The organism is Pedobacter sp. NEAU-ZC8 (genome assembly GCF_059278965.1).
On the sequence record NZ_JCAJXC010000015.1, the window covers coordinates 57672 to 114725 of the forward strand.

60 protein-coding genes (2 of these 60 running past the window's edge) are annotated in these 57054 nt (G+C 44.7%); 26 read left to right on the top strand and 34 right to left on the bottom strand.

Annotated features, from left to right (window positions below; all coding sequences use genetic code 11):
* The 3 genes in view from AC5WJX_RS12910 to AC5WJX_RS12920 are tightly spaced (each overlapping or abutting the next) and all read right to left on the bottom strand, a layout consistent with a single transcriptional unit that may run on beyond the window.
* A protein-coding gene (locus AC5WJX_RS12910; RefSeq protein WP_494484839.1) for a xanthine dehydrogenase family protein molybdopterin-binding subunit crosses the window boundary here: on the bottom strand, positions 1-344 show its 5' end (the start). Its footprint begins 1882 nt before the window's first position; only the first 344 of its 2226 coding nucleotides appear in the window; the start codon lies at positions 342-344; the stop codon falls past the left edge of the window.
* The gene (locus AC5WJX_RS12915) at positions 341-1339 is read right to left on the bottom strand and encodes an FAD binding domain-containing protein (RefSeq protein WP_494484840.1); all 999 of its coding nucleotides are present in this window, start codon (positions 1337-1339) and stop codon (positions 341-343) included. The genes AC5WJX_RS12910 and AC5WJX_RS12915 overlap by 4 nt, the downstream gene beginning before the upstream one ends.
* Complete coding sequence (locus AC5WJX_RS12920) at positions 1336-1845, bottom strand: (2Fe-2S)-binding protein (RefSeq protein WP_494484841.1); 510 nt, start codon at positions 1843-1845, stop codon at positions 1336-1338. Before AC5WJX_RS12920 ends, AC5WJX_RS12915 begins: the two co-directional genes overlap by 4 nt.
* Before the next feature lie 174 nt (positions 1846-2019).
* Between AC5WJX_RS12920 and AC5WJX_RS12925 the strand changes: the two genes are divergently transcribed.
* Together AC5WJX_RS12925 and AC5WJX_RS12930 are read left to right on the top strand one after the other, a co-directional pair.
* Positions 2020-2730 (top strand): SDR family oxidoreductase, encoded by a 711-nt coding sequence (locus AC5WJX_RS12925; protein WP_494484842.1) that lies wholly within the window; start codon positions 2020-2022, stop codon positions 2728-2730.
* Between the two features lie 87 nt (positions 2731-2817).
* The gene (locus AC5WJX_RS12930) at positions 2818-4047 is read left to right on the top strand and encodes a BamA/TamA family outer membrane protein (RefSeq protein ID WP_494484843.1); all 1230 of its coding nucleotides are present in this window, start codon (positions 2818-2820) and stop codon (positions 4045-4047) included.
* Positions 4048-4161: 114 nt separating this feature from the next.
* On the opposite strand, the gene AC5WJX_RS12935 is transcribed toward AC5WJX_RS12930, so the two are convergent.
* The 13 genes from AC5WJX_RS12935 to AC5WJX_RS12995 form a co-directional block, all read right to left on the bottom strand.
* The gene (locus AC5WJX_RS12935; protein ID WP_494484844.1) at positions 4162-4530 is read right to left on the bottom strand and encodes an SDR family NAD(P)-dependent oxidoreductase; all 369 of its coding nucleotides are present in this window, start codon (positions 4528-4530) and stop codon (positions 4162-4164) included.
* A 762-nt stretch (positions 4531-5292) separates the two neighbouring features.
* Entirely contained in the window at positions 5293-6198 is a 906-nt protein-coding gene (moaCB, locus tag AC5WJX_RS12940) for a bifunctional molybdenum cofactor biosynthesis protein MoaC/MoaB (RefSeq protein ID WP_494484845.1), read from the bottom strand.
* 3 nt (positions 6199-6201) lie between these two features.
* Entirely contained in the window at positions 6202-6645 is a 444-nt protein-coding gene (locus AC5WJX_RS12945) for a molybdenum cofactor biosynthesis protein MoaE (RefSeq protein ID WP_494484846.1), read from the bottom strand.
* A 6-nt stretch (positions 6646-6651) separates the two neighbouring features.
* Complete coding sequence (locus tag AC5WJX_RS12950) at positions 6652-7752, bottom strand: ThiF family adenylyltransferase (RefSeq protein ID WP_494484847.1); 1101 nt, start codon at positions 7750-7752, stop codon at positions 6652-6654.
* 1 nt (position 7753) lies between these two features.
* Positions 7754-7987 carry a MoaD/ThiS family protein gene (locus tag AC5WJX_RS12955; protein ID WP_440430568.1) on the bottom strand — a complete coding sequence of 78 codons (234 nt, stop codon included), beginning with the start codon at positions 7985-7987 and terminating at the stop codon, positions 7754-7756.
* Positions 7988-8021: 34 nt separating this feature from the next.
* On the bottom strand, positions 8022-8744 hold the full coding sequence (locus AC5WJX_RS12960) for a sulfite exporter TauE/SafE family protein (protein WP_494484848.1): 723 nt from the start codon (positions 8742-8744) through the stop codon (positions 8022-8024).
* Between the two features lies 1 nt (position 8745).
* The gene (locus AC5WJX_RS12965; protein ID WP_494484849.1) at positions 8746-9927 is read right to left on the bottom strand and encodes a molybdopterin molybdotransferase MoeA; all 1182 of its coding nucleotides are present in this window, start codon (positions 9925-9927) and stop codon (positions 8746-8748) included.
* A gap of 6 nt (positions 9928-9933) precedes the next feature.
* Positions 9934-10914, bottom strand: a complete 981-nt coding sequence (gene moaA / locus AC5WJX_RS12970; RefSeq protein ID WP_494484850.1) for a GTP 3',8-cyclase MoaA — start codon at positions 10912-10914, stop codon at positions 9934-9936.
* Positions 10915-10916: 2 nt separating this feature from the next.
* A complete protein-coding gene (locus AC5WJX_RS12975; RefSeq protein WP_494484851.1) occupies positions 10917-11543 on the bottom strand; it encodes a nucleotidyltransferase family protein in 627 nt (208 codons plus the stop codon).
* Positions 11543-12667, bottom strand: coding sequence for an XdhC family protein (locus AC5WJX_RS12980; protein ID WP_494484852.1), 1125 nt, complete (start codon positions 12665-12667; stop codon positions 11543-11545). Before AC5WJX_RS12980 ends, AC5WJX_RS12975 begins: the two co-directional genes overlap by 1 nt.
* Before the next feature lie 1322 nt (positions 12668-13989).
* A complete protein-coding gene (locus tag AC5WJX_RS12985) occupies positions 13990-14883 on the bottom strand; it encodes a glucose 1-dehydrogenase (RefSeq protein ID WP_494484853.1) in 894 nt (297 codons plus the stop codon).
* A 182-nt stretch (positions 14884-15065) separates the two neighbouring features.
* A complete protein-coding gene (locus AC5WJX_RS12990) occupies positions 15066-15977 on the bottom strand; it encodes a carbohydrate kinase family protein (protein WP_494484854.1) in 912 nt (303 codons plus the stop codon).
* 9 nt (positions 15978-15986) lie between these two features.
* A complete protein-coding gene (locus AC5WJX_RS12995) occupies positions 15987-17318 on the bottom strand; it encodes a sugar porter family MFS transporter (protein WP_494484855.1) in 1332 nt (443 codons plus the stop codon).
* 109 nt (positions 17319-17427) lie between these two features.
* Here AC5WJX_RS12995 and AC5WJX_RS13000 point away from each other — a divergent pair, with 109 nt between their 5' ends.
* A complete protein-coding gene (locus AC5WJX_RS13000) occupies positions 17428-17859 on the top strand; it encodes an EamA family transporter (RefSeq protein WP_494484856.1) in 432 nt (143 codons plus the stop codon).
* On the opposite strand, the gene AC5WJX_RS13005 is transcribed toward AC5WJX_RS13000, so the two are convergent.
* From AC5WJX_RS13005 to AC5WJX_RS13015, 3 genes are all read right to left on the bottom strand, one after another.
* On the bottom strand, positions 17860-18894 hold the full coding sequence (locus AC5WJX_RS13005) for a GNAT family N-acetyltransferase (protein ID WP_494484857.1): 1035 nt from the start codon (positions 18892-18894) through the stop codon (positions 17860-17862). It abuts the gene before it with no gap.
* Between the two features lie 7 nt (positions 18895-18901).
* Positions 18902-19882 (bottom strand): hypothetical protein, encoded by a 981-nt coding sequence (locus tag AC5WJX_RS13010; RefSeq protein ID WP_494484858.1) that lies wholly within the window; start codon positions 19880-19882, stop codon positions 18902-18904.
* A gap of 64 nt (positions 19883-19946) precedes the next feature.
* Complete coding sequence (locus tag AC5WJX_RS13015; protein WP_494484859.1) at positions 19947-20918, bottom strand: NAD(P)H-quinone oxidoreductase; 972 nt, start codon at positions 20916-20918, stop codon at positions 19947-19949.
* A gap of 128 nt (positions 20919-21046) precedes the next feature.
* Here AC5WJX_RS13015 and AC5WJX_RS13020 point away from each other — a divergent pair, with 128 nt between their 5' ends.
* The 3 genes from AC5WJX_RS13020 to AC5WJX_RS13030 all read left to right on the top strand — a co-directional run bounded on the left by AC5WJX_RS13020 (position 21047) and on the right by AC5WJX_RS13030 (position 22529).
* Positions 21047-21271, top strand: coding sequence for a hypothetical protein (locus AC5WJX_RS13020; protein ID WP_494484860.1), 225 nt, complete (start codon positions 21047-21049; stop codon positions 21269-21271).
* A gap of 32 nt (positions 21272-21303) precedes the next feature.
* A complete protein-coding gene (locus AC5WJX_RS13025; protein ID WP_494484861.1) occupies positions 21304-21831 on the top strand; it encodes a hypothetical protein in 528 nt (175 codons plus the stop codon).
* A 104-nt stretch (positions 21832-21935) separates the two neighbouring features.
* Positions 21936-22529 (top strand): DUF4142 domain-containing protein, encoded by a 594-nt coding sequence (locus AC5WJX_RS13030; protein WP_494484862.1) that lies wholly within the window; start codon positions 21936-21938, stop codon positions 22527-22529.
* Between the two features lie 64 nt (positions 22530-22593).
* Here AC5WJX_RS13030 and AC5WJX_RS13035 read toward each other — a convergent pair whose 3' ends face one another.
* Positions 22594-24807, bottom strand: a complete 2214-nt coding sequence (locus AC5WJX_RS13035) for a GH92 family glycosyl hydrolase (protein WP_494484863.1) — start codon at positions 24805-24807, stop codon at positions 22594-22596.
* Positions 24808-24895: 88 nt separating this feature from the next.
* On the opposite strand from AC5WJX_RS13035, the gene AC5WJX_RS13040 reads away from it, so the two are divergent.
* From AC5WJX_RS13040 to AC5WJX_RS13100, 13 genes are all read left to right on the top strand, one after another.
* Positions 24896-25771 carry a lysophospholipid acyltransferase family protein gene (locus AC5WJX_RS13040; RefSeq protein WP_494484864.1) on the top strand — a complete coding sequence of 292 codons (876 nt, stop codon included), beginning with the start codon at positions 24896-24898 and terminating at the stop codon, positions 25769-25771.
* Between the two features lie 93 nt (positions 25772-25864).
* The gene (locus AC5WJX_RS13045; protein WP_494484865.1) at positions 25865-26623 is read left to right on the top strand and encodes an ROK family protein; all 759 of its coding nucleotides are present in this window, start codon (positions 25865-25867) and stop codon (positions 26621-26623) included.
* Positions 26624-26670: 47 nt separating this feature from the next.
* The gene (gnd, locus tag AC5WJX_RS13050; RefSeq protein ID WP_494484866.1) at positions 26671-28080 is read left to right on the top strand and encodes an NADP-dependent phosphogluconate dehydrogenase; all 1410 of its coding nucleotides are present in this window, start codon (positions 26671-26673) and stop codon (positions 28078-28080) included.
* 11 nt (positions 28081-28091) lie between these two features.
* Positions 28092-29603, top strand: coding sequence for a glucose-6-phosphate dehydrogenase (gene zwf / locus AC5WJX_RS13055; RefSeq protein WP_440430546.1), 1512 nt, complete (start codon positions 28092-28094; stop codon positions 29601-29603).
* Complete coding sequence (gene pgl, locus AC5WJX_RS13060) at positions 29603-30328, top strand: 6-phosphogluconolactonase (RefSeq protein WP_440430545.1); 726 nt, start codon at positions 29603-29605, stop codon at positions 30326-30328. Before zwf ends, pgl begins: the two co-directional genes overlap by 1 nt.
* Positions 30329-30337: 9 nt before the next feature.
* A complete protein-coding gene (locus AC5WJX_RS13065) occupies positions 30338-31465 on the top strand; it encodes an NAD(P)/FAD-dependent oxidoreductase (RefSeq protein WP_494484867.1) in 1128 nt (375 codons plus the stop codon).
* A gap of 1 nt (position 31466) precedes the next feature.
* Complete coding sequence (locus AC5WJX_RS13070; RefSeq protein WP_494484868.1) at positions 31467-32177, top strand: methyltransferase domain-containing protein; 711 nt, start codon at positions 31467-31469, stop codon at positions 32175-32177.
* Positions 32174-33229 carry a type III polyketide synthase gene (locus AC5WJX_RS13075; protein ID WP_494484869.1) on the top strand — a complete coding sequence of 352 codons (1056 nt, stop codon included), beginning with the start codon at positions 32174-32176 and terminating at the stop codon, positions 33227-33229. The genes AC5WJX_RS13070 and AC5WJX_RS13075 overlap by 4 nt, the downstream gene beginning before the upstream one ends.
* Complete coding sequence (locus AC5WJX_RS13080) at positions 33223-34017, top strand: SDR family oxidoreductase (protein WP_494484870.1); 795 nt, start codon at positions 33223-33225, stop codon at positions 34015-34017. Before AC5WJX_RS13075 ends, AC5WJX_RS13080 begins: the two co-directional genes overlap by 7 nt.
* 2 nt (positions 34018-34019) lie before the next feature.
* Positions 34020-34466 (top strand): 3-hydroxyacyl-ACP dehydratase FabZ family protein, encoded by a 447-nt coding sequence (locus AC5WJX_RS13085; RefSeq protein WP_494484871.1) that lies wholly within the window; start codon positions 34020-34022, stop codon positions 34464-34466.
* Positions 34459-35751: a beta-ketoacyl-[acyl-carrier-protein] synthase family protein gene (locus AC5WJX_RS13090; RefSeq protein WP_494484872.1), complete on the top strand. Its 1293-nt coding sequence runs from the start codon at positions 34459-34461 to the stop codon at positions 35749-35751. The genes AC5WJX_RS13085 and AC5WJX_RS13090 overlap by 8 nt, the downstream gene beginning before the upstream one ends.
* The gene (locus tag AC5WJX_RS13095; protein ID WP_440430538.1) at positions 35729-35983 is read left to right on the top strand and encodes a phosphopantetheine-binding protein; all 255 of its coding nucleotides are present in this window, start codon (positions 35729-35731) and stop codon (positions 35981-35983) included. Before AC5WJX_RS13090 ends, AC5WJX_RS13095 begins: the two co-directional genes overlap by 23 nt.
* On the top strand, positions 35980-36447 hold the full coding sequence (locus AC5WJX_RS13100; protein ID WP_494484873.1) for a 4'-phosphopantetheinyl transferase family protein: 468 nt from the start codon (positions 35980-35982) through the stop codon (positions 36445-36447). The genes AC5WJX_RS13095 and AC5WJX_RS13100 overlap by 4 nt, the downstream gene beginning before the upstream one ends.
* Here AC5WJX_RS13100 and AC5WJX_RS13105 read toward each other — a convergent pair.
* The 3 genes from AC5WJX_RS13105 to AC5WJX_RS13115 all read right to left on the bottom strand — a co-directional run bounded on the left by AC5WJX_RS13105 (position 36437) and on the right by AC5WJX_RS13115 (position 39903).
* Positions 36437-37324, bottom strand: coding sequence for a Ppx/GppA phosphatase family protein (locus AC5WJX_RS13105; RefSeq protein ID WP_494484874.1), 888 nt, complete (start codon positions 37322-37324; stop codon positions 36437-36439). The genes AC5WJX_RS13100 and AC5WJX_RS13105 overlap by 11 nt on opposite strands.
* Before the next feature lie 2 nt (positions 37325-37326).
* Positions 37327-39384 (bottom strand): polyphosphate kinase 1, encoded by a 2058-nt coding sequence (gene ppk1, locus AC5WJX_RS13110; RefSeq protein ID WP_494484875.1) that lies wholly within the window; start codon positions 39382-39384, stop codon positions 37327-37329.
* Positions 39385-39480: 96 nt separating this feature from the next.
* Positions 39481-39903 carry a hypothetical protein gene (locus tag AC5WJX_RS13115; RefSeq protein ID WP_494484876.1) on the bottom strand — a complete coding sequence of 141 codons (423 nt, stop codon included), beginning with the start codon at positions 39901-39903 and terminating at the stop codon, positions 39481-39483.
* Between the two features lie 150 nt (positions 39904-40053).
* Between AC5WJX_RS13115 and AC5WJX_RS13120 the strand changes: the two genes are divergently transcribed.
* A complete protein-coding gene (locus AC5WJX_RS13120; protein WP_440430533.1) occupies positions 40054-40545 on the top strand; it encodes a YajQ family cyclic di-GMP-binding protein in 492 nt (163 codons plus the stop codon).
* Positions 40546-40557: 12 nt separating this feature from the next.
* Entirely contained in the window at positions 40558-41001 is a 444-nt protein-coding gene (locus AC5WJX_RS13125; RefSeq protein WP_494484877.1) for a GNAT family N-acetyltransferase, read from the top strand.
* Between the two features lie 14 nt (positions 41002-41015).
* On the opposite strand, the gene AC5WJX_RS13130 is transcribed toward AC5WJX_RS13125, so the two are convergent.
* On the bottom strand, positions 41016-42326 hold the full coding sequence (locus tag AC5WJX_RS13130) for a nicotinamide mononucleotide adenylyltransferase (protein WP_494484878.1): 1311 nt from the start codon (positions 42324-42326) through the stop codon (positions 41016-41018).
* A gap of 62 nt (positions 42327-42388) precedes the next feature.
* Here AC5WJX_RS13130 and AC5WJX_RS13135 point away from each other — a divergent pair, with 62 nt between their 5' ends.
* The 3 genes from AC5WJX_RS13135 to AC5WJX_RS13145 are packed head-to-tail and all read left to right on the top strand — an operon-like array spanning position 42389 to position 47282.
* Positions 42389-44095 carry an ABC transporter ATP-binding protein gene (locus tag AC5WJX_RS13135; RefSeq protein ID WP_494484879.1) on the top strand — a complete coding sequence of 569 codons (1707 nt, stop codon included), beginning with the start codon at positions 42389-42391 and terminating at the stop codon, positions 44093-44095.
* A gap of 57 nt (positions 44096-44152) precedes the next feature.
* Positions 44153-46285, top strand: coding sequence for a ribonuclease R (gene rnr / locus AC5WJX_RS13140; protein ID WP_440430529.1), 2133 nt, complete (start codon positions 44153-44155; stop codon positions 46283-46285).
* 31 nt (positions 46286-46316) lie between these two features.
* Positions 46317-47282, top strand: a complete 966-nt coding sequence (locus AC5WJX_RS13145) for a polyprenyl synthetase family protein (RefSeq protein ID WP_494484893.1) — start codon at positions 46317-46319, stop codon at positions 47280-47282.
* Between the two features lie 64 nt (positions 47283-47346).
* Here AC5WJX_RS13145 and rpmA read toward each other — a convergent pair whose 3' ends face one another.
* The 4 genes from rpmA to AC5WJX_RS13165 form a co-directional block, all read right to left on the bottom strand.
* Entirely contained in the window at positions 47347-47646 is a 300-nt protein-coding gene (gene rpmA, locus AC5WJX_RS13150; RefSeq protein WP_440430528.1) for a 50S ribosomal protein L27, read from the bottom strand.
* Between the two features lie 54 nt (positions 47647-47700).
* The gene (rplU, locus tag AC5WJX_RS13155) at positions 47701-48012 is read right to left on the bottom strand and encodes a 50S ribosomal protein L21 (protein WP_440430527.1); all 312 of its coding nucleotides are present in this window, start codon (positions 48010-48012) and stop codon (positions 47701-47703) included.
* A 79-nt stretch (positions 48013-48091) separates the two neighbouring features.
* Positions 48092-48604, bottom strand: a complete 513-nt coding sequence (locus AC5WJX_RS13160) for a hypothetical protein (RefSeq protein WP_440430526.1) — start codon at positions 48602-48604, stop codon at positions 48092-48094.
* An 18-nt stretch (positions 48605-48622) separates the two neighbouring features.
* Positions 48623-50008: a dicarboxylate/amino acid:cation symporter gene (locus AC5WJX_RS13165; RefSeq protein ID WP_494484880.1), complete on the bottom strand. Its 1386-nt coding sequence runs from the start codon at positions 50006-50008 to the stop codon at positions 48623-48625.
* Between the two features lie 142 nt (positions 50009-50150).
* On the opposite strand from AC5WJX_RS13165, the gene AC5WJX_RS13170 reads away from it, so the two are divergent.
* Positions 50151-50648, top strand: coding sequence for an RNA polymerase sigma factor (locus AC5WJX_RS13170; RefSeq protein WP_494484881.1), 498 nt, complete (start codon positions 50151-50153; stop codon positions 50646-50648).
* On the top strand, positions 50635-51228 hold the full coding sequence (locus AC5WJX_RS13175; RefSeq protein ID WP_494484882.1) for a hypothetical protein: 594 nt from the start codon (positions 50635-50637) through the stop codon (positions 51226-51228). Before AC5WJX_RS13170 ends, AC5WJX_RS13175 begins: the two co-directional genes overlap by 14 nt.
* On the opposite strand, the gene AC5WJX_RS13180 is transcribed toward AC5WJX_RS13175, so the two are convergent.
* The 6 genes from AC5WJX_RS13180 to AC5WJX_RS13205 form a co-directional block, all read right to left on the bottom strand.
* Positions 51225-51854, bottom strand: coding sequence for a hypothetical protein (locus AC5WJX_RS13180; RefSeq protein WP_494484883.1), 630 nt, complete (start codon positions 51852-51854; stop codon positions 51225-51227). The genes AC5WJX_RS13175 and AC5WJX_RS13180 overlap by 4 nt on opposite strands.
* Positions 51855-51903: 49 nt before the next feature.
* Complete coding sequence (gene trxB / locus AC5WJX_RS13185) at positions 51904-52866, bottom strand: thioredoxin-disulfide reductase (RefSeq protein WP_440430521.1); 963 nt, start codon at positions 52864-52866, stop codon at positions 51904-51906.
* A 91-nt stretch (positions 52867-52957) separates the two neighbouring features.
* Entirely contained in the window at positions 52958-53587 is a 630-nt protein-coding gene (locus AC5WJX_RS13190) for a toxin-antitoxin system YwqK family antitoxin (RefSeq protein ID WP_494484884.1), read from the bottom strand.
* A 19-nt stretch (positions 53588-53606) separates the two neighbouring features.
* The gene (locus AC5WJX_RS13195; RefSeq protein ID WP_494484885.1) at positions 53607-55235 is read right to left on the bottom strand and encodes an acyl-CoA carboxylase subunit beta; all 1629 of its coding nucleotides are present in this window, start codon (positions 55233-55235) and stop codon (positions 53607-53609) included.
* A gap of 78 nt (positions 55236-55313) precedes the next feature.
* Positions 55314-56312 (bottom strand): L-glyceraldehyde 3-phosphate reductase, encoded by a 999-nt coding sequence (gene mgrA, locus AC5WJX_RS13200; RefSeq protein ID WP_494484886.1) that lies wholly within the window; start codon positions 56310-56312, stop codon positions 55314-55316.
* Position 56313: 1 nt separating this feature from the next.
* Positions 56314-57054 carry the end of a beta-N-acetylhexosaminidase gene (locus AC5WJX_RS13205; RefSeq protein ID WP_440430517.1) on the bottom strand. It continues 909 nt past the right edge of the window, so 741 of the gene's 1650 nt are visible here — the last part of the coding sequence; the start codon falls outside the window, past its right edge — the gene reads right to left on this strand; the stop codon is at positions 56314-56316.

Below are 57054 nucleotides of genomic sequence, written 5' to 3' on the forward strand. Positions count from 1 at the left end.
CTTTTCGCAACAACGAGTGCTACAGGCTGCATGTTAAATTGAATCTCTGCACTATAAAATGGCCTGAAGGGTGAGCCAGGTGGCTGATCCTCATCTTTGTAACTCCGGTCGAACCATGGCAGACTCGTTCTGTGCTCATGACTAAATACCTGAAGCACACCTTCCATCTGCAAGGCCTTCGAGGCATCAATGGACACGATCTTACCCTTCGCTATGGTAGATGATACCACTACGCCAAAACAAAGGTCTTCTGCATGGTATTCTGCCGCGTACTTGGCTTCACCCCTAACCTTAAGCTCACCATCCACCCGGTTTATTGCTGCTCCTATGTAGTTTGTCTTCATGGTTCTTTTTGCTTATTTACAGCTTGTTCCAGCGCACGAATAACGGCCCGCCTGGCAAGCGCAATCTTGAAATCATTATGTCCATAACCCACTGCACCTGCAAGCAACTGCTCTGCCGCAGCTAAGAAACTCTCGGAAACCGCAGGCTTGCCTTCCAGCATCGTCTCCACTTCCGGCATCCTCCAGGGTTTGTGCGCAACGCCGCCAAGTGCAATCCGCGCTTTGATGATGTTGTTTTGCGCATCAAGCTCAAGCGCTGCAGCTACCGAGACCAGCGCGAAAGCGTATGAGGGCCGGTCACGCAGCTTCAAATAAGTATAATGCTTTGAAAAACCAGAGGGCGGTAGTTTTATTGAAGTGATGATTTCATCTGCCCCTAGGTGATTATCAAAAGGGGGTTCATCCCCTGGAAGGCGGTAGAATGATGTTATCGGAATTTGGCGTTCAGTGTCGGGACCAGAAACACAGATTGTCGCATCTAAGGCAGTCAACGCCACAGCCATGTCTGAAGGATGGACAGCAATACAATGTTCCGAAGCACCAAGAATGGCATGCATCCGATTATAACCATTGATGGCCGAGCATCCGGAACCAGGCTCCCGTTTATTGCATGCAGTACTCGTGTCATAAAAATAGTAACACCTGGTGCGTTGCAGTAGATTTCCGCCGTTGGTTGCCATGTTCCTCAGCTGGGCGGATGCTGCAGACAACATGGCCTCTGAAAGTAAAGGATATTGTTTAATGACGGTTTCGTGATAAGCCGTATCTGCGTTGGTAACCAGCGCACCGAGCCTCAAGCCACCATCCGCTTCAGCTGTAATGGCCTTGAAGCCGATATGGTTTACATCCACCAGATGATCTGGTTTCAGCACATTAACCTTCATTAGATCCAGCAGGTTCGTCCCACCTGCAATGAACTTTGCATTGCTGTTGGTGCTGAGCTGATGCAAAGCATCTTTTACGTTCTGTGCACGTGTATAGCTGATCCGGTTCATATGCCCCCCTCCTTATTGATACCCATAACTTCAGCGATGGCTGCATTGATGTTGCTATAGGCTGCACAACGGCAAATGTTCCCACTCATCAAATCCTGTATATCTTCCATGTGCTTCGCGTGTCCCTCGTTCATCAAACCAATAGCTGAACAAAGTTGCCCCGGCGTGCAGTATCCACACTGAAAAGCATCATGGTCAATAAATGCCTGTTGCAATGGATGAAGGTCCTTCCCTTGGGCCAACCCTTCTATGGTTGTAATCTCCGCACCATCACGCATGATGGCCAGCGTTAAACATGAATTGATTCGTTTACCATCAACTAGAACTGTACATGCACCACACTGCCCATGATCACATCCTTTTTTGGTACCCGTTAAGCCAAGGTGATCACGAAGCGCATCCAGCAGACTCACCCAAGGCGCAATCTTCAATGAACACGGCTTTCCATTTATAGTTAACTGAATGTCTTGCTGTTGTGCATTATTTTCCGATCTCAAATTTTCCATGAAGCCTGGTTTATCTTAAATAAACTGTAGCTTTTCTCTTTTGTTTACAGAATTTTTTTTTCCGCTTTCAACCAGGATAACTGCAGCTCATAGTTCCCCAACAGTATATCGACCACAGGTCCGCCTGAACTGTACATCCTAAAACTTTAAAGCACCTGTGACCGTTATACAGTCATGGAAAAGCAGAACAACAAAGTGATCCTGATCACCGGGGGAAGTAAAGGTATCGGGTTTGGTGTCGCAGAAGCACTATTAAAACAAGGGCATCAAGTTGCCATTACCAGCCGTTCGCAAGAAGCTGCCGACAAAGCAGTTGAACAGCTAAAAGCATCAGGCGACATCATTGGCCTTGCGGCAGATGTAAAAAGCCTGCAGTCACAGCAACAAGCTGTGCAAAAAGTGATTGAGCGCTGGGGCAAACTGGATGTGCTCATCGCGAACGCCGGAGTGGGCCACTTCGCGCCAATCGATGAGTTGGATGAAACGTTATGGCAAGAGACCATCGATACCAACTTAACGGGTGTATTCTACAGCGTAAAAGCAGCTGTAGATCATATTAAATCGGCACAAGGTTACATTTTCACCATCTCCAGCTTAGCGGGCACCAACTTCTTCGCCGGTGGCGCAGCATATAATGCCAGCAAGTTCGGCCTTACCGGATTCAGCCAGGCAATGATGCTGGATCTGCGAAAATATAATGTAAAGGTAAGCACCATCATGCCGGGATCCGTTGCAACGCATTTCAATGAACATGAGCCGGATCAGGAGAAAGATGCCTGGAAAATTCAACCTGAAGATATCGGAAAGTTAATTGTCGACATGCTGAATATGCATGAAAGAACACTTCCAAGTAAAATCGAGATCAGGCCTACCATGCCGAAATAGAGAAAAGCCCTTAAAGTTGGCATTTGTTTAACTTTTTGGGCTTTTTGCTGTTTAATAGATACCGGCCAAGAAGGCCGCATAACGCACATGAAATTAGGCTACAGGTTAATCATCTACATTCTGCTGTTTTCCCCGGCAATAAGCGTTGCACAGAATGCAAATACCATTATTCCTCCAAAGGAACAAGAACTGAAAGATACCGCAAGGCAAACAGATCTGATCGACATTGGTAAGGCATTTTTCAAAATCAAGCCAAAGAGAATAGAAGCCAGAACCGATAAACGGGTCACCTTTTCCTTTCTGCCATTCGGAACTAACGTGCCAGGTGGTACCGGCCGTGCCTTGGTCACCAGCACCACTGCCGGTATCTATTTCGGTCCACGCAGCACGACCAACATCTCTACCGCCTCATTTGCACCATACTGGAACTTAGGTGCGCGGTTCGGCTTACCATTAAGAACAAGTATCTGGTTACCGGAGAACACCTGGACCATACAGGGTGATACGCGCTTTTTAGTGTACCCACAGTTTACCTGGGGTTTGGGTAATGGGCAGGACGATCGAAGATCCTTTGTAAATTACAAGTACATCAGGTTCTATCAAACAGCCTTAAAAAGGATTAAACCTTATCTATATGCTGGTTTGGGCTACAACCTGGATTACCATTTCAACATCAACAGTGATGAACCCAACATTGAACTCCCTGAGTTCACCAACTACGCTTATGGAACTGACGGGAACTCCTTCGCTTCGGGTCTAAGCTTAAATTTGCTGTATGATACCAGAAATAATGCGATTAACCCACTACCAGGTGCTTATTTCAATGCGGTATACCGGATCAACCCTACCTTTCTGGGCAGCAACCAGGACTGGCGATCACTATATCTTGACGCCAGAAAATACGTGTACATGAATCCGAACAAGAAGAATCAGCAGAACACCTTAGCCTTCTGGTCATATTTCTGGACAGTGTTTGAAGGCAATGCACCTTACCTGGATCTTCCAAGCATAGGCTGGGATCCAAACAACCGTTCAGGAAGAGGCATAGACCAAAACAGATACCGCGGCAAAAGCCTGATGTACCTGGAATCAGAATATCGACGGGATATCACCAACAATGGTCTGCTGGGCTTTGTCGTATTTGCAAACGCAACGACTGTTAGTGGAAGTGGCAACTTCTTGACCTCATGGCACCCGGCCGCTGGCACAGGTCTCCGAATTAAGTTTAACAAAGCATCAAACACCAATATCGGCATCGATTATGGCGTAAGTAAGGGATTCAGCTCGATATTTCTGAATCTTGGTGAAGCGTTCTAAAAAAAGCGGAACAGGGAAAAAAATTAGGCTACGAAAAATGCCTTCAGCATAAACATAAAGATCGTCTATACTGAAGGCAATGTCAGCCCGAAAGCCGGATTATTCCTCTCCTTTTTAAGCTACTTCCAGGTGATTTACAGCGGCTTCTTCGAAAGCCTTTAACGCAATTTCAAAAGCTGCAAGTTCTGCCGCGTCTTCAATCTGCATGCAGTTTTCTACAAGGTCAGCGCCCCCGAACTTATCTTTTACCAAACAAATAAACTTCGCCAGTTCTGCTTTCCTGGTGAGGTTCGCCTCAACGTATAATATTTTTTCCGAAGGACATTGTGTAGAAAGCTCCCGCACGGCAGATTTCAGCTCATGACGGTCATGTCCCACTAATAGTACTCGGTTATATTGATGTAAAAGGTTTTTAGCAGCATTCATGCCTTGTGTCGAACTCCCGTTCAAGACAACAGCTAGTGTGTTTTTTTCTAAAATCATGTTATTACGATTTATTTATTGTCAACCAATAGAACAAAGGTATGTGTTAACTACTTGCATATTAAAGTATTTACCGTAATCATTACAGCATAATTACAAATACATGACAATCAGAAACGTACTTTCCTCTTAATAGAAAGTAAATAACACAGACTTCATTCAGTTGTTTTTAAAGCCGGGTTAATGAATTAAAAGGAAGAAAAAAGAATTACCCCAATAGTAAATAATGGGAATCGGATAGGTTATTTTAAAGAAAATAATGATAATTTTTGAGCAGTCGGTTTGGTTAGTTGAAGATTTACCTGTAGTTTTAAAAAAGAAAGGGTTGCTCCATCCAGACACATCCCTTTTCTAACCAAATATAAACCTGTATGAACGGGTTAATTTTTAAATCTCTTGCATCAGCGGTCGCTGAAATGCTTCGTATTTATATTGCTTTAATTTTGTATTCGTATCTCCAACCTGAAAGTTGTTGGGCTTGTCTTTAAACTCCAGGCCTTTGCTTTTGTTTGACAATACAAATATATATAATAATTGTTAGTGTACCATATACACTTACAATTATTTACAAAAATTTAACACAATTTTAACGTAGATCGACCTCAAAACGAAACTTGGAGAAGAAATTACCTTTAAAAACAGTCATTTACATGCTTAAAGACCCATATAATGGGATTTTAAGCAGCAGAAAACACCTGATTTCCGGTGATATTGCTTAAACACCAACTAAACAATCACAAAAAATGTCAAAAACAACAAAATTTAGTGTGGATCTCCATTATTCAAGGCAAAAACATGCAGAATAGCCGGAAATAATGAATCTAAATATTCTCTTACCGCATTTTCCGAGCCTGGGAATGTCATCACTAGAGTTTGCTTAATGAACCCTGCTACGCCTCTTGAAAGCATCGCATAAGGTGTTCTTTGCTGGCCATAGCTCCGGGCGCTTTCCATCAATCCCTGGATTTCGCGATCTATCAATGGCTTTATGGCTTCTGGTGTAACGTCCCTGGCCGACAGGCCAGTACCGCCGGTCAAGATAACCATATCGAATTCCCGGTCAACAAACCTCAGCGCCATTGCCTGTATTTGTTCTACTTCGTCCGCAACAATTTCATAGGCCGCACATTCCAGCTGATACTTTGAAAGTGCCGAAACAATGAACTTTCCAGCAGTATCTTGTTTTTCTCCTCTGGAAACGCGATCAGAGCAGACAACTACAGCGACTTTCAAGGCTAAGCCTGCGGTTTTTAAATCCGACTTGCCGCCCGACTTCTGCTCCAGTCGTACTTGTTCAATTACAACACCTTTATCTATCGGCTTCAGCATATCATACATCACCAATGCTGCAACAGATGCACCGTGCATGGCCTCAACTTCAACGCCCGTTTTATAAATGGTATGCACCTCTACCCTAATCACGATATCCAGATCTGAAATGGTATAGGTAATTGAAGCAAATTCAATAGGTAAGGGATGGCAATCGGGAATGACATCACTTGTTTTCTTAATTCCAAGTAAGCCTGCTGCCCTTGCAAACTCAAATACATCGCCTTTCGGTACCCGCCGTTGTTCCACGGCCGCAATTGTTTCCAGACTTGATGTGCGCACCTTTGCTGTTGCCACCGCCTTTCGGAGGGTGGAATTCTTATGTGTAATGTCTACCATACCTTATTGATTCGTTTTCCAGACGTAGCTTTCATCTTCAAATATTTCCTTACCCCAAACCGGCAATTCCGCTTTTATCAGCTCGACGACTTCTGTACATGCATCAATGGCTAACTTCCGGTGTTTCGAGGAAGTGAATACAAACAGGCAGATCTCACCTGCTGCCACCCTGCCCAGGCTATGGTAAACGTGCATACAGGTCAGGTCGTACTTCGCGAAGATGCTCTCCCTGATCTCATACATCTTCTCCAAAGCCATTTCCTTATAACTGGTATAGTCAATGGCAGCCACGTTGCGGCCCAGCAGCTCATCTGCCCGCACCTGCCCCAGGAAAATGCTGTGTGCGCCAATAGTCGTTTTAGTGCTATGCTTTTGAATGCTCTCCCCCACAAATGCGGCGGAAATTGCGCCCTCGACAAAGATGTCCTTGATTTTTCTATCCTTCATATATTTCTATAGATTAAGAATACCGCCTTTAAGGCTGTAAACTTCCTGATGCGTTTTTAGCTTTTCCTTGATCAGTGCTGCTGCCTGCATACTTCTTTTTCCAGATTGACAGAAAACCAGGATCTTAGATTCCTTGAATTCCGGGGTATCTCGCAGCAGTGCGGAAAGTGGAATCTGTACATGCTCGAAGTCTGCCTCCGGATATTCGCCAAACTCTCTAACATCTATAACCCGGACGTCCGCCTGTTCCGCAATTTCTTCGAATCTGTCAGGCTCGAGTTCCTCAACTGCTTGAGGTGTTACATTACAAAACCACTCATAGTTGGTATTGACGAATGCTTCCCTTGTTTGCGGTGCAGCCTGAAGCGTGTTTTTTCCAGGCGTTAACTGGACCGTGTAGCTTTCAGCGTCCAGTGACTGGTAGATCAGCAATTTGTTGACGAGTGGTTTTCCAAGGCCAGTGATCAATTTGATCACTTCAGTAGCCTGCATCAGCCCCATTGTACCCGGTAATATGCCCAACACACCAGCTTCATTGCAATCTGGGGCATCTTCAGCAGCGGGAGGACTTTCGAACAGATCCCGATAATTGGTCTTTACACCTTTTTGATCAGCAACGTTAAACACGGCAAGCTGCCCTTCATACTGGAATACGGCAGCAAATACAAGTGGTTTATTCAATAGCACGCAGGCATCATTAATGAGGTACCTTGAAGCAAAGTTGTCCGTACCATCTACGATAATGTCATACGCACTGAAAAGCGACAGGGCGTTGCTCGTATCTACCCTGAACAGATAAGGAATGATCCGAATATGTGGATTTAGTTCCAACAGCCGGGCAGCAGCAATACTTGCTTTCTGCTGTCCCACATCCGCGGCTTTATAGATCACCTGTCTTTGCAGGTTGCTAAGCGAAACAACATCATCATCAACAATTCCGATCTGCCCAATGCCTGCCGCAGCAAGATACTGCAATGCCGGGCAGCCTAAGCCTCCCGCACCAATAACCAGCACCTTTGCGGCCGAGAGTTTTTGCTGTGCCGCAGCTCCAAAACCCTTTAACAGAAGATGACGGCTATATCGTTCTTTATAGGCTTGCTCTTCCATGCTAGCCTCCCGAAAATGGAGGGAGCAGCGCAACCACTGCACCCGAAGTTAACACTGTATTTTCTTTAACAATCACCTTGTCAACAGCGATAGCATATTGCTTATTTCCCAATTCAGGAAACCTGCTGGTTAGCAGCCGCTGGATTTCGTCTGTATCTGCAGCGGTTAACTGAAAAGGATCCAGCCCCGTGATTTCCGCAATCTGCCCAAAAGGCATAACATTAATTAAATTCATCTTTAAAAAATTAAACAGCACTTTAACCTGCTAGCTAAACAAACCAAAGCTTAAATGCCGCCATAAACAACACCAGGCCCAACACATTTTTAAGCACATTCTGGTTGAATTTTGATGCGCCGTAATAGGCACCCAATAAGCCACCACTAAAGGCTACAACAACATACATCAGCATATTGTTATTGAACGCAATCCCCTTGGTAAACTGCCCGGCAAGTCCGGCTACAGAATTCACAAAAATAAACAAAGCACTGATGGCAGCCGTTTGCTTCTGATCCGTCCACTTTAATAACAATAAAACCGGCGACAGGATAATTCCGCCACCGATGCCGATCATGCCCGATAGCAGGCCGATACATCCGCCAACCAGCAGCGAGAGATCGAACCGGGACGCCTTTAAAGCTGAAGACTCCGTATTTTTAAAGAAGAAAAGGCGGATAACAGGTAAAAGCAGCAAAGCGCCTAATATTCTTTTATAAATATGATCTTCAATGATGAGCATGCCACCTATAAAAGACATTGGGATGGATGCCGCGGCAAGTGGTATAAATACCTTCTTCAGGAAGTGTTTTCCACGATAGAACTGCAGGAATGCCGATCCCGAGACAAACAGATTCAACAACAAGGCAGTAGGCTTCATCACCTCGGGGGCAATACCGTAAATGGCCATCAAAGCCAGATATCCACTTGCACCTCCATGCCCTACAGAAGCGTATAAAAAAGCAACAACAAAAAGTATGATGTAAAAAAATTCCATGCTATAACCTTGGCAGCAAATGTACTTCCACCTGTTCACCTGCCTGGTAATTACCTTTAGCTTCATCAAGCACAATCAGGCAGTCGGCTTCTGCAAAAGAATGCAGTCTGAACGACTCTTGCGCATGTAAAGGTGTAACATTACCGTTGTTAAAGCTGGCTTTAAGAAAGTGGGTCAAGCCCGATACCTTAGCGTAATCATGCGTTAAAATCCCCTGTGTAACCTGTAGTCTAAGGTTTTTGCCCATCATACGACCAACTGCCGGCAGCACGTATTGATAGAAACAACTCAAGACAGATGATGGATTGCCGGGTAGCCCGAACACGATCTTCTGATATTTGGAGCCAAAAAATAAAGGCTTACCAGGTTTTTGCCTGATCTTGTGGAAGGCCTGCTTTACACCACAGTTTTTTGCTGCTGCAACAACAAAGTCGTAGTCGCCGACACTTACCCCACCCGTTAGCAGCACAAGATCAGCCTCCAGCAAAGCCTGGCTCAACACATCCTGCAGAACCTTCAGGTCGTCCACTGCCCGTAACACCGAAACATCTTCTACCCCAAGCTGTCGTAATGCAGCGCTAAGCATCACGGAGTTGGCCTCATAAACCTGACCAAAAGCAAGCGGTTTTCCAGGCTCCTGCAATTCGTTCCCGGTCAGAATGATCGATACTTTCGGTGCAGGAATCACCTGCAGCTCCGGAATACCAATCCCGGCAAGAAAGCCGATCGCTGCCGGGCTTAGCAAGGTACCTGCCTGCATCGCTAATGCACCGCGCTTAATTTCAGCGCCCTTTTCACGGACATGCTGAAAGGCATGCATTCCTCCATCCTCAACCATTACCCGGTCACCCTCAAGGCTCACCTTTTCCTGCATCACTACAGTATCGGCGCCAGCAGGCAAGGGGGCTCCTGTAAAAATCCTTACGGCCTCAGCAGGGCCAATATCCAAGGCCGCTGTGCTCCCTGCGGCCATCTCGCCCGCAAGTGTGAATACCGTTCTTCCAGGCTCAAACCGGATGGCATAGCCATCCATGGAGGATTGTCTGAAATTGGGGATATCCGTAAGCGCATAAACATCTTCTCCAAGCACCAAACCTAACGCCCGCCCTAAAGGCAGTCGTTGTGACGGTAAGCGCTTCACAGATTCAGTGATGATGTCTTTTGCTTCGTTTACGCTTATCATCTATATCTATCCTCCTATGGTGATCATACTGCGATTCTCAATATTTAAGGCCTCTATCTGCTGAATGGCCGTCGTAAATTGGCCGCCAAGTTCTTTGGCTTTCGACTTTATGTTTTGGTTGATCAGCGGTAATATCGGCTCACCAGCTCTCAGCGGACCGAGTAAATCCGTCTCTGCACTGGAGAAAAGACAATTTTTAAGCTTTCCATCTGCGGTCAAACGCATCCTGTTACAGCCTCCACAGAAGGGGGCAGTCATGGTACTGATGATAGCGAAATCACCCTGATGGCCAGGAATTGCATACTTTCTTGCGGTATCATGAACACTGCCAGGCAATGCAATGAAATCAAACTGCTGGGCGGCAATCTCCAGGATCTCTGCAGAGGAAACGACTTTATTACTGGTCCAGCGGTTTCCACTGAAAGGCATAAATTCGATAAATCGGATGTGTACCGGGGCATTTTTTGTCCAGGCGATGAACGCATTGATTTCCATATCATTCAGATCTTTCATCACCACTACATTGATTTTCACTTCAATGCCCCGGGATAAAAGAAGCTCAATATTTTGCTGCACCTGCAAAAACAGGTTGCGCCGCGTAATGAGGGTAAACTTGTCTGGATCAAGCGTATCCAGACTAACATTGATCGATTTAATACCCGCATCAACCAGTACATCAATGAAGTCATGCAACCTGGTGCCGTTAGTTGTAATACTTAACTCCACGGGCAGCTGAGATAAGCCGGTAATAATCTTTTCAGCATCTTTACGTACAAACGGTTCGCCACCGGTAAGTCTGATCTTTTTTACCCCCTCGGCTACAAAAAGCGAAGCCAGTGAAAAGATCTCTTCCGGTTGCATCAAGCGGGAAGGTGGACTGAAATTGTACTCCTCGTCCGGCATACAATAAAAACACCGCAGATTACAGTTGTCCGTCAGCGAAATGCGTAGGTAATCGTGAACACGGTTGTAGCTATCAATAATCATATCTAATTTCCTTTTCCTGCATCAATAATCTGCTCTTGCTGCCCGGACATAAATGTAACGTAATCTTCTGCAGTATCAATATCTACTGATCCTTTAGGAAATGGAAAAGACAAAACATTTGTTTGATACTTCTTTAAAATTTTCTTTGCACCCTCCTGCCCTTCGAGCTTCAGCAATTCATCGAAAAACGCCCTGCCGAAAATCGCAGGGCTCCCTAGGGTGTCGCCATAACTGCAAGCCAGGATACCAGCTGCAGCCGATTCATATTGCCTGATCATTTCCCTGAAAAGGCCAGTGGTAACATAAGGCTGATCACATACCAGCAGTATACAGGCCTCAAGAGTGGGTTGCGCAAACAACAAGGCTCGCACACCGCTCCTTATAGAAGTAGACATACCATGTTCCCAGTCCGGATTGAAATTTACCGGCACATCAAACCCGGACAAGGCCTTCCGGATCCCTGAATCTGCCGCACCACTAACCACTACCGTTGTGGATTCTGCCACATCCAAGGCTTGCTGCACGATATGCGCGATAAATGTACTGCCGTTTAGCTCAAGCAGCTGTTTGGGTCTGCCGAGCCTCGAAGAACTGCCGGCAGCCAGAATAACGATCCCGTATTTTGACATTAGCTATGAATGGGTTCTTCTTTGTGGCGAAGTGATCCGGCGAGCTTACCCGAAAGCACCGCCTTTATCTCCGCAGTGACCGACAAGGCAATTTCTTCGGCGGTTTCCGCACCAAGGTCCAGGCCTACCGGACTATATACATTTTCAAGTTCAGCGTCAGAAATTGCTTTACCTGCAGCAGCCAGTTCATCTAACATACGCTGCATCTTTTTCTTTGGCCCAAGCACCCCGATATAAGGGCAATTGGTCTTCGTGATCTGACTCAAAACCTCAAGATCATAGTTGTAATTGTGAGTCATCAGTACTGCCGCAGTACGCTCATCGAATCGGATGCCGGTTAATGCCGTCTCCGACTTTTGCAAGATCAGGGACGTTGCTTTTGGAAAACGCTCCGCGGTTACATGGCGGCGCCGGCCATCGGCGACATGAACCTCCCAACCGAGGATGTCGGCCATGGCCACCAGTGGCATTGCATCGTTTCCAGCACCAAACACATAGAGCGCAATAGCGGGTGGAATAACCTCTATAAAGGATTTTAATGATAACGATTCAACGGTAATATCCCTGAATCTTGTTTTTTGATCTGTCCATGCAAGTTGCACCTCAGCGATAAGCTCGATTGGTGCATGTTGTTGAAACCAGGTTGTGCTGGTAGACAACTTTTCATTACCCCCAAACAGGAATTGCGTACCGGGTTGCTCCGCACGTTGGTCCAGTGCGAACAGGGTACATAAAACCATATGCTGCCGCTGTGCCTGTAGCAACGTTAGCAGCGCGACTGGGTTCATTGGATCTGCCGGATCAATAGGTTCAAAAAGAATATGGACAATGCCATTACAGCCAAGTTGTACACCAAAACGTGCATCGTCTTCGTCGGTGGTATCATAAGTTACAATCTTATTCCTTTGCTCATTGATTGCCAGCAGCGCCTTTCGGAGCGCATCTCCTTCCAGGCAGCCACCGCTGATCGCCCCGGTGAGCAGGCCATCCTCGGTAACAAGCATCCGAGCGCCAGGCCGTCGGTAAGAGGAGCCTTCAACCTGTACCACAGTGGCCAGAGCGGTCCTTCTACCTGCTAACTGTGCCTGATGCTGCGCTGCAATAATATCTCTGATTTCCTTCATAGCCATTACATTGATCCGGGCGAAAACCCCGTACTAATTACAATATTACTAAAGATTAGTTTCAACAAAAAACAGCAAAGGGCAAAGCCCACAGACGTTTTTAGTTGCTCCGATTTTGCATCGTAATTGCCAGGTACTTGCTACGTACTTCCTACGTATGGAGACGAAGCAAAGCCCTGGCAAGCCCCTACCAGGCACCTTAAAACATTTTCGCATACCCCTGCTCGAAATCGTCGGTATGGCGAAATTAACGCCGGCCGGTAGCCAGTTGTAAAATCCTGAAAATCTTTATTAGAATAGCCGCATCCCGGATGAATAACAGCATAGAGAAATAATCGGAAAAGCCTGTAAAAAAAGAAAGGGCTGCTCCATCCAGACGCATCCCTTTTCTAACCAAATATAAACCTGTATGAACGGGTTTTCCTTTATTTCATCCGGTCAACGTATGTTAACCATAGAACATATAATCTTTTTTATCCGGCAATTACAACTACCTGCCTTTGATGATTCAAATATAGGCTAAATATTCTTAGTGTAAAACATACACTAACATTTTAACACTATTTTAACAATTCTGTGAGAATCTGCTCCTGTATTCAGGACTAACGCTACACCTTTGACTTGACAAAGCCCGTTCCACAAATCCGGTAATTTGTTACGAATTGCACCGGTGAAAACCTGCATAACATTCGAAGGCAGCCTAGGACTAAGCGAGTTATAAATACTTGTCCTACTGCAGTACTCCGCAAAAGCTTTCCAGAAAATTAAAGGTATTTACGTAGAACTCACTCGTATTAATACCCAATTTAATATAAATGTCAAATTTAAGGCAATATTGTGCTGCAGAAATTATGCAGCTTCAGAAAATAAAATTAGCTTTAAAAAAAGAAAGGGTTGCTCCATCCAGAGACAATCCCTTTTCTAACCAAATATAAACCTGTATGAACGGGTTTTTCTTTAAAAATACCTGATGGCGCTATGCCACTGCGGTATATTATGTCTTCGAAACTAATTAAGTTCGACGATCACCAGAATACTGGGTAATACTATCATCGTTTTCTTCAATTCACTTTTCTTAAAACGTCAAAAACACGACCAAATTGTTGTATTATTAACTTTTTCTACGTTTTTTCTGATCTTTTTATCAAACCTCCCCTAAAAATTTGATTCAACAGTGTTAAATCATACTATTTAAGCTTCGGAGATAATTTAGTATTACTTCAGGGCCTCCTTCCAGCTGTTTGTACCACAGCGTTCACAATCTTTTTCTGGTATTTGCGTATTCGATGTCCGGTTTTCAGCCGCATATTGGTTCATAAATGCTAGATTGTTGGGTAACCTCCCGTAACCTGAACGGTCGATCCTGTCATGTAGCTGGAATCCTGGGAAGCCAGCAGCACAAATGCAGGTGCAAGTTCTGCAGGTTGTCCTGCTCTCTTTAGAGGCACGTCTTGTCCGAAAGACTTCACCTTTTCCGGTGGCATCGTTGCCGGAATTAGCGGTGTCCATATCGGTCCAGGTGCTACACAATTTACACGAATGCCCTTTTCGGCCCAGAGCTGAGCCATACTGGCGGTAAAATTCTGAATAGCGGCCTTTGTTGCGGAGTATGCAATAAGTTGTGGTGGTGCCTTATAGGCATTTACCGACGTGGTGTTTACAACGGTGCTGCCCGGTTTGAGGTATTGCTCCCCTTCTTTGCAGAGGTAGAATAACGGGTAAATGTTTGTTTTGAATGTCTTGTCCCACTCTTCACTGGAAATTTCCTGAAGGGAATCTCTGGACATTTGAAAAGCCGCATTGTTGACCAAAATATCCAGCTGTCCGAATTCTGCTATTGCTTTCTGAATAATCTGCCTGCAATGCGATTCGTCACTGATATCCCCGGACACCAACACTGCTTTGCGGCCCGCGGCTTCCACAAAACTGGCGGTTTCCTGTGCATCCTCATGTTCATTCAGGTAAGAGATCAGCACATCGGCACCTTCACGCGCAAATGCAATCGCTATGGCACGGCCAATCCCAGAGTCTCCCCCAGTGATGATTGCCTTTTTACCTTCCAGTTTTCCCGAGCCTTTGTAACTTTCCTCGCCGTGATCCGCTTTTGGATCAAGGGGCGCTTCCTTGCCCGGTTCTTCCTGCTCTTGTTCTTTAAAGGGCGGTGTTGGATGCTTTTCTAATGGATTTTGTTCGTTGTTCATTTCGTTCTGCTCCATCGTATGAATTTCTATTGTTGTTAAACCATTGTTTTTTCCCTCCTTAATACGCCAACCGTCAAAATGGTTTCAGGATATTTCAATTAGGTCTCAGATCAAGTAGAATCACATGAGCTTCCGTATATACCACACAATCAACAGGTTTGAAGAAGCTGTTTTCAGCTTAGAGCCGGAACTTGGAATTACTTGGGGCGCTTTTCCTGCAAGAAAGCTTCGAACTCAACTTTCTGATAAACCGGGCATGCTCCGGATTGAGCGGTAATGAAAGCACCCATTGCCACAGCATATTCCAATGTGCTTGCAGGATCGGTATGTTGTAGCCGCTTACTTAAGAATGCTGCAAGAAAAGAGTCTCCACTACCGATGGTATCTTTCACTTCAACAGCAAACGCCTGCTGTTCAAACTGATGTTCACGTGTATAGTAGGTCGCTCCTGCTGCCCCTTTAGTAATTACGATTTCATCCACCTCAAAATTTTTGAAAAGGTATTCGACCTGAGCAGCTTCGCCATCGATTGTTGCATCATACCAGCTGGAGATAATGCCCAGTTCGGCTGCATTTACCTTAAGGAGATTTGCAGCTTTAAGCAATCGGTCGATCACTTCTCGACTGTAATGGGGCGCCCGCAGGTTTACATCAAACACCTTATACAAATGATTAAACTGCAGCATCCTCAGCAGCGTAGCTGCGCTCAGATCATTTCGGGAGGCCAGGCTGCCATAAACCAATGCACTACTACTTTCCAGTAAGTTTTCATATGCTGGTAACCAAGAAATGAAATCCCAGGCTACCGGGTACACGATCTCATACCGCACCTCATGTTCCGCATTTACGGTCGCGATTACTTCGCTCGTAGGTTGCTGCGCATGAACTTGAATGGTTTCAGCGGAAAGTCCGATATCGCCCACAAAATCCAGTAAAGCCTGGCCCAGAGGATCATCACCAACACTACTGATCAACTTACTATTTATACCAAGCTTTTGCAGGTGATATGCCACATTCATTGGTGCACCACCTGGCCTTTTTACATCGGGAAGGATGTCCCAGAGGATCTCCCCAAAGCAGACTACTGCATTGCTTGTATTATTTTCCATGTTTATGATTTAATGTAAAATGATATTGTCTTCGATCTGTTCCAGAGAACGCCCCTTAGTCTCCGGCATCCAGCGCCAAACGAATAACAATTGCAGTACCATCATGGCTGCAAAGAAAAAGAATGTAGTTGCGCCACCCAAGGTTTCCGCAAAGTATGGGAAGCCGAAGGCCACTAAAGCTGCCATTACCCAGTGGGTGGAACTGCCGAGTGTTTGTCCTTTTGCACGCACCTGGTTGGGAAAGATCTCTGAAATAAATACCCAGATAACCGCCCCTTGTGAAAAAGCAAAAAAAGCGATGAAGAACATCATGTAAATGGGAACGGCAAAACCGCTAAAGTCTTCTATGTAAAAGGTGTAGCCAACCAGGAACAGGGAGGCAATCAACCCAAAGGACCCGATGAGCATTAACTTCCGCCGGCCTACGCGATCAATAAAATTTATAGCCAACAGGGTAAATGCAAAATTGATAATACCAATACCGACGGTAGACAACAAGGAGGAATGTGCGCCCAGGCCGGCCATTTCAAAGATCCTGGGTGCGTAATAAATAATGGCGTTGATGCCGGATACCTGGTTGAAAAATGCAAAAAGCATCGCAAGCATTACCGGTTTACGGTATTGGCCGGAAAAGAGACGGTCATGTGCCTTGCTCTCCTGTCCGCTATGTACCGAATTTCTTATGGAGATCAGTTCCTGATCACAGTTCGCGGGATTAATGATCCGTAAAACCTTCAATGCAGCTTCTTCTGCACCCTTTTTCAGAATCAGCCAGCGTGGGCTTTCCGGAATAAAATAAATTAGTACGAGGAACAGTAAGGACGGAAAGGCCTGTACACCGAGCATCCATCGCCAGGAATTTTCGCCTTCGGCGCCGATCAGGTAATTGGACAAATAGGAAATCAGGATGCCCAATACGACATTGAACTGAAATAAACCAACCAGGCGTCCCCTTTTATCTGCAGGTGCGATCTCTGAAATATAGATTGGTGCGGTTACCGAAGATATCCCGACGCCCAGCCCACCGAGCAAACGAAACACCAGAAAAACGTACCAGTCCTGTGCCAGCGCAGTGCCGAGGGCGGAAAGCAGATATGCAGCAGCCACGAAATACAGCGTATTCTTTCGACCAAATTGGTCTGAGGGCTTGGAACCCACCAGTGACCCGATCACCGTACCGATCAGTGCAATAGAAATGGTGAGACCATGTTCAAATACAGTTAAGTTCCAAAACTTTTGAATGGACTTTTCGGCACCGGATATTACTGCGGTGTCAAATCCGAATAGAAATCCGCCTAAGGCTACCACAATAGACCAGGCGAGTACAGCATTTTTGCTCATATCAGTTAAAATATTTGGTTTGGAAGATTTTGCTGCATGAAAATAAGTTAATGTTCGGATCTTCCAATCTTTTTTCTGCGAATGCTGTTATCCCTTAAAAAAGCGTAACATGTGGATATTATGGGCCTTAGCCGCTGCGTTTTCCGCAGCATTAGTTGTAGTGTTGACCAAAGCCGGACTCAAGAATGTTGATTCCAACCTTGCATTTGCCATTCAGGCTGTTTTCATTTTTTGTATTACCTGGGGCATTGTGACCGTTCAAGGGAATTTCGCCGCATTAAAAGAAATTGATCAAAAAGGATGGATTCTGCTTGTTCTGGCGGGAATTGCTACGACCTTGTCTACAGTATTCTCCTACAAGGCACTTTCTATTGGACCAGCGGCATACGTCACAACTGTGGAGCGTCTCTCGCTGGTTATAGCAGTCATCTTGTCAATCATCTTTTTAAAAGAGAAATTCACCTGGCAGCTTGGGCTTGGAGTAACGGTGATGATTGCCGGCGCCGTCCTGATAGCGGGATCGCAGGCCGCATCAAAATAATCAGTCCGGCTTTTGATAGCGGTACAACGGAAAGAAATCAATGTCCATGTCTGCATGCAGCCCTTTATCTGCGAGCAACTCCTCGTAGACCCGCTGATTCGCAATATAGCGCCAGCTGTTGTAGTCCATAAACAATTTGGTAAATCCAGCTTTCCACTTGAACAGGCTATCTTCTTTAAAGTTCAAGCCTCCGCCAAGGTTTATGAATTCATAACCTAGTGATCTTCCCAGTATGCTGGTTTCATCAACCACCAGTTTAGGAGGCGATAGGTTCAGGTGTTCGGTTCTGGTACTCATCAAGTGGACCTGCATGATCTTGTTGGTACAGATCACCACACCTCCACTCACAATTTCATCGTTCAAATAAACCAGCATCAGCTTACTTTCATATTCCTCAGAAGCCAGCAGTTGTTCAAAGTAGCTTGGCGTGAAAAGATAGTAATCTGAAGCACCGACACGCTTCATGTTCTCTGTATAGATCTCCGCATAGGTTTGAATGGCTTCCGCAGATTTTGATTCCCGTACCTCGTAGCCTTTCTCCCGAAGGATACGGATTTGCTGCCGGTAGCTTTTGTGGTAGGTTGCACGCTGCAGCTCAATGGGTACGCGAAGGTCTATGGCGACACTTTTTCCATTAGGGAACAACCCGGAAAAGCTTTCAAGCAGCAGATCCTGGTTGAAAAAAGGATGCAGCCTTGAAAACACAGACACCACTCCTTCCGCTTCCAAGATTTCCAGAAAAGCGGCCTTGAAGCGGGAAAGGAAATCTTTATCCTGCGCATCAAACGGGCGATCAGAGATTGGACCGGTATAGCCATAAACGCAGGTAAGGTCGAAATAACTACTGCCTGGTATGGCACGTTTCACTAGCGGATAGGCAATAAAGTGTTCTCCTTCCTGAAAAACATACAGTCGGGCAGCTTCAGGACTGTCGAGCTTATGATAGTACCAGGTATGATAAAAATCATAGGCTGCCGCCCGGTTAATAAGGTCTGTCCATGCCGCTTTATCTTCAATCGTGTAAATCAACATCATAGCAGCATCAGGTATTAACGAGGAGACTTTCAACGGTCTCTACCAAATATTTCATGTCATCAAGATTGTAGCGCTGATCTATAGGCAATGATATCATGTGCTGCGCAAAGTGATACTCCAAGGCGTCTGGCGACGTCCATTCAAAAACGTTCGGCCAATAGGTAGCGACAAAGATCTTCCGTTCAATCAACTGTGATTTTAAATGATCCTTAGCTATCAACAATGGGTACACCATCGGTGTATCCTCCGGACTATAATGGAACTTGAATTCGTTGATGTCTTTGAAGCGTTCGTGAAGAAAAGCAAAGTGCTCACGTCGTTTTCTGGCACAATCATCGTATTCCACCGCAGCCATCAACTGCTGGGTTAAATTCGACATTTCTTTGATCTCATTATTGATAAGTACATCATTATTTCGAACGTAATCTGCATACCCTGCCTCAACATTTAGATCTGCAGCTTTCACCAGGTGGCTCATACGATCTACAGAGCTATCTTTGCTCAGTTCCAGTCGCCTGGAGCTGCGCGTATACAGATAAGCACCGTCAGGTACGCCGAAGAATTTTCTGCAGGAATAAAAAGTGTCGATACCGATGATTGGCGCAGCATAAAATGCCTGCGCATTGTCTATGATCAGATTTTTTTGCGTTTTACTTAGGGCCCGAACCGTATCGGTTTTAACACCAAAGTAATTCGTGTAAAGCATGCAGGAATGATCATCCACTTCAAAGTCAATAACGGGATCCATGTGCTCATCGATTTTATAGAAATGGTACTGCAGTTGCAGGCGCTTTATAGGCTCTAACAATACCTCACAAGTAAAATAAGGCAGATAGATGGTGGTGTAACCCTGTGTGAGGAGAATGTACTCCAAGCTGTTTCTTGCGGTATTCAGCTGAATAAGGTCAGGGTAGTATGGTTTACCTCCAGGAAGCTGAAGGCCCATATAACCTCCAATGGTTCTAACAGGATGTGTTGAGTTTGGCATATGTATATTATCGCAAGAGCAGGCTAAATTTAGGAAATTCTTTAAGAATTGAACAATGGCTGGCCTATTCGTTGATCAGGATGATCTTACCAATGTGTTCACTGCTTTCAATAACTTCATGCGCAACGGAGGCCATTGAAAACGGAAAGGTTCTGTAAATAACCGGCTTAAATGCTCCTGACCTAATTACAGGCCATACTTTTTCTTCAATCTCTGCGGCAAGTGCAATTTTAAAGCCAGAATCCCGCGCCCGCAGCGTACTTCCCGTGATGCTGATCCGCTTTTGCATCACTTTCCATAGTTCCAGTGACACCTGGCTGCCTTGCATGGCATTGATGTACACCAGGCGGCCCTCCGGTTTGAGCAGATTGATGTTCTTGCTGAAGTAATCTCCTCCAATCATGTCCAGCACCACATCCACACTATCCCGGGGGATCTCTGCTTCGAAATCATGGGTTTTATAATTGATGAACTGATCCGCGCCGAGTTTTAGACATGCCTCCCCTTTCTCGTTTGTGCCGACGGTGACGATGACCTTGGCTCCGAAAACTTTGGCAAGTTGGATCGCTGTGATGCCGATACCACTGCTTCCACCGTGCAGCAACAAAGTCTCACCTGGCTGAAGCTTACCGCGCTGAAACACGTTGTGCCAAACCGTGAATATGGTTTCTGGCAATCCCGCTGCGGCAGCAAAGTCCATGTTCTCAGGAATGGGCAGGCATTGACCCTCGTTTACGGCAACAAGGCTGGCATATCCACCACCAGCGATCAAGGCGCAAACCCGGTCACCGGTCTTCCATCGTTTTACACCCGGTCCACATGCTACCACAATCCCGGCGACTTCCAATCCGGGGATATCTGCAGATACACCTTCAGGTGCCGGATAGTTGCCCGATCTTTGCGCAATATCGGGACGGTTTACACCTGCAGCTTCAATGGCGATCAATACTTCGCCTGTACCTTCTATGGGATCCGGACGTTCTGTAGTTCTTAAAACAGAAGCTGCTCCAGGTTCAGAAATAATTACTGCTTTCATATCGTTCTATATATAATAAAATTAACCGCCCTGGGGCTACAATAGTTTGACGCTAAAATTCATGATACTTTTACATTTTCTTTTAAAACTACAATTTGAATGAACTGTTATAACTTAAATTTTTAGACATGAACGCAAATCAGGAAGAAAAAGAACAAGCGCGGGACGGACACGATAATACCGGTACGCAGGGTTATGATTCTTTGCAAGACGCCGGTTATACAGGAACTGGTGAGGGCCGCAAAGCTAATCCGGGTACTGGTACCGGTAGCTCTTCAGAAAGTTTTCACGAAGTACCTTCACCGGAAAAAGAAATCAGCGATGAAGACCGTGCGTTGGATTCAGGAATTTAACGACATCAGAAAAAGCTTCAGGCTTACCAATTATGAAAGTCGAACTCAAGAAAGATTATGTGAATTTGCACGTTTTGATCGAAGCCGAAACATCAAATGTTGTTAAGGGTATTTTGATCTTTTTCAATATCTGCACCCTGGCCATAGTCCTCTTGTCTTTGGTCGACTGGCTGCTTGCCTTATTTGTGATTGGAATACTGCTTATGGCACTGTTCGGATGGCTTACACTTTGGTATGGCTTTGGGAAAGAAAAGCTGATCATCAACACGAAATCGATCAGCTATCAGTACATGTATGGCCTATATACGACCAAACTGGAGGCCCAACCTATAAAACGGGCGCTCAACATTTCTCTCGCGCCCTCCCGTGAAAGAAATGGACTCGAATATTTCAATGTCATTTTTGAGACATACAACAAGCATAATGTCCCTGAAGAGATTTACAGAACCTCGCTGGCAATTACCCGCGCAGAATTTGCGGTGTTGAAACAATCGCTCCGCACCTTATATTTTGAGAAGGTTGACCCGGAATATCACCGGCAGCCCTTTATCCTAAACTAGGGGTACAAACTTCGCTAAATCCTTCAGCGAATGGTTTTTATAAACAAGAGGTGCATCCTGGTTGTTAGCTATGCAACTTCTAAACTTAATTTAAATCAATTATTATGAAAAAAGTGTTTTTAGCGGCAACTCTGGTTGCAGCCTTAATGGTTCAGGCATGTAATTCCGGCCAAAGCACGGATGGCACCACTGACTCGACTTCTATGGATTCCACTGAAATGAGCAGCACATCCGACATGGCAACGGATACCAGTGGGCGGAACCCTGCATCGTCTGATCCTAAAGCGTTTATGGAACAAGCAGCGATTGGAGGTATGATGGAGGTTGAAGCCGGAAAAATTGCGCAAACACAGGCATCCAGCCAACGTGTTAAAGATTTCGCGGCATTGATGGTAAAAGATCATAGTGCTGCAAACAAGGAGTTGATGGGCATAGCCAGCAAAAAGTCCGTAACCGTACCTGCTAGTTTACCGGCTAACGAGCAACAGCATCTTGATGCCATGAAAAAGATGTCTGGTGCGGAATTCGATAAGCACTACATGGGCATGATGGTACAGGATCACGACAAAACCGTCTCGCTGTTTCAGGCAGGCAGTAAGAATTCGGATGCAGATGTAAGTGCTTTTGCAACCAAGACGCTTCCTATCATTGAAGGTCATGCTAAGATGGCAACGGAAATTCAAGGTACACTGAAGTAGCGAAAACTGATGACATAAAAAAAGCGGCAATGCCGCTTTTTTTATGTCTGAATTTCTAGATTATTTACTTAACGCCCCAGGTTTTTGATGGCTGGCTTCCCATTTTAATAACCAGATTACCACCTGCGGTAATCTCCTGGTGTTTAAGGAAGCTGCTGGTCCGGGGTTTTCCGTTGAGGGTTACGCCCTGGATGTAAATATTTTCCTGGGAATTGTTTTCCACTTTGATGTTGAACTTTTTACCACTTTCCAGATTGATGGTAGCCTCATCGAATAAGGGGCTTCCGAATACATATTCTCCACTGATCGGATTGGCCGGGTAGAAGCCCAGGGCCGAGAAAATGTACCAGGAGGACATTTGTCCAACATCCTCATTACCGGAAAGACCATCTGGAGCATCGGTGTATAAGTCATTTAGGATATGACGAACATGTTTAGCGGTTTTCCAAGGCTGTTTAGCATAGGTATATAAATAGGTGATATGATGGCTTGGCTCATTTCCATGTGCATACTGTCCTATAAGGCCGCTGATATCAGGTGAGGCATCATCACCAAGGTGGCCTTCCACAAGAAACAGCGAATCTAATTTCGTGGTGAATTGCTTTCTTCCACCCATCAGGTTAATTAAACCTTCAGGATCCTGCGGCACCAACCAGGTGTACTGCCATGCATTTCCTTCTGTATAGTCGTCTGCGCGGTGAATAGATTTTACCGGATCAAATGGTGTTCTCCATTTGCCGGGACCAACTTTCGCGCGCATGAACTGGGTGCTTTTATCGAAGTAGTTCTGATAGTTGAGCCCACGTTTATGGAAATACTTGTAGTCTTCTGGTTTATTCATCTTCTGGGCAACTTTGGCAATGCTCCAGTCGGCAATCGCATACTCAAGGCCCATCGCCACAGACTCCACAGTACTGTCTGCAGGAATATACCCATACTTCTTCACGAAGTTGAGTCCTCTTTCGTCCAGCATTGCCGTCTTTTTCATGGCTTCGAAAGCAAGTTTATGGTCAAAGGAGTTGAAACCTTTCAGCACGGCATCTGCAACGACGATAACGCCCGGATTTCCCACCATGGTATTGGTTTCATTCCCCATCAGGTGCCAAACTGGTAGTTTCCCCTGCTGCTGATAGATGGCAAGCATGGTGTTGATCATATCATTGACACGCTTTGGCTGAATAATGGTATACAAGGGATGTGCAGCACGATAAGTATCCCATAAAGAGAAGGTCGTCAGGTTCGTGAAGTTTGCATTTTTGTAGACATTCTTGTCGGTTCCACGATAATCACCATTGTGGTCGTTGAAGGTAGAAGGCGCGATCATGGTATGATATAGCGCGGTGTAGAAATTCCGCTTATCCTTCAGATTTGCGGTCTTAATTTCAAGCTTTCCAAGTTCTTTATTCCAGGAGGCATCTGCTTTAGCTACAATCTCGTCGAAATTCCATCCCGGGATTTCCGCTTTGATATTCATTGCAGCATTCTCCATACTTACCGGGGAAATGCCCACACGGATTTGAATTTGTTCATCCGCTTTGGTGTTGAAATATGCGGTAGCTACCAGCTTTTTACCACGGTATTCGGAACCCGTTAGTACCGCGGAAGAGTCTGAAGCAACAAACTTGTCAAAGGGTTTGGAGAAGATCGCAGTAAAAAAGATTCGTTGATCATTAGCCCAGCCCTTAGAATATCTATAACCCGCAATGGTGGTATCATTGATCTTTTTGATATAGGTGTCTGTCGCGATGTCCCAGCCAATGCCCTGACGGAGGTCTATCCGGATTTTTGCAGCGGTGGAAGCTGGGAAGGTGTAGCGGTGAAAGCCTACCCTTTCAGATGCGGTTAGTTCTGCGTGGATATTGCTCGGCGACATGCGTACTCCATAATATCCTGGTTTCACCACTTCTTTATCATGGGTGTAGAGCGCCAGTTTATCATCAATGCCGGGTAAAATCGAAATATCGCCAAGGTCACCTATTCCCGTACCACTTAGATGCGTATGGGAAAAGCCAACAATCGTAGAATCTGAATAATGGTACCCTGAACACCAGTCCCAGCCTTGAGATCTGTTGGTTGGTCCGAGCTGTACAGCACCAAATGGAACACTTGCGCCCAGGAATACGTGGCCATGACCACCTGTACCAATATATGGATCTACAAACTGGCTCAGGTTTGGAGCACTAGATTTGGTGGCCTTGGTTTGAACTTGTGCAATGGCGTTGCTTCCAAGGCACATGGTAATGCCGAGAAAGCAAGGAATAATCTTACTAAATTTCATTGGTTAAATGGTTGAGCGGGCTAAATAAAGAATTTTATAGGAGAAAATCGGTATCAAAGCCTATTTTAGCGAGATAATCGGGTAAGTAATGGTAAAAAAACTGTTGTCAAATACGGGTATATTTTTCTTAAACAGCTTGTCACTGTTGCCCTTAAGTATACTCTATCTTTTGGCAGATGGCGCTTACCTGCTCCTGTACCACGTGATCCGTTACCGGCGGAAGGTTGTTTACGAAAATTTGCATAATGCATTTCCTGAAAAGGACGATGCCGAGGTTGAACAAATTGCAAAGAAATACTACAAACACCTTTCCAACCTCATGGTGGAGATTATCAAGATGGCAAGTATTTCACCATCGGAGCTAAAAAGACGGTTTACTTTCAAGAATTTACACCTCATGAATGACTATCATGAGCGTGGCCAAAGCACACTAATATGCTCAGCGCATTATGGTAACTGGGAATGGGGTACACTAGCCTTAGGATTGAACACCACTGCTGTTGTTTACCCAATCTATAAACCGGTTTCGAACGAGGCTTTTGGCGGCTGGTTCAAACGTATAAGAAGCCGCTTTGGAAATCGGCTGATCCCTATGCGGCAAACTTTACGTGCGCTTCATGCAAGCAAAGACGTTCCGACGATATTTTGCTTCGGCAATGACCAAACTCCCCTGCGGGAAGAATCCACTTATTGGCTGAACTTTCTGAACCAACCAACAGCCATACTGCTGGGGCTGGAAAAAATTGCGGTAAGAACGAACCGCCCGGTGTTCTATATGCGTGTGCGGGTATTAGAAAGAGGCTATTATGAAGTGGAATGTGTTCCGCTCTGCCTGAATCCGGCAGAAACTGCAGCACATGAGATCACCAACTTACATGTTAATTACCTGGAACAGATCATAAAAGAAGAACCAGCCTACTGGTTATGGAGTCACCGCAGGTGGAAGCACAAGCCTCAAGATTAGATTAGTTTTACAAACATTACTATACACGAATTGTTCTTTAACTATTATATATATACTACCAGAAGTTAATTTTAAGTGTTTAAAACACCCATTATGCCAAGCATTCAGGAAAACCATGTTATAACGAAAATATTATCAATAGATATAGGGGGCAGCAGTATCAAAGCCTGCATGTTAAATGCCGATGGTCAGGTACTGTCGGAATACACCAAATTACCGACTCCGGAAGAGTCCACACCGGAAGCTGTACTCGAGGTGATTAAGATGCTTGCTTCAACGATGGGAGACTTTGATGCCGTTTCCGTAGGATTTCCGGGATATGTAAAGTTTGGCATTGTAGAGACAGCACCGAACCTCGCTAAAAAGCAATGGAAACATATACCTTTTGCTCAGGAGATCAGTAACACTTTTCACAAACCGGTCCGTTTAGTAAATGACGCAGACCAACAAGGCCTTGGCGTGGTGGATGGCGAGGGCTTTGAAATTGTCATTACACTAGGTACGGGAATGGGAACCGCCCTGTTGTATGATGGGCAACTATTGCCGCACCTGGAGCTTGCACATTTTCCGGTTAGCAAGGATAAAGATTACGATGATTATGTTGGAGATCGAGCCTTTGAAAAAATCGGCAAAAAGGAATGGAATGAACGCGTACAGCGGGTAATTGAAATCTATAAAACAGTTTTCAACTATGACCGCTTGTATATTGGTGGTGGAAACGCTAAGGAAATAGACTTTGAGCTCGACGAGAATATCCGCCGGGTGAATAATCGTGAAGGCATAAAAGGTGGGGCTAAGCTTTGGAAGACAAAAGAACAATACCAGATCCGTACAATATATCCAACACACTAAACAAGCAATCACCTGCCTGCATGAACAGGCATACAATAAAATAACAAATGAAAAAATACACCTTAGGAATGATTGGCCTTGGAACCATGGGCCGAAATTTATTGCTAAACATGGCCGACCACGGCTTCGAAGTTACCGGGTATGACAAGGATCCGAAGATGCTTGCCAAACTTGAGGAAGATGGGAAAGATAAGAACTTAAAAGGCCATGCCTCGCTTGAAGAATTTGTTCAAAGCCTGGAACTTCCGCGCCGGATTGTGCTTTTAGTTCCCGCGGGTCCAATCGTTGATAGTGTGATCTCAGAGCTACAGCCCTTACTGGAAGCCGGTGATATGATTATCGATAGCGGTAACTCCCACTTTACTGATACCAGCCGCAGAGCCGAAGACTTATCAAAAACAAACATACACTTCTTCGGCATGGGTATCTCCGGCGGTGAAGAAGGTGCACGTTTTGGGCCAAGTATGATGCCTGGTGGCGATAAACAGGCCTATAGTGCAATGAAGGAAGTTCTTGAGGCGGTGTCTGCAAAGGTGAACGGCGAGCCTTGTGTAACTTACATCGGTCCGGGTGCTGCAGGTCACTTCGTGAAAATGGTGCATAACGGAATTGAATATGCGATGATGCAGCTGCTTGCGGAAGCCTATGATATTATGAAGAATAGCCTGGGTTACAACAATGAGCAAATCGAAGCGACCTTTAAGGAATGGAATGCAGGACGTATGAAGTCCTTCTTGATGGAGGTTACCGCGGATGTATTTAAATTTAAAGACGAAAAAACCGGAAAACTGCTCATTGACCTGATTAAAGACGAGGCAAAATCGAAGGGTACTGGCAAATGGACCTCTCAGGTTTCCATGGATCTTTACTTGCCGATCCCGACCATTAACGAGGCCGTAAGTACGCGCGATTTATCCAAGCTGAAAAAACTGCGCGTTGCGCTATCTGAAGCATTTGAGAAACCTGAAACAAAAATTGACGATCCGGAGCAATTCATCGTTGATCTGGAAAACGCATTGTATTTCTCCATGATCGTTTCCTATGCGCAAGGTTTGCATCTGTTGACACAGGCTTCCGAGGCATACAAATATGAACTTAAGCTTGACGAAATTGCTAAGATATGGCGTGGCGGATGTATCATCCGTGCGGAACTGTTACAGGATATCTATGCTGCTTATCAGGCAAAACCTGATCTTGAACATCTGTTTGAAGATCAAAATATACAGCAGAAGATTGCAGGAACCCTTTCTGGTGTCCGCAAGGTATGCAGTACCGCGATGAACCATGGGATCGGCATACCGGCCTTCGCCTCCGCCCTGACCTATTTCGATTCTCTAAGAACCGCAAACCTGCCAAGTAACCTGACCCAGGCCCAGAGAGATTTCTTTGGCGCACATACATTTGAACGTACCGATGAGGAAGGTATCTTCCATGCAAACTGGAATGCCGAAAATTGATCATAAAAATTATGAAGACATCTATTAATGTTAAACCGACCATCGTAGTGATCTTTGGCGGTACTGGTGATTTAAATATGCGTAAGCTGGCACCGGCATTATACAACCTGTATAGTGATCATTTCATGCCCCAGCAGTTTGCTATTATAGGAACTTCAAGAAAGAAGCTGGAAGATGATAAATTCCGTGAGATGCTTAAAGATGGGGTCAATAGCTTCTCCAGAAACGGTCGTGTTGATGACGCCAAGTGGGATGTGTTTTCGGAACATGTTCGCTATACACCCGTTGATGTTTCTGCACCTGAAACATTTGCAGGGTTGAAAACACTGATCCAGGAATATCAGGATGAGTTTGGCCCACAGACGCAGGTGCTCTATTATCTCGCAGTTGCGCCGGATCTTTTTCCGCTTATCGCAGAATGTATTTCCAGGTATGACCTGGCAGGGAACGAAGAAACCTGCAGGATCGTGATTGAAAAACCATTCGGCAGGGATCTGGACAGTGCCAGAGCACTTAACAAGCTGCTGACTGGTATTTTCACTGAAAAACAGATCTATAGGATCGACCATTACCTCGGTAAAGAAACGGTGCAAAACATCATGGCGTTCCGTTTCGCGAACTCACTGCTGGAACCACTGTGGAACCGTACTTACATCGATCACGTTCAAATCTCCGTAACGGAGCAGTTGGGTGTAGGTGACCGCGGTGGCTATTATGACGGTGCAGGTGCATTACGGGATATGATTCAAAATCACATCCTTCAGCTATTGTGTCTGATCGGGATGGAAACGCCGGTAAACTTTGATGCCGATGAAATTAGAAATAAAAAGGTCGACGTGTTAAAAGCCATGCGCCCATTTAATGCAGAGGCTATCCGCTTTGCCACCGTGCGCGGCCAATATACCAAAGGTTGGGTTGAGGGGAAAGAAGTACCTGGATACAGACATGAGAAAGATGTTGATCCGGAATCGAACACCGAAACCTTTGCAGCATTAAAATTCTTTGTTGATAACTGGCGCTGGCAAGGTATTCCGTTTTACGTGAGGACCGGTAAACGACTGTTTCAAACCTCCTCAGTGATATCGATTCAGTTTAAGGATGTACCGCATCATATCTTTCCATCTGGCGTTTCCGAGCACTGGCAACAAAACCGGTTGATCATCAGCATCCAGCCAGAGATGAGCATCCGCTTACAGGTACAGGCCAAACGTCCAGGATTGGACATGGTTTTGAATCCGGTTGACATGGTATTTGACTATAAAGGGACCTACAACACCTCTACACCGGAGGCCTATGAGACCCTGCTGCTGGACGTTATGACAGGTGATCAAACGCAGTTTATGCGTGCAGATCAGGTTGAAAGTGCATGGGAGTTGTTGATGCCAGTGATCAATGCCTGGGAGAATAAAAAATCGTTAAGCTTCCCGAACTACACCGCGGATTCATGGGGACCTGAAGATGCAGAAGCCTTAATTGCAAGAGACGGATTTCACTGGTTTACACTACCCTTAAATAAAGAATAATGAATTTATTGATATACCACGGCAAAGACGAACTACTTGAAGACCTCGCTGAGTTTATTTTGAAGATCGGAAATGATGCCATTGCAGAAAGCGGCAGGTTTAACTTTGTATTAACGGGCGGCAGCTCTCCAAAGACACTCTATCAACAGCTAGCAACCAAATATAAGGATCAATTGGACTGGCAAAAGGTGTTCTTCTTTTTCGGAGACGAACGTAATGTAAGTGCAACAGACAAGGATTATAACGGTTTGATGGCGGCTGAAAGTTTGCTCAAGCCGCTTGGCATCAAAGAGGATCATATTTTCTATGTTGATACCAATTTGAGTCCAGTTGAGGCGGCTGCAGCTTATCAGAATTCCATCCTTTTGCACTTCAATGGTGCACAGCCTTCCTTTGATCTGATCTTATTGGGAATGGGTGATGACGCACACACGGCATCATTGTTCCCGGAGACGGAGATCCTGGAAAGTTCTGAAGTTGGCGTGGAAGCTGTTTTTGTGGAGAAGTTAAACACTTACCGGATCAGCATGACGGCAGGCCTGATCAATAATGCAAAAAACATTGCGTTTTTGGTTTTTGGTAAATCAAAAGCCGATGCTGTTAAGAACGTAATTGAGTCCGAAGAGGAAAATACGAGCTTATACCCGGCACAGTTGATTAATCCACCAAATGGTCATGTTACCTGGTTTTTAGATCAGGAAGCGGCTGCATTGCTCAACAGCTAAAATTCAGCTATGGAACTCCGTGCTGAGGTTTTAATCGTTGGCGGAGGCCTTGCCGGATTGAGTAGTGCGATCCACCTGTGCAACGCAGGCAAGCAGGTGGTTTTAATAGAAAAGAATACCTATCCACAGCATAAGGTTTGTGGTGAATATATCTCAAACGAAGTACTGCCGTATCTGCGCTATCTGAACGCAGATCCGGCGGTACTTTTTCCAAATCAGATTTCCAGACTTCAAGTGAGCAACCTTGGGGGAAGCAGTTGTGAAACTAATCTTCCCCATGGAGGCTTTGGAATCAGCAGGTACAAATTAGACGAATACCTGTACCAGAAAGCAATAGCAGCCGGGTGTACCATTATACATGACCGGGTTAAAGATGTACATTTCAGGCAAGATGAATTTGAGGTACATACTTCAAACAGGACCTTTCATGCAAAAGTTGTACTTGGCGCATTTGGAAAGCGTGAACAGCTGGACCATGCGCTGAATCGTCCCTTTGTAAAACAACGCTCACCATGGCTGGCTATAAAGGCGCACTATAAAGGTCCACATCCCTCGGATCTAGTCGCTTTGCATAATTTTCAGGGCGGCTATTGTGGCGTATCAAAGGTCGAAAATGATATCATCAACATCTGCTATCTGGTAAACTACGAATCCTTCAAAAAGTTCAGGAACATCCGGGAACATCAGCAGCAGGTGCTTTATCAAAATCCGCAGCTCGAAAGGCTGATGGAGCATAGTTCCATGATGTATGAAACGCCGCTCAGTATTAGTCAGATCGCTTTTGATTCCAAGGAAAAGGTCAAAGACCATGTCCTGATGATTGGTGACACCGCAGGGTTGATTCATCCTTTGTGCGGCAATGGTATGAGTATGGCCATCCATGCGGCGGGAATTTGTTCCACATTGGTCCTCGATTATCTGGAAGGCAGAATTACTTCAAGATCCGCCCTGGAAAAGCAGTATGTGCAACAATGGAATGCCCGGTTTAGAACAAGGATACAGGCCGGGAAATTATTATCAGGCATTTTGTTAAAACCTGCGGCCGCAGAAATCGTTATGAAAGTACTGGTAAACTTTCCGGCGCTGTTTAAACCCATGATCAGGATGACGCATGGCAGCCCTTTACAGATGCGATAATATGGTAGATACGACTTTTAGAAGCAACGCAGCCGAAATCATGGATGATTTTGCCATGAAAGGTGAAATATTACGTGATGCATTAGACAAGATTGCCAGTATCAATAAACTGTTAGGTGGCAACAAAGTTACCTTGGATGGCGTGACAGCGCTATTAAGAGGTATTGACAAAACAGCAACCATTCATATACTGGATGTCGGCTGTGGGAACGGTGATATGCTCAGGACCGTCGCCGATTATGGCCTACGTTCAGGTTATAACTTCAGGTTATATGGTATAGATGCAAACGCTTTCACCATTGAACATGCGTCGGGTTTGTCTGCGGAATACCCCAACATCAGCTACCATTGTGAGGATATTTTCATGGAGAACTTACCCGCTCCAAACTTTGACATTATATTGTGTACGCTTACCCTGCACCACTTCAAGGATAACGAGATTCTGAACCTGCTCGGCTTCTTTCATGCACATGCGAAATTGGGTATTGTAATTAATGATTTACACCGGAGCAAACTAGCGTATTATCTATTCACCGCATTGTGTTATGTATTCGGATTAAATGAGATGTCGCGTGAAGATGGCCTTGTTTCCATTTTGAGGGGCTTCAAAAGGCGGGATCTCGAGCAGTACACAAAAGCACTACAGTTTAGGAAAGTCAGCATTAAATGGCGTTGGGCTTTTCGTTATCAATGGATTATTTCTTCTTTATGAGCGTAAAAATCACAGCCGTCGGCAAAGCGATACCACCGTATTCCAGGACAACAGCAGAGATCATCCCCTACTTGGATGCATGGCTTGATGGTCAGGACGGCCGGTTCATCAGAAAAGTAAAGAAGATCTTCGAGAATGCTGCCGTAGATAAACGCTATTCGATCATGTCGCCCGACGAGGTTTTCAGCAAGACTTCCTTTGAAGAAAAGAATCGGATATATATGCGGGAAAGCATCAACCTGGGTGCGCAGTGTTTAAGTGAGGCTGTATCAAAAGCGGGCTGGAATGCGGAAGACATCGATATTCTAATCACGGTAAGCTGCACGGGAATTATGATTCCCTCTTTGGACGCCTATTTGATCAACCGCTTACACATGAAACAGGATGTGCTGCGATTGCCAGTAACAGAAATGGGCTGTGCAGCTGGCGTTTCCGGAATAATTTATGCGAAGAATTTTTTGAAGTCCAATCCCGGAAAACGCGCGGCAGTGGTAGCGGTTGAATCTCCGTCTGCTACCTTTCAGTTAGACGATTTTTCGATGTCCAACATGGTGAGTGCAGCCATATTCGGTGATGGCGCAGCATGCGTTTTATTGTCTTCGCATCAAGAAGACCAGGGGCCAGAAATTATCGCCGGGGAAATGTATCACTTTTATGAGGCCGAGCACATGATGGGTTTTGACCTAACCAATGGTGGTTTGAAGATGGTCTTAGATGTTGCAGTGCCGGATACAATTGCGGAGCACTTTCCCCTGATCATACATCCTTTTTTAGCTAAACAGAACCTCAATATCGCGGACATTGACCATTTGGTTTTTCATCCCGGCGGAAAAAAGATCGTGCAGCTTGTTGAAGAATTATTCGGTACTATGGGGAAAAACATTGATGATACAAAAGAAATTTTGCGGATGTTTGGAAACATGTCGAGCGCAACAGTGCTGTATGTTCTGGAGCGTTTTATGGAACCAGGTCGCGCTAAGGCAGGCGACTTAGGATTGATGTTGAGCTTTGGACCTGGCTTTTCGGCACAAAGAGTATTGCTTAAATGGTAAAAGAATTTGAAGGCAGGGGTTTTTGGGCGGTGGTACTGGGCGGCAGCAGCGGCCTGGGGCTTGCATCTGCAATAAAGCTGGCTGAGCAAGGTATGAACATCTGCCTGATTCATAGAAACAGTCGTACGCAAATGGAAGCTATTGAGGCATCTTTCAGGCAAATACGTGCTTTTGGCGTATCGTTGACTACCTTTAACCTTGATGTAACTCGATCCGAAAGCCGCGATATTGTACTTAAAAACCTTGCTGCGGTGATGGCTGACACCGGGCGCGTACGCTGCCTGCTGCATAGCATTGCAAAGGGAAATCTCAAGTCGCTTAGTGGTCCGGAAAACGCCCTGAGCACGGAGGATTTCTTGCTTACCATGCAGAACATGGCCATCAGTTTAAGCGACTGGACTGCTGCGCTATACCGAGCTGGTCTGTTCGCTGATGACGCCAGGGTTATCTCCTTTACCAGTGAAGGTTCATCAAGAGCATGGAAGTATTATGCTGCAGTATCGGCAGCCAAGGCAGCTTTGGAGGCGATCACCAGAAGCATAGCCTTGGAGTATGCGCCCTTTGGGATTCGCGCAAATTGCATCCAGGCAGGTGTGACCGATACCCGCTCCCTCAGGAAAATACCAGGAAGTGAAGCACTAAAAACACATAGCATAAACAGAAACCCATTTAATAGACTAACAACACCTGAGGACGTCGCCAAGGTCGTTTACCTGCTTTGCAAAGATGAAGCGGCATGGATCAATGGTGTTGTGCTGCCTGTAGATGGCGGCGAACAAATAAGTTAATTATGAATAAAGAAGAAATTTTAAGTCAGCTGCCCTACGCTGCACCTTTCCATTTTGTAGACAGCCTGGATCACATCGATGAAAATGGTGCAAGGGGAACATTTACCTTCAATCCTGAACTGGATTTCTACAAGGGGCATTTTAAAGATCACCCGGTTACACCGGGCGTAATACTTACGGAAACCATGGCGCAGATAGGCTTGGTTTGTCTCGGCTTCTTTTTGCTCGGAAATACTGCTGAAGGCGCAACCGGGCACGTTATGCTCACATCTACAGCCATCGATTTTATGAAGCCGGTTTTCCCAGGAGAAAAAGTGACGGTTAGTTCGGAAAAGATCTACTTCAGGTTTAAGAAGTTGCATTGTAATGTGCAAATGAAAAATGAAGCTGGTGATATCGTTTGCAAAGGAACCTTGTCTGGCATGGTGACCACCAAATTAAATGGCTAAGAGGGTTGTTATAACGGGGATGGGCGTGGTAGCGCCAAATGGCCTTGGCTTGCAGGATTTCCGTGCAGCGATAATGGCCGGGCGCTCGGGTATTCAGTTTGATACTCAGCTGGAAGCCCTTCAGTTTTCGTGTCAGATTGCCGGTAAGCCGGTACTTACTGCGGAGCTGATCTCCCGTTACTTTAGCCCACTGGAACTTCGAAACTTCAATAGCACGGGCATTCTTTACGGCGTTATTGCCGGGATGGATGCCTGGGCGGATGCCGGATTAGCAGTAAACACCTCAGATGAACCATCCTGGGACTATGGAATGATCTTTGGCGCCGGTACGTCGGGGATCGACCGCTTCCGGGAAGCCATTTACAAAATTGATGAACTGCAAGCCAGGCGCCTGGGCAGCACCGTAGTGGTACAAACGATGAACAGTGGTGTGAGTGCGTACTTGTCGGGAAAGCTTGGACTGGGCAATCAGGTTTACAGCAACTCCTCTGCCTGCTGCACCGGAACAGAAAGCCTGCTGATGTGTTATGAACGTGTTAAATCCGGACAGGCGAGCATCATGCTCTCTGGCGCAACCAGTGACAGCGGTCCCTATATCTGGGGCGGCTTCGATGCCATGAAGGTGTGCACGTATAAGCATAACCAGAGCCCTGAAATGGGCTCCAGGCCCATGAGTGCTTCCGCAAGCGGCTTTGTACCCTCCAGTGGTGCTGGGGCGTTTGTGGTGGAGTCGCTAGAACATGCCTTAGCGCGTGGGGCAAAGATCTATGCGGAGATCTTAGGTGGCAACAGCAACTCTGGTGGACAACGTGGTGCAGGCTCCATGACGGCGCCGAACCCGGTAGCCGTGCAACGATGTATCACCACTGCCCTGACGAACGCCGGGATCTCTGCGGACCATGTAGACGTAATCAACGGTCATCTTACGGCGACAGCAATGGACGGACTTGAGATCAGAAACTGGAGCGAAGCACTGAAACGATCTGGCAAGGATTTCCCAATGATCAATACCCTTAAAGGCATGGTTGGGCATTGTCTTAGTGCTGCCGGCAGCATCGAATCTGTCGCCGCTGTTTTGGAGCTTCATGAAGGGTTTATCTTTCCAAACATCAACTGCGAAGATCTGCATCCGGAAGTGCTGGAAACGATTGACAGCAGTTGCATTCCGCAGGCTTTATTACACCGGGAATTCAATATTTTAGTAAAAGCAAGCTTTGGCTTCGGCGATGTAAATTCATGCATCGTTTTTAAAAAGTATAAAGATGGAGAATCAGGAACTAATTAGTCGTTTGAAACCGATAGTAGCAATGTATGCACAGGACAAAGCGGCACTGGAGCGTATGGCCCCAGAGACCGACTTCATTAATGACCTTAAGATTAATTCAGCCAACCTGGTTGATGTTATCTTGGATGTAGAGGAGGAATTTGATATCGAGATTGACAATGATTCCATGCAGAAAATGCTTACGGTTCAAGCATCTATGGATATTATTCGGGGTAAAATTCAGGAGAAATGATTGGCAATGACCTGGTAGACCTGCAGCATGCTTCCAGGGAAAGCAACTGGATGCGACGGGGCTTTTTGCACAAACTTTTTAGTAAACAAGAACAGCAATATGTTATGCTTGCGACAAAGCCATCAGAAATGGTCTGGCTGTTATGGAGTATGAAGGAAGCTGCTTACAAAATTTACAACAGGCAGTCTGGTGTGCGGGAATTTGCGCCACATAAGTTGGGTTGTAAGCTATCCTTGGTAGAAACTGCAGAATACCATGGAGAAGTACAGATCAATGGATGTGCTTACGTAACCAGGAGCGAAATCAAGTCAGGTGACTATGTTCACAGCATCGCTTCTCAGGTGCCGCCGAATTTGGATGGCCTTAATCTATGTATGTATCCATTAACTGCAGGTATAGATTATAAGGCCATGGCTCCTCTAAGTGTAAGTCACCATGGCCGGTATCTTGCGCTTATATTTTAGGCAAATTCTCTTCAATCAGCAGGTTGATTATACCGTCAACCATACCCACTCGTGGCACATATATCTGCTTGATACCTGTCCATTTCATCAACGTCAGGTAGATCTCTGATGCTGGAATAATCACGTCGGCCCTGTCTGCATTAAGCTTGAAAACGCGGATCCTTTCTTTCAAAGCGTAGCTATTTAGGTCGTTATAGAGATTTTTGAGCTTGGTAAAGGACATGGGATTTCCATCTTTCTCATCAGACATCCTGAACAGTTTGTTGATGTTTCCACCTGTACCTATAGCAGCAAGATTCTTATAGTTTTTCGTCTGAACTTTAACCCAGTCCTTCATCTCGTCCCAGGTTTCTGGTTTGTCCTGATTGTCAAGTATACGGATGGTTCCGATGTTGAATGATTTAGAGGCTACTTGTTTGCGGTTGACAAAGATGGTGAGCTCGGTACTTCCGCCACCCACATCAATGTAAAGGTAGCCCCGGTTTTCGTCCAGTGTTTCTTCAATATGGTTGGCGGCGATGATGCTGGCCTCCCGCTGACCTTCAATAATCTCCAGGTTGATATTAGCTTTACGCTTGATGATCTTTACGATTTCCTTGCCATTGCCAGCTTCGCGCATGGCAGAGGTTGCACAGGCGATATAATGACTCACCTGATATACATCCATCAAGTTCTTAAATGCAGACATGGTCTTAACCATGTCCTCAATCTTTCTTTCGGAGATTTCTTTGTTTAAAAAGGCATCATCACCCAGTCGTAACGGAACCCGGATCAGTGTGTTTTTCTTGAACTCATAACGTTGGTTGCCGAGGCTGATGTCTGCAATCAGCAGGCGTACAGCATTGGAACCGATATCTATTGCGGCGTATCTCAACATAATTATTGATGCTTGTTTTTAAGGTAGTTATATGTTTGAACTTGTGCCCTAACCTTAATTGCAGAGCGGTTTTTGTGATATTTATTATTGTTAAGCCTGGTGATATCACGGGCTTTCACATTGTCTTGAAGCTGAAAGTCTATGATATCCCGGATCTCTTTTCTAACCTCTTTATCTAAGACCGGGAACCCCACTTCCACCCGGTGTTCGAAATTCCGGGTCATCAGATCTGCTGAGGAAAGATACATTTCTTCATTCCCCTGATTACCATAAATAAATATCCGGGCATGTTCCAGGAACTTGTCTACAATACTGATTACCGTAATGTTCTCGCTGTAGCCCTTTATCCCTGGAATAAGGCAGCAAATACCACGTACAATCATTTTGATCTTTACCCCGGCATTGCTCGCTTCATAGAGCTTTTCTACAATGCCTTCATCCGCGAGGCTGTTAACCTTAAAGATGAGGTATGCAGGTTTGCCACTCTTTGCGATCCGGATTTCCCGATCTATAAGCTGATAAAGCTTGCTCCTGCTTTCTAATGGGGAAACAATAAGATGTTTGAAGCCCTTTGCGATTGTTTTTTTATTTAAGGCCGTAAAGAGTTTAAGCAAATCTTTGGTAATCTCCTTCCTGGAGGTGAAAATGCTGTGATCGCAATATATCCGCGCCGTTTTCTCATTGAAATTCCCGGTGGCGAGGTTGGCGTAATAGACTGCTCTCCCTTTTTCCATGCGCTTGACCAGACATATTTTGGAGTGCACCTTGTAGTCGGTAAGTCCGTAATTAACGTTTACACCTTCCTCAAGTAGTCGGCTTGACCAGAAGATGTTTGCCTCCTCATCGAAACGGGCTTTCAATTCTACGAGGCAGTGCACCTTTTTACCGTTCTTAGCAGCATTGATCAGGGCATTGATCACCTTCGAGTTTTCAGCAAGCCGATATAGGGTAATATGAATTTCGGTGACCTTCGGATCGATGGCAGCCTCGCGGAGGAACAAAATGATGTAGTCGTAAGATTGGTAAGGAAGGTTGATCAGGTAATCACGCTCCGCCAGTTTATTGATGATACTTTCCGTGGGATGTAGCCCTTTAACTTTCAAGGGTACAGTGGTTGGATACTCCAAAGATTTAGGACCAACGTTTGGAAACTTGATGAAGTCGCCAAACCTGTGGTAACGGTTGCCAGGGATCAAGCCTTCTGCATCAAGCTTCATTTTAGACACCAGAATTGATAACATATCAAAGGGCATTGCCGTATCATAAAGCAGCCGTATCAATTTCCCTTTTTTGCGTTTATCCAGACTTGCCTTGAGCTCATCTATAAATTTTTCGCTGACCCGTTTATCAATGTCCAGTTCGGCATCACGGGTAATTTGAATCGTATATGCCTCCAGCTCATTGTAGTTGAAAACATAAAAAATATCATTCAGACAGTACTTGATGATGTCTTCAACCAGAATGATAAACTTGAGGTCGTTTGTTTCCGGTAAGACCAGGAACCTTGGCAGGGTACTTGGGATTTCAATCAATGCAAACTTCTCCGTGATTTTCGTGCCCGTTTTAAGCAGGCGTACGAAGAAATATAAACGGCGGTCTTTAAGCTCGGGAAAAGGTTGATCGAGATCAATGATGATTGGTACTAAATTCGAAAGGATTTTCTCTTGAAAATGCTCACGGACAAAAGCTCCTCTGGAGACATTTAATTGTGAATCATTGAGAATGAAGATCCTGTTCTTTGCCAGGCCGTTGATTAGAGTTTCCTGGAAGAGGTCCTCAAATTTCCGTTCCTGTTTAACAACGATATTCTTGATCTCGTTGAGTACCTTTTTTGGATTAAAGCCTAATAGTTCTTTCGCTTTCTCATTCAGATTCGACAATCTGGACATTGTGGCTACCCGTACACGGTAGAATTCGTCCAGGTTGGAGGAGAATATGGATAAAAACTTAATTCTTTCGATCAGGGGAACGCTCTCATCTGCTGCTTCCTGCAAGACTCGCTCATTGAAATACAACCAGCTAATTTCCCTGTTTAAGAAAGGAACTTTCTTTTTATTCATATATCGCTATTAAATCACCCAATACACACTGAATAACAAAACTGCCTATTCTAATGTTAAAACAATATTAACTTTATGTTAGGCCGTGCTGCAGCGCTAATTGATATGCTCTTTATCAGTGGTGGAGGCAGGTTTCGCTTTCTTCGTAGGAGCTTTAACTGCTTTGGTCGATTTAGTGCGAGGCTTGGCTATTTTTACGGGTATAGTTTCGGTGGCAAGCGGAGTAGCAGAATTCTCTTTATTACTGGTGGCCGCTGGTTTTGTTTTCACCGCAACCTGGGGCTTCAGCTTAGGTTCTTTAGGCTCTTTGGGCGCTTCAGGCTTAGTGGATTTCATCCGCTTAGAAATCTTCTTTGCTACGAATTTACTTACCAGTATAAGGTCTTCCCCTATTTTCTCTGCATCATGCCCTAAACTCTTTACAGCTTCAAACAACTTTGTTGTAAGGCTTTCTTCAAGGGCTTTTTTCTCGGCCTTTTTTGCGGCTTTCTTTTGACTATCAGTCTTATTTGCTTTCATAATGCGATGGGAAATGGTAAAAAAATTAACCGGAGTGAGTAGCAATAAATTAAATGGGTACTTTCTATACTCAAGTTATTTTTCGTTGATTTGTACAACAACAAAGATTTTTACTAAATCTAATATAATTTTCATTTAAAAGCTATAATCATGCCCAGTTTCGATATTGTAAGTAAAGTAGACGCACAGACTTTTGATAATGCGATGAACAATGCGAAGAAGGAAATTCTGAACCGCTATGATTTCAGTACCTCCAAAAGTACCATCGATCATGATAAAAAAACCAATGTCATCACTGTTGTAACGGAAGACGACATGAAACTAAAAGCAATTCAGGACACCATCATCTCGAAGATGATTAAGCAAAACCTGGACGCTGCCAGTTTAGATTTTGGTAAAGAGCAATATGCTTCCGGAAATATGATCCGCAAAGAAATTACGATTAAAGAAGGCCTTGATAAGGAAATTGCAAAGAAGATCGTTGCCAAGATTAAGAGTAGTGGTTTAAAGGTTCAGGGTTCGATCATGGAAGACCAGGTCCGTGTACAGGGGAAAAACATTGATGATCTTCAAGCGGTCATTGCGCTTTGCAGAAAAGAAGACTTTGGTCAACCCTTGCAGTTCATCAATATGCGAAGCTAAATTCAGTTGAACATGGAGATCTCAGAGAACGGCTTTATCTTTTCCGACGATGTAAATAAGCTGGATGTTGCTGCCATCTACGATTTTCTCCGTAATGGTTCGTATTGGGCAGCTGGAATCCCATTTGAAACGGTACAACGTTCAATTGATAATTCGCTCTGCTTCGGAATATACAAAAACACCGTGCAAATAGGCTTTGCACGGTGGATAACGGACAAGGCTACTTTTGCCTATCTCGCTGACGTATATGTTTTACCTGAATTTCAAGGTCAGGGTTTGATGAAAAAGCTCATGTCGCTGATGTTGTTTCATAACGATCTGCAGGGGCTAAGGCGCTATATGCTTTCTACCCGGGATGCCCATAGTCTTTATGAAAAGTTTGGATTTAAGCCCATCGAAAATCCCGCAAACTTCATGGCGGTGGTGATTAAAGACCCTTATGCGAAAGGCAACTAAATGTTGTGGGAGCTTTAAACCGTACGCACATCTTCCTCACTATACTCCTTGATATCGGTGATGTAACCATTCAAAATCAGAAAGTCGAATAAAGGTTTAGCGTCTGGTGTTACCGGCATATTCGCTGAGGTAATTACCGTATTGGTTTTCTTGTCCAGGAAGGGGTAAGCAAAAAGCTTAACGTTCTTACTGAACATGTCGCTAACATAACTCAGTAACATACTGGTATAGTTTTCACCGAAATTACTGGAGTTGAATACAAATTTTAAGTTGTTAATGTTGGTTGAGATACCCACGCTCTTTGGCTTACAGCGGTCTAAATACTTTGCCAGTTTATTATGTCTTGCAAAGTTAGAAACGATAACCGTATTGCCTGTTTTACACATTTCTTCAGCCCTTGCAGCGATAGCGTGCAAATCAATTTCAGGGCTTGCTGCTTCTGGAGTTAAAACGTTAGACAATAACACCTCGATCAAAACGCTTAGATTTTCTTCTTTCACGTTCTCGGTTCGTTTAAACTGGTCGACAGCTTTGTTGAGCATGCTAAAGTTGGGCAGTGATTTTTGCGCGTATTTAGTGCGCAGGATCATGATATCCTTCTTATATAGCAAGTCCTTTGGTAGCACTGGATTTCCCGAGGCATCGAAGATCGCAGCACTCGAAAAGTCTTTAACGATAAGGTACAGGTTCAGCAGGATGTTATTGATTCCTTTAAATGCCGGTCCCTTCACGGAAATTAAGTCGATCTCCACAGAGCCTATGGTCAGGTTATCTGCCAAAGACTCGATCATCGTTTTGGGATCCTGATTATAGAAATAAGCGGCATAAACCAGATTTACACCAATAATGCCAAGCACATTTTGTTGCAGTGCAGCGTCTGTATCGAGCAAACGAACATGGAAGAATATCTCGTTGGGCTCGCCCCCGGGTTGTGATTGGAACTGAATGCCTACCCAGCCATGCGGGTCGTTAGACTTATTATAGTTCAGCGTGGTTACCGTATTCGCGAAAGCGAAGAAGGTTCTGGAATCGTACTTGGCACCAAGCAGCCGCTGCTGTAGCAAGCCGAACTCATATTTCAGCATTTTTCTCAACCTGGACTGACTAACGTAGCGTCCGGTTTCCTCGGCGCCATAAATCGCGTCGCTGAAGGTCATGTCATAAGCCGACATGGTTTTTGCCACCGTACCGGAGGCAGCACCTGCAGTAAAAAAGTTTCTGGCAACTTCCTGCCCCGCTCCAATTTCCGCAAAGGTTCCATAAATATTAGGGTTTAAATTAATCTTTAAGGCTTTACGTTTAGTATCCAGAATCTCTCTCTCCATGCTGCAAAATTAACAGAAACTCACGAATTTGTAACCATTATATTTTCTATCTTGGGTTGCTGATGGTAAACGTAGAGAATTTAAACATACAGTTTCTGAATCAGGAAGATAAGTCCCTGATCAAAGCTGTTAAAAACGTCAACTTAAAAATCAACAAAGGAAAAGTGCTCGGGATCGTGGGCGAATCCGGCTCCGGAAAGTCAGTAACCTCCTTTTCCATCATGCGCCTGCTCGACGAATCTACAGCACAAATCAGTGGAAAAGTTGAGTTTGACAACGTGAATTTGCTTGATCTCTCTACTGATCAAATGCGGGCCTATCGCGGCAACAAAATATCCATGATCTTTCAGGAACCGATGACCTCCCTTAATCCTGTATTTACTTGCGGGGAGCAGGTGCAGGAGGCAATTCTGCTACACCAGCGCAGCACCAGGGAAGCGGCAAAAGCGCAAACACTGGACTTGTTCTCTGAAGTGCAGCTTCCAAGGCCGGAGGGGATTTACAACAGCTATCCGCACCAGCTGTCTGGCGGCCAGAAGCAGCGGGTGATGATTGCTATGGCATTAAGTTGCAATCCAGATCTTTTAATTGCCGATGAACCAACCACCGCACTGGATGTAACGGTACAGAAGATGATCCTTGAACTGCTACTACGCATTAAAGAGGAAAGGCATATGGCGATGATTTTCATTTCCCATGACCTGGCGGTGATTCGGGATATTGCAGATGATGTTGCAGTGATGTACAAAGGTGACATCGTAGAACAAGGTCCTGCAACAGCAATATTCTCTGCTCCCCAACATCCTTACACCCGTGGACTACTTGCCTGCAGACCAGATCCGGGCAGGCTCTTGAAAAAGCTTCCGATCGTAGCAGACTTCCTTCAACCTGATGCTGCCAGGCATAGTGTGCATTTAGAGCAATATTCGGCATTGGAAATAAAAGCACGAAGAACGCACCTATATAGTCAGCAACCAATTCTTGAAGTGAAGAACCTGAATACCTGGTTTCCAATTAAGCAGGGCATGTTCGGGAAAGCTAAGGACTATGTGAAGGCGGTAAACGACATCTCTCTGGAAGTTTATCCAGGTGAAACCCTCGGGCTTGTTGGTGAGTCCGGATGCGGTAAAACGACCCTTGGGAGAAGTATTCTACGCTTAATTGAGCCAACCTCAGGGCAGCTGCTTTTCGAGCGGCGGGATCTTCGTGCCTTAAACAAGGCGGAGATGAGAAAAGCCAGGCGCGATATTCAGATTATCTTTCAAGATCCATATTCTGCTTTGAATCCCAAAGTAACGGTTGGCCAAGCTATTCTGGAGCCGCTTGAAGTACATCAGCTACATAAAAGCTACGCTGCAAGAAAGAAAGTTGTACTTGAACTGTTGGAACGGGTAGATCTTAAGCCCGAGCACTTCAACCGCTTTCCGCATGAGTTTTCCGGCGGACAGCGCCAGCGTATCGTGATCGCACGCGCGCTAGCATTACAACCGAAGTTCATCATCTGTGATGAGTCCGTCTCTGCCCTGGATGTTTCCGTACAGGCGCAAGTATTGAACCTGCTAAAAGAGCTGCAATCAGACTTCGGCCTGAGTTACATATTTATCTCACACGATCTTGCCGTCGTTAAACACATTTCCGATAGAATGATTGTTATGAATAAAGGAAGGATTGAAGAGGCGGGCTTTCCTGAGGAAATATATAATAATCCCAAAGCGCTATACACCCGCAATCTGATTGCCGCAATACCCGGCTCTAAGTCAAAATTGTAGCGTTTGGGCATGTAAATCATAACAAAGTGTTACCTTCGGGTGATACACAAACGTACTATGGCAAAAAAGAAATCACATCAGTTAAAACAAGTTTTAACTCAACTGATTAGCGATGTTTTTACCAAAAACAAAAATGAAGCCCTAAACTACAAACAGGTTTCTGCTAAACTCAACTTAGTTGATATCGAATCAAAAGAAACAATACTAGAAATATTAGAAGAACAAACGACGAAAGGTGTTTTTGAAGAGCCGCAACGTGGTAAGTTCCGACTTAAAGAACTGAAAACGTTCATTATCGGTAAAGTCGACATGACGGCTGACGGCGCTGCTTTCATCATTCCTGATGATGATCTGGAAAAGGATGTGTTTGTCTCTGCTAGGAAACTGCACACCGCATTACATGGAGACAAGGTTAAGGTCTACATCTATGCAAAAAAGAGCGGAAGGAAGAACGAAGGCGAGGTTGTAGAGATCATCGAAAGATACAAGACCGACTTCATCGGCGTAATTAAGATTTCCGAACGCTTTGCATTTGTGATGGTAGATGACCGTAAGATGCTGCATGACATCTTTGTGCCGCTTACTGATCTGAATGAGGCGAAGAATGGACAGAAGGTTCAGGTCGCTATCACCGACTGGCCGGAAGGGGCCAAAAACCCAATTGGAAAGATCACGAATATTCTGGGCGAACAAGGGGAGAATGATACGGAGATGAACTCCATTTTAGCACAGTTTGGATTTCCCCTTAGCTTTCCTGAGGAAGTGGAAAAAGAAGCTAACGCTATTCCTGAGGAAATCACTGCTGAGGATCTTAAGGGACGTAAGGACTTCCGGGATACCATCACTTTCACCATTGATCCGGCAGACGCCAAAGACTTTGATGATGCTATTTCCTTTAAAAAGCTTGATAATGGAAACTATGAAATAGGTGTTCACATAGCCGACGTTTCGCACTATGTAACGCCTGGCTCTGCCTTGGATAAAGAAGCATACTCAAGGGCCACTTCTGTGTACTTGGTAGATCGAGTAATCCCCATGTTACCAGAACGCCTGAGCAATGGCGTATGCTCGCTTCGCCCTAATGAAGACAAGCTTTGCTTTGCCGCAGTTTTCGAATTGGATAATGAAGCTAATGTAGTCAATGAGTGGTTTGGCAGAACGGTAATCCACTCCAACCGGCGGTTCAGTTATGAAGAGGCACAGGAGGTTATCGAAAATAAGGCTGGAGACTATGCAGAAGAACTGCTGAAACTTAATGAACTGGCATACGTGCTACGCGACAGAAAGTTCAAAAATGGCGCCATCAGCTTTGAAAGCACAGAAGTTAAATTCCAGCTGGATGAGAAAGGTAAACCTGTGGGCGTGTACGTAAAGGAACGTAAAGATGCCCATAAACTGATAGAAGACTTCATGTTGCTTGCCAACAGAAAAGTGGCGGAGTTTGCGGCTAAAAAAGGGAAAGGTAAACAAAAGTATACTTTCGTATACCGCTCCCACGACTCTCCAAACCTGGAGAATTTGGGCAACTTCGCTCTTTTTGCCGCCCGTTTCGGTTATAAAATCAACATGAAGTCTGATAAAGAGATTGCGAAATCACTGAACTATCTCATGGAAGACGTGGAGGGTAAAAAGGAACAGAACGTGCTTACACAACTTGCAATCCGATCAATGGCCAAGGCAATTTACACCACTAAAAAAACGAGCCATTATGGATTAGCTTTTGATCATTATACCCACTTTACCTCTCCCATCAGACGTTATCCGGATGTAATGGTGCACCGACTAATGGCTGCCTACTTAGGCAAACAGAAGTCAGCTAATGAGAATGAGTACGAAGAGGCTGCTTCTCACTCCTCAGCAATGGAAAAACGTGCTGCTGATGCAGAACGTGCCTCAATTAAATACAAGCAGGTAGAGTACCTGGAAGAGAATGTTGGTAAGTTGTTTATGGGCATCATCTCGGGCGTTACCGAATGGGGTATGTACGTTGAGCTGAACGAAAACAAATGTGAAGGTATGGTGCGTTTACGCGACATCGCTGATGACTTCTATGTACTGGACGAGAAGAACTACTGCATTATCGGACAGCGGAAGAAGAAAGTATATCAGCTCGGTGACGAAGTAAAAGTTAAAGTTAAAAAAGTAGATCTTTCAAAACGTCAGATCGACTTCGCACTGGTACAAGATTAATTTTAAGATGCTATCAAATACGAAAGAACAAATGCATACGGTTTATGAGCTGCAGCAGCTCATAGAAAAAGCAATCCCAAATATTGAATACCCGAGTCACCCGAAGAACCTCTATGAGCCGCTGACATACATCATGAACCTTGGAGGTAAAAGGTTGCGGCCTGCACTGGTTCTTATCGCTACGGATATGTTCAATGGAGATATCATGCAGGCTATGCCTGCAGCTTTGGCGATCGAGACCTTCCACAACTTTACCTTGATCCATGACGACATTATGGATAATGCCCCGCTACGAAGAGGCAAACTGACAGTTCATGAAAAATGGGGAACCAATAATGCCATTCTTAGTGGAGATGTCATGATGGTGGAAGCGAACAAGCAACTTGCCCAGGTAGACAGCAGCATTCTCAAGGATGTACTGAATACATTTAATGCAACTGCACAAGGAGTATGTGAAGGTCAGCAGCTGGACATGGAATTTGAAACACGTGACAACGTCAGTATACCGGAATACATTGACATGATCCGGCTTAAGACAGCTGTACTTGTAGGTGGAGCAATGAAGCTGGGTGCTATCATCGCAAGAGCAACCCCTGAACATGCGGAGCGCATCTATGATTTCGGGGAAAATCTTGGCATCGCTTTCCAGCTTCAGGACGATATTCTGGATGTATATGGAGATCCGGAGAAATTTGGCAAACAGGTCGGCGGTGATATCAAGTCGAATAAAAAAACCTTCCTGCTCCTGTCCTTGCAGCAACGTCTTTCTAACCAGGATCAAGCAATTCTAGCAGATCAATTTGCAAATGAGACAGATTCCAAAGTTCAGAATGTAACCAATCTATACAACCAGTATCAGATCAAAGAACTTGCAACTGCAGAGATGCAACGGTACTTGACGAAGGCCTTCGACGCCTTGGATCAAATTAATATACCTGAGTCGCAGAAGTCACAGCTTATCCAACTGGCAAATGAGCTTATGAACCGGGAACGTTGAAATTCCCGGGCATAAAAAAAGGTCATTGTAAATACAATGACCTTTTTTTATGCTTGAATAATAATTATTCTGCGATCTCAGCTACTGGTGCAGCAACTTCGTTCTCAACCTCTAAAGGTAGAATAGAAACGTAAGATTTGTTATCGCGTTTCTTTTTGAATACTACAGTACCATCTACTAAAGCGAATAAAGTATGGTCTTTGCCAATACCAACACCTTTATCTGGGTGGTGTTTTGTACCACGCTGACGTACTAAAACGTTTCCAGCGATAGCTACCTGTCCACCAAATACTTTAATACCAAGGCGCTTGCTATGCGATTCACGTCCGTTTCTGGAACTACCGGCTCCTTTTTTATGTGCCATTTTACTTATATTTTAAAGATTAGAAACCTAACCTTTTAATTTAACAAATATTAATTACAAACTGATATTTTCAATCTGGATCTTGGTGAAATACTGACGGTGTCCGTTTTTCTTTTTGTAACCTTTTCTACGTTTCTTCTTGAAAACGATAACCTTATCACCTTTTAAATGAGACACGATTTTAGCTGATACAGTTGCGCCACTAAGTGCAGGAGCTCCTACAGAAATGTTACCACCATCTTCAACCAACAATACATTGTCAAATTCAATACTAGCGCCTTCATCTCCCTGCAAACGGTGTACAAAAAGATGCTGGTCTTTTGCAACTTTAAATTGCTGCCCTGCTATATTTACTATTGCGTACATTGTTTAATAATTATTATTTTAAATTGTTTTATTTATTGAGGTGCAAATATAGAATTATTTTTGCTAAAATCATAAGAGATTAGTTTTTCTTTCCATATCGTTCATCCGCAGCAGCAATTGTTTGCTCTACAAGCGTTTTCATTTGTACAGCAAGATCACGCAGCTTCGGCGTTTCACTGTAATCACTTAAGTATACCACCTTCTTGGACACGCGTTTATAATTAAACTCGAGCTCGTAGCGAAGTATCTTCGGACTAATTGTATCAGCTGCATTGTTCGCTATTAGATCTGGAAAATTCCAAAAGCCGATCTCCGTAGCTTTGTTATGCAGATAGATGATGTCATCCTTACGAAGTTTTACGTTCGTCTTCACAAGGGAATCTTTCGCATTCAAGTACTGGTATTCGCCAGTTGCAGAATCATAGGAGTTGTCCAACGTTTCTCCTACTCCCCATTTGTATTTCAAGGATACGAATTCAGCGGATTTGAAAGGTGCATTTTTAAGTATAGGCGTGTAATAAACCACGCAATAAATTAGAAAAGGAATAATTACTGTTACGACAATAAAGATCTTCCTGGCTCTGTTACTCATAGAATTTTTATAATTAGTTTAGTCATTAGCTTCCGTCAATTCACCCTCCCACTTACTCACCACAGCTGTCGCTAAACTGTTTCCGATAACGTTGGTAGCCGATCTACCCATATCTAGTAATGGATCTATACCGATTAATAACGCGATACCCGCTTCCGGAATGTTAAATGTTGCAATGGTACCAGCAATAACAACCAGGGATGCACGTGGGACACCAGCAATCCCCTTACTTGTAAGCATTAGGATCAGCAACATGGTAATTTGCTGTTCAAATGACAAATCGATTCCATACGACTGTGCAATAAACAACGAGGCGAAGGTCATATACAACATCGATCCATCAAGATTGAAAGAATAGCCCAATGGAAGTACAAAACTTACGATCTTATCTTTGCAGCCAAATCGTTCAAGTTGGAGCATGGTTTTAGGGTATGCAGCTTCACTACTAGCGGTACTAAAAGCTAACAGAACCGGCTCTTTCATCCGACTCATCAAGTTGAATACCCGCTTCTTTAAGATCAGATATCCAATAAAAATGAGCAACACCCAAAGAAGCAACATACTCGAGTAGAACTCCCCGACAAAAACGGCATACGTGGATAGTACTCCAAGTCCCTGCTTCGCCACAATGGCCGCCATTGCACCAAATACTGCGAAAGGTGCAAAGTTCATTACATACCCGGTAATTTTAAGAATTACATGGGACACAGAATCAAAGAAACTGATTACAACATGGCCCTTCTCCCCAATCGCGGCAGTCGCCACACCGAAGAACAATGAAAAAACCACAATTTGAAGAATCTCGTTCGTCGCCATGGATTCCACAAAACTCTTCGGAACAATATGCGAAATGAAATCTTTCATGGACACAGCAACGCCTTTAACACCGGTATCAATGTTACTTGGTGGCAGTGGTAAATTCATTGCCTCACCAGGCTTGAAGATGTTTACCATGATCATACCTAGCAGCAAGGATAAGAAGGAGGCACTAATAAACCACAGCATGGTTTTTCCCCCAATTCGCCCTACAGCGCTGATATCTCCTACCTTCGCTACGCCTACTACAAGGGTTGTGAACACTAAGGGACCAACAATCATTTTGATTAACCGAAGGAAAATATCGCTTAGTAAAGTAAGCGGCTCTAAAGCTTTTTCCCGGGTTTTCTCCGTAGCCTGGCTGTTTGATATGGCTTGTTGCTTATCGAGCTGCAGATTCTTATATACCACTGAACTGCTATCGGTAACTTTAAGCAATTCACCGTCAATTTCTTTAATCTTTAATTCGGCTGCATAAATCGTGTTATTGTAAGTATTGAAAGACTTAACATTGAGGTAGTAACCTAAAGCGACCCCGAGAACTAATGCTAAGAAAATGAAAAAAGTTAATCTGTTTTGTTTAGACATCCACTTTAAATTAAGCGTATAAAATTCCGTAAAACTACAATAATTATGTTACTCTTGAAATATAGTTTAGGCCCTTTAAAGTTCAATAAGGCTGTAACATTCCTGTACTAACTGTGTCTAAACACATATCAAATCAGCGTAAGTGGCACAAAAAGACCAGCTTTTCAAACAGATCTTCGATACCAATTCGAAAAAGATATTTCATCTTTGTTACGGTTATACCGGAGATGCTGACGCGGCTAATGATCTTTTGCAGGAAACGTTCCTGAAAGTTTGGCAGAATCTGGATAAGTTTAAAAATAAATCCCTGATATCTACCTGGATTTATAGAATTGCTGTAAATACCTGCCTTACTTATCTCAGATCTGAAAAGCGTCAGGCCAAAGATGAGCTCACGGACAACATCATCGAGTCAAGAGCCGAGGAGTACTCGGAGAGAAATGAGCAGATCGCACTGCTTTACAAGTCAATATCTAAATTGGAAGAAAACGACAGGCTAATCATCACCATGGTTCTGGATGAACTACCCTATGCTGAGATTGCTGAAATCTCCGGCATCTCCGAAGGTAATCTTAGAGTTAAAATTCATCGTATCAAACAACGTCTCACCGAAATATATAATCAGCATGCAAGAATTTGAGCATATACAATCACTCTGGGACACGCATAAGGTTGAAGTGAAAATTTCATCAGATGAAATGCTCAGACAGTCGAAAAAGGAGGTAAACAGCATCAGGCTAAAATCTCTTTTGAACCTGGCGGGAATGGTATTTTCATTTCTGGCCATCACCTCCATCTGGACTTTCTATGATGTACAATCCTGGGCCACACATGCCGGTCTCACCATCATCATAACCTCTATCGGCGTTTATACCTTCCTGATGTATCAGGGACATAAACTTATCGCCAATAACGATTTCACCATTCACCCGAAAGCCTTTCTGGAAAATCTCAAACTGTACCAGATCAACCGGTACAGCCTCTATAACAAACTTTACTGGATATATACTGTTGCACTAAGCATTGGATTGATCTTGTGCTTCTTCGAGATGCTTGCCCGTTTAGAGGTGTGGATTCAGTATGTGGTTGTTTTGTTCAGCTTTGCCTGGGTAATCTTCTGTTCGGCACTCGTGCGAAAGGTTGCCATGAAACGAGATAAGGAGCGCATAGCACTCCTTATCGAAAAGTTTGAGCGTCTGAGCACCCAGTTTAAAGATTAGGGTTGAGCCGTTTCTTCAACTTCCGAAGTTGAAAACTGATTACCCCTTAAGCTATATCTTACAACTTTGATATCGCCGGCCTTTTCTGTCGTATCCTGTGGATTTACGATGGGAAAGGACCGAAATAACTCCCCTTCTTTGATGAAATACTTGTCATTTCCATCATAAGCCTTTTTCAACTTCGAAGGAAGTCCTGGAAAACTGATCTTCTGAAAATTACCCCTTGAATATTCAAAAACGTTTAAGTCGCGCTTGGTCTGCGCTGTTTTTAATTCCACGTAAATCTCAGGATTGCCGTCATTATCCAGATCCATATTCCAGGCATCTGTAATGATGCCCTCCCGCTCTACAGCAAAAGATTTAAAATTATTCTTAACTGAATCTGACATCAGAATCAGGTATCCACCCAGACTATCTACGCCTTTTCCCCAGCTTACAACCTCAAAGCCGAAGCCAGGGGTAACGGCAAGCTCCTTATAGAATGGAAATGGATTAGGTGCGGATTTAGCGGCCTTGCTTTCACTTGCAGGTTGCTTAACTTCCGCCTGCTCATTGGTACAGGAAAATAATGAAAGTAGTCCGAGCAAAAATGCGGATTGAAGTAGAATTGATTTTGTATATTTCATTTACTTAGATTGCTTTTTACCGAAGCAATCTAAGCAAAAAATAAATATTTTAAACACTAACCTTTACTTCATCCTCTTTCGCAGCAAGATAGCGCTCAGCATCTAAAGCAGCCATACAGCCAGATCCCGCAGCGGTGATCGCCTGACGGTAGTAGTGGTCCTGCACATCACCACATGCAAAAACACCTTCCACATTGGTTTTTGTAGTTCCAGGAACAGTTTTCAAATAGCCGGTTTCATCCATTTCCAGCCAACCTTTAAATATATCCGTGTTTGGCTTATGCCCTATTGCTACAAAGAATCCCTCAACGGCAAGGTCAGATTCCTGACCAGTCTGATTATTAACTACGCGAAGTCCGGTAACGTTTTTACCATTCCCTAAAACTTCCTTAGCTTCTGTATTGTAAATGACCTCAATGTTTGGTGTGTTCAATACCCGGTGAACCATGGCTTTCGACGCGCGGAACTCATCCCGACGAACAAGCATGTATACCTTTTTACAAAGTTTTGCCAGGTAGGTCGCCTCTTCCGCAGCAGTATCCCCTGCTCCGACAATCGCAACATCCTGACCTCTGAAAAAGAAGCCATCACATACCGCACAAGCTGATACGCCGAATCCATTGTACTGCTGCTCGCTGGGCAGACCAAGCCATTTGGCAGTCGCACCGGTAGAAATAATCACGGTATCAGCAGTGATCGTCTTAACCTCATCTACAACAACCTTATGTGGCAATGAAGAGAAGTCTACCGAGCTTACGTATCCAAAACGGATATCAGTTCCAAAACGCTCTGCCTGCTTACGAAAATCTTCCATCATCTCCGGACCAGTGATTCCATTCGGATAACCAGGAAAATTATCTACTTCAGTAGTCTGTGTCAATTGTCCACCTGCTTCCATTCCAGTATACAACACTGGTTTTAGATCCGCACGGGCAGCGTAGATTGCCGCAGTATATCCTGCCGGACCGGATCCGATGATTAAACATTGAACGTGTTCTATTTCTTGAGACATAGTATTTGTTTTGAAATGCAAAATTACGTTTTCGCCGCAGCATGTACAAATATGCCGCATCCGGATGCCGTAATGTGATAAATTGATTATATTATTTCTTGGCTGCAGCAGCACGCTCCGCTTCTAATTGCTTCTTGGATTTCTTTGTAGTAGATATAACCTTGTCGTTTTTGAATACATAAGTTACCCGGCCACCTTTGGTGATCCAGGTACCTTCCTTTTTGTTATTAACGAAGTTGCCTAGCGTTTCCAGGTTTCCCTTATAATCGAAGTTTCTGTACTCACCATGCATCAGATTATGTTTATAATTTATTACATCCTTAATGCTTCCACTTTGATAATAGGCAATCCAGCGGCCTTCCCGTAACCCGTTCTTGAAAGTACCTTTCAGATTAATGAACCGCTCTTTTCCACCTGGCGGAACAACGTAGTTACCGAGGGGTGAGATTGCTTCGACCCAATCATAGTATACAAAATTCCCGTGCGGAACTTTAAATTCATCGTCTTTGTAGGCGCCGGTCATCATCATATAACCATCTGCGTCAAACTTCTTCACCGTATACACCGTATCCCCGGTGACACGTCCAACCAACGCATAAGAAACTGCTTCCGTGGAATCTTTTACAATCTCATCTTCCTCGTTAAAATACACGGTTTTCACCTGCGCCATGCTTGCAGCAGCGCTCATCAGCAAAACCAAGAATACCAATATCTTTTTCATAATGATCTTAAATAAACGCCTAAGTTTGAATAACCCCTACGCTGAAGGATTTTTTAATTGGCGACTGATTTGCGGCTTCAATACCCATGGAGATGACCTTTCTAGTTTCAGCAGGATCAATAATACCATCAACCCACAACCTGGATGCAGCATAATATGGCGTTGTCTGACTATTGTAACGGTCCGTTGTCTCTTTTAATAATTCTGCCTCTTTATCCGGGGTAATGGTTTCTCCTTTTGCTTTTAAAGAAGCAACCTGAATTTGCAACAGCGTTTTCGCGGCCTGAGAACCGCCCATAACTGCAATCTTCGCCGTAGGCCAGGCAAAGATCAGCCTCGGATCATAGGCTTTTCCGCACATGGCATAGTTGCCCGCCCCATAAGAATTACCGATGATGATGGTGAACTTGGGAACCACGGAATTCGCGACAGCATTTACCATTTTTGCACCGTCTTTGATAATGCCTCCCTGCTCTGAACGGCTGCCGACCATAAAGCCAGTAACATCCTGTAAGAATACCAGTGGTATCTTTTTCTGGTTACAGTTCATGATAAACCTTGCTGCTTTATCTGCGCTGTCCGAATAAATCACCCCTCCAAACTGCATCTCTCCTTTTTTTGACTTCACAACTTTGCGTTGATTTGCGACAATACCTACAGCCCAGCCATCAATACGTCCCAGTCCACATACAATGCTTTGTCCATATAGCTGCTTATACTCCTCAAATTCGGAGCCATCAACCAACCGATGGATAACATCCAATATCTCATAAGGTTTTTCCCGATTGTCAGGTAGAATACCATAAAGCTCCTCCGGATCCAGCTTAGGCAATACAGGGCTGATGCGGTCAAAACCTGCTTGTTCAGGAGCACCTAACATGCTCATGATCTTTTTGATACTATCCAGGCAGGCCTCATCATTTGGATGTTTATAGTCCGTCACACCCGAAATTTCACAATGGGTTGTTGCTCCCCCTAAAGTTTCATTATCGATATCCTCGCCTATGGCAGATTTTACCAGATAGGACCCCGCCAGGAAGACCGAGCCTGTACCTTCCACGATCATCGCTTCATCGCTCATGATCGGCAGGTAAGCACCTCCGGCAACACAGGAGCCCATAATTGCGGAAATCTGTACTATACCTTCGGCAGACATCATCGCATTATTTCTGAACATACGACCGAAGTGTTCCTTATCGGGAAATATCTCGTCCTGCATGGGCAGGTAAACACCCGCGCTATCCACCAGGTAGATCACGGGCAACCGGTTCTCCATCGCAATCTCCTGCGCCCGCAAATTCTTTTTCGCTGTCATTGGAAACCAGGCGCCTGCTTTCACCGTCGCATCATTGGCAACGATCATACATTGGCGCCCCGAAACATACCCGATTCCACAAACAACACCGGCGGATGGGCAGCCACCCTGTTCTTCATACATACCTTCGGCAGCGAAAGCACCGATCTCCAAAAAGTCGCTGCCTTCGTCAATCAGGTAGTTTATACGCTCCCGGGCAAGCAGTTTCCCTTTTTCCTTCTGTTTGGCTGCACTCTTTTCCCCACCACCTTTGTATATTTTTTGCAGCCTGTTCTTCACCTGAAAAACAAGCTGCTTATTGATATCTTCGTTCTTATTAAATTCTATGTTCATTCGGGCAAGATATGTCTTAAATCAATCAAACTATAGTCTGATCCGGGCTTCGGTATAGGGGAATCATTATTGCTAATCCTAAATTGCAGATTTTAGAATGCTTTGAATCCGGGCAAGTTCCTCACCCCCAAAGTCGAGCCTATCCATACACTTCAGTGAATCTGCAAGTTGTGCAGGTTTACTTGCGCCAACCAACACCGACGTGACCCGCGGATCTTTCAACAACCATGATAAGGCCATTTGTGCAAGCGATTGACCCCTGGAAGCTGCGATTTCGTTTAATGCCCTTAACTGCTGAACCTTCGCTTCCGTAATCTCCGTGGTTTGCAAATGTCCGGTAGACTTTGCCGCCCGCGAATCTTCAGGAATATCATTTAAATACTTGTTTGTTAGCAAGCCTTGCGCCAGTGGTGAAAATGGGATGCAACCCACGCCACGTTCTTCCAGTAACTCCAGAAGCCCGTCTTCCACCCAGCGATCTAACATGGAGTATTTTGGCTGGTGGATTAAACATGGTGTACCAAGGTCTTTCAAAATATCAAAGGCCTTGGCAGCGAGATCAGCAGGATAGTTCGAAATCCCTGCGTATAGCGCCTTCCCTTGTCGCACGATAAGGTCTAACGCAGCCATTGTTTCCTCCAGCGGCGTTTCCGGGTCTGGACGGTGATGATAAAAGATATCGACGTACTCCAAGCCCATTCGTTTTAAACTCTGATCCAGGCTGGCAGTCAGGTATTTTTTTGAACCGAAGTTCCCATAAGGGCCCGGCCACATGTCGTAGCCGGCCTTTGTGGAAATGATAAGCTCATCCCTGTAGGGCAGAAAATCCTGTTTAAGTATCTTCCCAAAATTGCTTTCGGCCGATCCATAAGGTGGACCATAATTATTTGCAAGATCAAAATGCGTAATTCCGCTGTCAAAAGCCAGATGAAGAATTTCTCTGAAGTTCTCAGGTACATCAACGTCTCCGAAGTTGTGCCACAGGCCTAATGATATCAATGGTAACTTAATGCCACTTCTCCCGCATCTGCGGTATTCCATCTGATCGTATCGTTCAGGTGATGCTGTATAAATCATATCAGTTTGTAGTCTTTGCTGCCTCCGCCTCAGTATTCCAGTCTGCTTTACTGTAATTTATGTTCCACAGGTCAAAGCGCTTAAGCTGCGTTTTTAACCTTGGTTGAAAATCCTCCCAGTTCTTATCTTCTTTCCTACTCCAAAGCACTTCACTTAATGCCGTCATTCTTGGGAAAACCATATACTCTACTTTCCGGCCATTCTTAACGTACTCGGTCCATAAGTTCGCCTGTGCACCTAAAACATATTTGTGCTCATCGGCATTTAATTCCGCTGGAATAGGCTCGTAGTCATACACCTTCCGCAATGGAATAAATCCACCGATCGTTACGGAGTCTTCTTTTTTAGTTTGTGCATAATCAAAGTAGACATAAGTTGTTGGGGTCATGATAACATTATGCTTTTGCTTTGCCGCTTCAATGCCACCCTTCTCTCCCCTCCAGCTCATTACTGTCGCATTTGGTGCTAAGCCACCTTCCAGAATTTCATCCCAGCCGATGATCTTTTTCCCTTTAGAGTTAATGTATTTTTCCATGCGCTGAATGAAATAGCTCTGTAACTCATGCTCATCTTTAAGCCCTTTCTCTTTAATCAGCTGCTGACAAAATTCTGAACGCTTCCAATTGTCTTTAGGACTTTCATCACCTCCAATATGGATGTACGGTGCAGGGAACAGGGCTACCACCTCATCAATAACATCTTCAAGAAACTTGAAAGTTTTTTCTGACGGGCTAAAAACATC

Coding starts and splice junctions, on each gene's coding strand:
- moaCB (WP_494484845.1), bottom strand. CDS start 6,198: ATGGTAGACATTACACATAAGAATTCCACCCTCCGAAAGGCGGTGGCA.
- AC5WJX_RS12965 (WP_494484849.1), bottom strand. CDS start 9,927: ATGATAAGCGTAAACGAAGCAAAAGACATCATCACTGAATCTGTGAAG.
- AC5WJX_RS12950 (WP_494484847.1), bottom strand. CDS start 7,752: ATGGAAGAGCAAGCCTATAAAGAACGATATAGCCGTCATCTTCTGTTA.
- AC5WJX_RS13125 (WP_494484877.1), top strand. CDS start 40,558: ATGGAGATCTCAGAGAACGGCTTTATCTTTTCCGACGATGTAAATAAG.
- AC5WJX_RS13105 (WP_494484874.1), bottom strand. CDS start 37,324: ATGTTGAGATACGCCGCAATAGATATCGGTTCCAATGCTGTACGCCTG.
- AC5WJX_RS13000 (WP_494484856.1), top strand. CDS start 17,428: ATGTGGATATTATGGGCCTTAGCCGCTGCGTTTTCCGCAGCATTAGTT.
- AC5WJX_RS13180 (WP_494484883.1), bottom strand. CDS start 51,854: ATGAAATATACAAAATCAATTCTACTTCAATCCGCATTTTTGCTCGGA.
- AC5WJX_RS13120 (WP_440430533.1), top strand. CDS start 40,054: ATGCCCAGTTTCGATATTGTAAGTAAAGTAGACGCACAGACTTTTGAT.
- AC5WJX_RS13085 (WP_494484871.1), top strand. CDS start 34,020: ATGAATAAAGAAGAAATTTTAAGTCAGCTGCCCTACGCTGCACCTTTC.
- gnd (WP_494484866.1), top strand. CDS start 26,671: ATGAAAAAATACACCTTAGGAATGATTGGCCTTGGAACCATGGGCCGA.
- AC5WJX_RS13175 (WP_494484882.1), top strand. CDS start 50,635: ATGCAAGAATTTGAGCATATACAATCACTCTGGGACACGCATAAGGTT.
- AC5WJX_RS12915 (WP_494484840.1), bottom strand. CDS start 1,339: ATGAACCGGATCAGCTATACACGTGCACAGAACGTAAAAGATGCTTTG.
- AC5WJX_RS12920 (WP_494484841.1), bottom strand. CDS start 1,845: ATGGAAAATTTGAGATCGGAAAATAATGCACAACAGCAAGACATTCAG.
- AC5WJX_RS13010 (WP_494484858.1), bottom strand. CDS start 19,882: ATGCCAAACTCAACACATCCTGTTAGAACCATTGGAGGTTATATGGGC.
- rnr (WP_440430529.1), top strand. CDS start 44,153: ATGGCAAAAAAGAAATCACATCAGTTAAAACAAGTTTTAACTCAACTG.
- AC5WJX_RS13040 (WP_494484864.1), top strand. CDS start 24,896: ATGGTAAAAAAACTGTTGTCAAATACGGGTATATTTTTCTTAAACAGC.
- AC5WJX_RS13065 (WP_494484867.1), top strand. CDS start 30,338: ATGGAACTCCGTGCTGAGGTTTTAATCGTTGGCGGAGGCCTTGCCGGA.
- rplU (WP_440430527.1), bottom strand. CDS start 48,012: ATGTACGCAATAGTAAATATAGCAGGGCAGCAATTTAAAGTTGCAAAA.
- AC5WJX_RS13095 (WP_440430538.1), top strand. CDS start 35,729: ATGGAGAATCAGGAACTAATTAGTCGTTTGAAACCGATAGTAGCAATG.
- AC5WJX_RS13100 (WP_494484873.1), top strand. CDS start 35,980: ATGATTGGCAATGACCTGGTAGACCTGCAGCATGCTTCCAGGGAAAGC.
- AC5WJX_RS13025 (WP_494484861.1), top strand. CDS start 21,304: ATGAAAGTCGAACTCAAGAAAGATTATGTGAATTTGCACGTTTTGATC.
- trxB (WP_440430521.1), bottom strand. CDS start 52,866: ATGTCTCAAGAAATAGAACACGTTCAATGTTTAATCATCGGATCCGGT.
- AC5WJX_RS13165 (WP_494484880.1), bottom strand. CDS start 50,008: ATGTCTAAACAAAACAGATTAACTTTTTTCATTTTCTTAGCATTAGTT.
- AC5WJX_RS13080 (WP_494484870.1), top strand. CDS start 33,223: ATGGTAAAAGAATTTGAAGGCAGGGGTTTTTGGGCGGTGGTACTGGGC.
- AC5WJX_RS13035 (WP_494484863.1), bottom strand. CDS start 24,807: ATGAAATTTAGTAAGATTATTCCTTGCTTTCTCGGCATTACCATGTGC.
- AC5WJX_RS13090 (WP_494484872.1), top strand. CDS start 34,459: ATGGCTAAGAGGGTTGTTATAACGGGGATGGGCGTGGTAGCGCCAAAT.
- AC5WJX_RS12930 (WP_494484843.1), top strand. CDS start 2,818: ATGAAATTAGGCTACAGGTTAATCATCTACATTCTGCTGTTTTCCCCG.
- AC5WJX_RS13045 (WP_494484865.1), top strand. CDS start 25,865: ATGCCAAGCATTCAGGAAAACCATGTTATAACGAAAATATTATCAATA.
- AC5WJX_RS13190 (WP_494484884.1), bottom strand. CDS start 53,587: ATGAAAAAGATATTGGTATTCTTGGTTTTGCTGATGAGCGCTGCTGCA.
- AC5WJX_RS12980 (WP_494484852.1), bottom strand. CDS start 12,667: ATGAAGGAAATCAGAGATATTATTGCAGCGCAGCATCAGGCACAGTTA.
- AC5WJX_RS12995 (WP_494484855.1), bottom strand. CDS start 17,318: ATGAGCAAAAATGCTGTACTCGCCTGGTCTATTGTGGTAGCCTTAGGC.
- pgl (WP_440430545.1), top strand. CDS start 29,603: ATGAATTTATTGATATACCACGGCAAAGACGAACTACTTGAAGACCTC.
- AC5WJX_RS12990 (WP_494484854.1), bottom strand. CDS start 15,977: ATGGAAAATAATACAAGCAATGCAGTAGTCTGCTTTGGGGAGATCCTC.
- rpmA (WP_440430528.1), bottom strand. CDS start 47,646: ATGGCACATAAAAAAGGAGCCGGTAGTTCCAGAAACGGACGTGAATCG.
- AC5WJX_RS12925 (WP_494484842.1), top strand. CDS start 2,020: ATGGAAAAGCAGAACAACAAAGTGATCCTGATCACCGGGGGAAGTAAA.
- zwf (WP_440430546.1), top strand. CDS start 28,092: ATGAAGACATCTATTAATGTTAAACCGACCATCGTAGTGATCTTTGGC.
- moaA (WP_494484850.1), bottom strand. CDS start 10,914: ATGATTATTGATAGCTACAACCGTGTTCACGATTACCTACGCATTTCG.
- AC5WJX_RS13145 (WP_494484893.1), top strand. CDS start 46,317: ATGCATACGGTTTATGAGCTGCAGCAGCTCATAGAAAAAGCAATCCCA.
- AC5WJX_RS12935 (WP_494484844.1), bottom strand. CDS start 4,530: ATGATTTTAGAAAAAAACACACTAGCTGTTGTCTTGAACGGGAGTTCG.
- AC5WJX_RS12945 (WP_494484846.1), bottom strand. CDS start 6,645: ATGAAGGATAGAAAAATCAAGGACATCTTTGTCGAGGGCGCAATTTCC.
- AC5WJX_RS13130 (WP_494484878.1), bottom strand. CDS start 42,326: ATGGAGAGAGAGATTCTGGATACTAAACGTAAAGCCTTAAAGATTAAT.
- AC5WJX_RS12960 (WP_494484848.1), bottom strand. CDS start 8,744: ATGGAATTTTTTTACATCATACTTTTTGTTGTTGCTTTTTTATACGCT.
- AC5WJX_RS12975 (WP_494484851.1), bottom strand. CDS start 11,543: ATGTCAAAATACGGGATCGTTATTCTGGCTGCCGGCAGTTCTTCGAGG.
- AC5WJX_RS13005 (WP_494484857.1), bottom strand. CDS start 18,894: ATGATGTTGATTTACACGATTGAAGATAAAGCGGCATGGACAGACCTT.
- AC5WJX_RS13075 (WP_494484869.1), top strand. CDS start 32,174: ATGAGCGTAAAAATCACAGCCGTCGGCAAAGCGATACCACCGTATTCC.
- AC5WJX_RS13015 (WP_494484859.1), bottom strand. CDS start 20,918: ATGAAAGCAGTAATTATTTCTGAACCTGGAGCAGCTTCTGTTTTAAGA.
- mgrA (WP_494484886.1), bottom strand. CDS start 56,312: ATGATTTATACAGCATCACCTGAACGATACGATCAGATGGAATACCGC.
- AC5WJX_RS12955 (WP_440430568.1), bottom strand. CDS start 7,987: ATGAATTTAATTAATGTTATGCCTTTTGGGCAGATTGCGGAAATCACG.
- AC5WJX_RS13160 (WP_440430526.1), bottom strand. CDS start 48,604: ATGAGTAACAGAGCCAGGAAGATCTTTATTGTCGTAACAGTAATTATT.
- AC5WJX_RS13115 (WP_494484876.1), bottom strand. CDS start 39,903: ATGAAAGCAAATAAGACTGATAGTCAAAAGAAAGCCGCAAAAAAGGCC.
- AC5WJX_RS13135 (WP_494484879.1), top strand. CDS start 42,389: ATGGTAAACGTAGAGAATTTAAACATACAGTTTCTGAATCAGGAAGAT.
- AC5WJX_RS12985 (WP_494484853.1), bottom strand. CDS start 14,883: ATGGAGCAGAACGAAATGAACAACGAACAAAATCCATTAGAAAAGCAT.
- AC5WJX_RS13030 (WP_494484862.1), top strand. CDS start 21,936: ATGAAAAAAGTGTTTTTAGCGGCAACTCTGGTTGCAGCCTTAATGGTT.
- ppk1 (WP_494484875.1), bottom strand. CDS start 39,384: ATGAATAAAAAGAAAGTTCCTTTCTTAAACAGGGAAATTAGCTGGTTG.
- AC5WJX_RS13070 (WP_494484868.1), top strand. CDS start 31,467: ATGGTAGATACGACTTTTAGAAGCAACGCAGCCGAAATCATGGATGAT.
- AC5WJX_RS13020 (WP_494484860.1), top strand. CDS start 21,047: ATGAACGCAAATCAGGAAGAAAAAGAACAAGCGCGGGACGGACACGAT.
- AC5WJX_RS13195 (WP_494484885.1), bottom strand. CDS start 55,235: ATGAACATAGAATTTAATAAGAACGAAGATATCAATAAGCAGCTTGTT.